Annotated in this window: 44 protein-coding genes and 1 other RNA gene (2 of these 45 only partly in view); 18 read left to right on the forward strand and 27 right to left on the reverse strand. The window is 40.8% G+C overall.

The annotated features are described in order from the left end of the window. Window positions 1-826, forward strand: the 3' portion of a protein-coding gene (locus tag R9C00_28700) for an aspartate-semialdehyde dehydrogenase (protein WPO35681.1). It extends 173 nt beyond the left edge of the window; only the last 826 of its 999 coding nucleotides appear in the window; the start codon falls outside the window, past its left edge; the stop codon is at window positions 824-826. 145 nt (window positions 827-971) lie between these two features. Beyond that, a complete protein-coding gene (gene ppk2, locus R9C00_28705; GenBank protein ID WPO35682.1) occupies window positions 972-1,835 on the forward strand; it encodes a polyphosphate kinase 2 in 864 nt (287 codons plus the stop codon). Between the two features lie 5 nt (window positions 1,836-1,840). Here ppk2 and R9C00_28710 read toward each other — a convergent pair whose 3' ends face one another. Beyond that, window positions 1,841-2,752, reverse strand: a complete 912-nt coding sequence (locus R9C00_28710; GenBank protein WPO35683.1) for a TIGR01777 family oxidoreductase — start codon at window positions 2,750-2,752, stop codon at window positions 1,841-1,843. A 114-nt stretch (window positions 2,753-2,866) separates the two neighbouring features. After that, window positions 2,867-4,045, reverse strand: coding sequence for a hypothetical protein (locus R9C00_28715; GenBank protein WPO35684.1), 1,179 nt, complete (start codon window positions 4,043-4,045; stop codon window positions 2,867-2,869). 423 nt (window positions 4,046-4,468) lie between these two features. Between R9C00_28715 and R9C00_28720 the strand changes: the two genes are divergently transcribed. Further along, window positions 4,469-5,518: an SPOR domain-containing protein gene (locus R9C00_28720; protein WPO35685.1), complete on the forward strand. Its 1,050-nt coding sequence runs from the start codon at window positions 4,469-4,471 to the stop codon at window positions 5,516-5,518. Window positions 5,519-5,744: 226 nt separating this feature from the next. Further along, window positions 5,745-7,064 (forward strand): tetratricopeptide repeat protein, encoded by a 1,320-nt coding sequence (locus tag R9C00_28725; GenBank protein ID WPO35686.1) that lies wholly within the window; start codon window positions 5,745-5,747, stop codon window positions 7,062-7,064. Window positions 7,065-7,141: 77 nt separating this feature from the next. On the opposite strand, the gene R9C00_28730 is transcribed toward R9C00_28725, so the two are convergent. The 9 genes from R9C00_28730 to R9C00_28770 form a co-directional block, all read right to left on the reverse strand. Beyond that, on the reverse strand, window positions 7,142-8,479 hold the full coding sequence (locus tag R9C00_28730) for a Gfo/Idh/MocA family oxidoreductase (protein ID WPO35687.1): 1,338 nt from the start codon (window positions 8,477-8,479) through the stop codon (window positions 7,142-7,144). Window positions 8,480-8,600: 121 nt separating this feature from the next. Continuing rightward, complete coding sequence (locus R9C00_28735) at window positions 8,601-9,587, reverse strand: formylglycine-generating enzyme family protein (protein ID WPO35688.1); 987 nt, start codon at window positions 9,585-9,587, stop codon at window positions 8,601-8,603. 33 nt (window positions 9,588-9,620) lie between these two features. Then, window positions 9,621-10,235 carry a YceI family protein gene (locus tag R9C00_28740; protein WPO35689.1) on the reverse strand — a complete coding sequence of 205 codons (615 nt, stop codon included), beginning with the start codon at window positions 10,233-10,235 and terminating at the stop codon, window positions 9,621-9,623. Between the two features lie 413 nt (window positions 10,236-10,648). Further along, entirely contained in the window at window positions 10,649-11,374 is a 726-nt protein-coding gene (gene trmD / locus R9C00_28745) for a tRNA (guanosine(37)-N1)-methyltransferase TrmD (GenBank protein WPO35690.1), read from the reverse strand. Between the two features lie 138 nt (window positions 11,375-11,512). Next, window positions 11,513-12,574, reverse strand: a complete 1,062-nt coding sequence (leuB, locus tag R9C00_28750) for a 3-isopropylmalate dehydrogenase (GenBank protein WPO35691.1) — start codon at window positions 12,572-12,574, stop codon at window positions 11,513-11,515. Window positions 12,575-12,641: 67 nt separating this feature from the next. Next, complete coding sequence (gene leuD, locus R9C00_28755; GenBank protein ID WPO35692.1) at window positions 12,642-13,235, reverse strand: 3-isopropylmalate dehydratase small subunit; 594 nt, start codon at window positions 13,233-13,235, stop codon at window positions 12,642-12,644. Window positions 13,236-13,295: 60 nt separating this feature from the next. Then, on the reverse strand, window positions 13,296-14,699 hold the full coding sequence (gene leuC, locus R9C00_28760; GenBank protein ID WPO38804.1) for a 3-isopropylmalate dehydratase large subunit: 1,404 nt from the start codon (window positions 14,697-14,699) through the stop codon (window positions 13,296-13,298). 313 nt (window positions 14,700-15,012) lie between these two features. Beyond that, window positions 15,013-15,672, reverse strand: coding sequence for a phosphatidylserine decarboxylase family protein (locus R9C00_28765; GenBank protein WPO35693.1), 660 nt, complete (start codon window positions 15,670-15,672; stop codon window positions 15,013-15,015). Window positions 15,673-15,744: 72 nt separating this feature from the next. Beyond that, the gene (locus R9C00_28770) at window positions 15,745-17,019 is read right to left on the reverse strand and encodes a Glu/Leu/Phe/Val dehydrogenase (protein ID WPO35694.1); all 1,275 of its coding nucleotides are present in this window, start codon (window positions 17,017-17,019) and stop codon (window positions 15,745-15,747) included. A gap of 157 nt (window positions 17,020-17,176) precedes the next feature. On the opposite strand from R9C00_28770, the gene R9C00_28775 reads away from it, so the two are divergent. The 8 genes from R9C00_28775 (at window position 17,177) to R9C00_28810 (ending at window position 23,901) form a co-directional block, all read left to right on the forward strand. Then, a complete protein-coding gene (locus R9C00_28775; GenBank protein ID WPO35695.1) occupies window positions 17,177-17,743 on the forward strand; it encodes a C40 family peptidase in 567 nt (188 codons plus the stop codon). 215 nt (window positions 17,744-17,958) lie between these two features. Continuing rightward, complete coding sequence (locus R9C00_28780) at window positions 17,959-18,579, forward strand: hypothetical protein (protein ID WPO35696.1); 621 nt, start codon at window positions 17,959-17,961, stop codon at window positions 18,577-18,579. 2 nt (window positions 18,580-18,581) lie between these two features. Next, window positions 18,582-19,463, forward strand: a complete 882-nt coding sequence (locus R9C00_28785; protein ID WPO35697.1) for a DUF3822 family protein — start codon at window positions 18,582-18,584, stop codon at window positions 19,461-19,463. Window positions 19,464-19,465: 2 nt separating this feature from the next. Next, the gene (coaD, locus tag R9C00_28790) at window positions 19,466-19,918 is read left to right on the forward strand and encodes a pantetheine-phosphate adenylyltransferase (protein WPO38805.1); all 453 of its coding nucleotides are present in this window, start codon (window positions 19,466-19,468) and stop codon (window positions 19,916-19,918) included. A gap of 247 nt (window positions 19,919-20,165) precedes the next feature. Then, on the forward strand, window positions 20,166-21,635 hold the full coding sequence (gene ricT, locus R9C00_28795; protein ID WPO35698.1) for a regulatory iron-sulfur-containing complex subunit RicT: 1,470 nt from the start codon (window positions 20,166-20,168) through the stop codon (window positions 21,633-21,635). Between the two features lie 27 nt (window positions 21,636-21,662). Then, a complete protein-coding gene (locus R9C00_28800) occupies window positions 21,663-22,148 on the forward strand; it encodes a gliding motility lipoprotein GldH (GenBank protein WPO35699.1) in 486 nt (161 codons plus the stop codon). After that, window positions 22,141-22,704, forward strand: a complete 564-nt coding sequence (locus R9C00_28805; protein WPO35700.1) for a nucleotidyltransferase family protein — start codon at window positions 22,141-22,143, stop codon at window positions 22,702-22,704. The genes R9C00_28800 and R9C00_28805 overlap by 8 nt, the downstream gene beginning before the upstream one ends. A 288-nt stretch (window positions 22,705-22,992) precedes the next feature. Continuing rightward, window positions 22,993-23,901, forward strand: coding sequence for a hypothetical protein (locus R9C00_28810; GenBank protein WPO35701.1), 909 nt, complete (start codon window positions 22,993-22,995; stop codon window positions 23,899-23,901). 53 nt (window positions 23,902-23,954) lie between these two features. On the opposite strand, the gene arsB is transcribed toward R9C00_28810, so the two are convergent. From arsB to R9C00_28835, 5 genes are read right to left on the reverse strand one after another with little or no spacing between them, the layout of a single operon-like run. Further along, window positions 23,955-24,983, reverse strand: coding sequence for an ACR3 family arsenite efflux transporter (arsB, locus tag R9C00_28815; protein WPO35702.1), 1,029 nt, complete (start codon window positions 24,981-24,983; stop codon window positions 23,955-23,957). Further along, window positions 24,980-25,705: a protein-tyrosine-phosphatase gene (locus R9C00_28820; protein WPO35703.1), complete on the reverse strand. Its 726-nt coding sequence runs from the start codon at window positions 25,703-25,705 to the stop codon at window positions 24,980-24,982. Before R9C00_28820 ends, arsB begins: the two co-directional genes overlap by 4 nt. Window positions 25,706-25,738: 33 nt before the next feature. Continuing rightward, window positions 25,739-26,497, reverse strand: a complete 759-nt coding sequence (locus R9C00_28825; GenBank protein WPO35704.1) for a protein-tyrosine-phosphatase — start codon at window positions 26,495-26,497, stop codon at window positions 25,739-25,741. Between the two features lie 32 nt (window positions 26,498-26,529). Further along, window positions 26,530-27,003 carry a DUF6428 family protein gene (locus R9C00_28830; protein WPO35705.1) on the reverse strand — a complete coding sequence of 158 codons (474 nt, stop codon included), beginning with the start codon at window positions 27,001-27,003 and terminating at the stop codon, window positions 26,530-26,532. A gap of 49 nt (window positions 27,004-27,052) precedes the next feature. Next, window positions 27,053-27,388, reverse strand: coding sequence for a metalloregulator ArsR/SmtB family transcription factor (locus tag R9C00_28835; GenBank protein ID WPO35706.1), 336 nt, complete (start codon window positions 27,386-27,388; stop codon window positions 27,053-27,055). A gap of 458 nt (window positions 27,389-27,846) precedes the next feature. Here R9C00_28835 and R9C00_28840 point away from each other — a divergent pair, with 458 nt between their 5' ends. Continuing rightward, complete coding sequence (locus tag R9C00_28840) at window positions 27,847-29,139, forward strand: phage integrase SAM-like domain-containing protein (GenBank protein ID WPO35707.1); 1,293 nt, start codon at window positions 27,847-27,849, stop codon at window positions 29,137-29,139. A 136-nt stretch (window positions 29,140-29,275) separates the two neighbouring features. On the opposite strand, the gene ssrA is transcribed toward R9C00_28840, so the two are convergent. The 3 genes from ssrA to R9C00_28855 all read right to left on the reverse strand — a co-directional run bounded on the left by ssrA (window position 29,276) and on the right by R9C00_28855 (window position 31,914). Further along, window positions 29,276-29,675, reverse strand: a transfer-messenger RNA (tmRNA) gene (ssrA, locus tag R9C00_28845). A gap of 162 nt (window positions 29,676-29,837) precedes the next feature. Further along, a complete protein-coding gene (locus tag R9C00_28850; protein WPO35708.1) occupies window positions 29,838-30,908 on the reverse strand; it encodes a branched-chain amino acid aminotransferase in 1,071 nt (356 codons plus the stop codon). Window positions 30,909-31,101: 193 nt separating this feature from the next. Continuing rightward, complete coding sequence (locus R9C00_28855; protein ID WPO35709.1) at window positions 31,102-31,914, reverse strand: inositol monophosphatase family protein; 813 nt, start codon at window positions 31,912-31,914, stop codon at window positions 31,102-31,104. 131 nt (window positions 31,915-32,045) lie between these two features. Between R9C00_28855 and R9C00_28860 the strand changes: the two genes are divergently transcribed. Beyond that, window positions 32,046-32,828 carry an IS5 family transposase gene (locus tag R9C00_28860; GenBank protein ID WPO35710.1) on the forward strand — a complete coding sequence of 261 codons (783 nt, stop codon included), beginning with the start codon at window positions 32,046-32,048 and terminating at the stop codon, window positions 32,826-32,828. A gap of 134 nt (window positions 32,829-32,962) precedes the next feature. On the opposite strand, the gene R9C00_28865 is transcribed toward R9C00_28860, so the two are convergent. After that, entirely contained in the window at window positions 32,963-34,489 is a 1,527-nt protein-coding gene (locus R9C00_28865; GenBank protein ID WPO35711.1) for a Do family serine endopeptidase, read from the reverse strand. A gap of 500 nt (window positions 34,490-34,989) precedes the next feature. Here R9C00_28865 and R9C00_28870 point away from each other — a divergent pair, with 500 nt between their 5' ends. After that, entirely contained in the window at window positions 34,990-37,563 is a 2,574-nt protein-coding gene (locus R9C00_28870) for a glycoside hydrolase family 9 protein (GenBank protein ID WPO35712.1), read from the forward strand. Window positions 37,564-37,680: 117 nt separating this feature from the next. On the opposite strand, the gene R9C00_28875 is transcribed toward R9C00_28870, so the two are convergent. Continuing rightward, a complete protein-coding gene (locus R9C00_28875; GenBank protein ID WPO35713.1) occupies window positions 37,681-38,754 on the reverse strand; it encodes a LacI family DNA-binding transcriptional regulator in 1,074 nt (357 codons plus the stop codon). A gap of 311 nt (window positions 38,755-39,065) precedes the next feature. Here R9C00_28875 and R9C00_28880 point away from each other — a divergent pair, with 311 nt between their 5' ends. The 3 genes from R9C00_28880 (at window position 39,066) to R9C00_28890 (ending at window position 46,474) form a co-directional block, all read left to right on the forward strand. Continuing rightward, window positions 39,066-42,464 (forward strand): SusC/RagA family TonB-linked outer membrane protein, encoded by a 3,399-nt coding sequence (locus R9C00_28880; protein WPO35714.1) that lies wholly within the window; start codon window positions 39,066-39,068, stop codon window positions 42,462-42,464. Between the two features lie 18 nt (window positions 42,465-42,482). Beyond that, window positions 42,483-44,048, forward strand: coding sequence for a SusD/RagB family nutrient-binding outer membrane lipoprotein (locus tag R9C00_28885; protein WPO35715.1), 1,566 nt, complete (start codon window positions 42,483-42,485; stop codon window positions 44,046-44,048). 428 nt (window positions 44,049-44,476) lie between these two features. Continuing rightward, entirely contained in the window at window positions 44,477-46,474 is a 1,998-nt protein-coding gene (locus R9C00_28890; protein WPO35716.1) for a glycoside hydrolase family 3 N-terminal domain-containing protein, read from the forward strand. Window positions 46,475-47,191: 717 nt separating this feature from the next. On the opposite strand, the gene R9C00_28895 is transcribed toward R9C00_28890, so the two are convergent. The 6 genes from R9C00_28895 to R9C00_28920 all read right to left on the reverse strand — a co-directional run. Beyond that, on the reverse strand, window positions 47,192-47,974 hold the full coding sequence (locus R9C00_28895; protein WPO35717.1) for an IS5 family transposase: 783 nt from the start codon (window positions 47,972-47,974) through the stop codon (window positions 47,192-47,194). A gap of 176 nt (window positions 47,975-48,150) precedes the next feature. Beyond that, the gene (locus tag R9C00_28900) at window positions 48,151-49,968 is read right to left on the reverse strand and encodes a sodium:solute symporter family protein (GenBank protein ID WPO35718.1); all 1,818 of its coding nucleotides are present in this window, start codon (window positions 49,966-49,968) and stop codon (window positions 48,151-48,153) included. A gap of 337 nt (window positions 49,969-50,305) precedes the next feature. Then, the gene (locus R9C00_28905) at window positions 50,306-52,630 is read right to left on the reverse strand and encodes a glucosamine-6-phosphate isomerase (GenBank protein ID WPO35719.1); all 2,325 of its coding nucleotides are present in this window, start codon (window positions 52,628-52,630) and stop codon (window positions 50,306-50,308) included. A 329-nt stretch (window positions 52,631-52,959) separates the two neighbouring features. Further along, window positions 52,960-54,186 carry an ROK family transcriptional regulator gene (locus R9C00_28910; GenBank protein WPO35720.1) on the reverse strand — a complete coding sequence of 409 codons (1,227 nt, stop codon included), beginning with the start codon at window positions 54,184-54,186 and terminating at the stop codon, window positions 52,960-52,962. 205 nt (window positions 54,187-54,391) lie between these two features. Next, a complete protein-coding gene (locus R9C00_28915; GenBank protein WPO35721.1) occupies window positions 54,392-56,257 on the reverse strand; it encodes a beta-galactosidase family protein in 1,866 nt (621 codons plus the stop codon). Window positions 56,258-56,331: 74 nt separating this feature from the next. After that, window positions 56,332-57,671, reverse strand: partial view of an alpha-L-fucosidase gene (locus R9C00_28920; protein ID WPO35722.1) — the 3' portion only. The gene runs 112 nt beyond the window's last position; the window shows 1,340 of its 1,452 coding nt (coding positions 113-1,452); its start codon lies beyond the right edge, outside the window; the stop codon is at window positions 56,332-56,334.

The raw sequence follows: 57,671 nt of genomic DNA on the forward strand, positions 1-57,671 counted from the left end.
AATTGCCGCTAAGCCTGATATCGCTATTTTTTCAGCTGGAGGAGGAACTTCATTGAAGTTTGCCCCACTTTTTGCCGAAGCAGGAACCACAGTGGTTGATAATTCTTCTGCATGGAGGATGGACCCAACCAAAAAATTGGTAGTTCCTGAAATCAATGCCAAAGAGCTTACCAAAGAAGACAAGATAATAGCGAACCCTAATTGCTCTACCATCCAAATGGTATTGGCATTGGCGCCGCTACACGATAAATATGGAATAAAACGAGTAGTAGTTTCTACCTACCAGTCGGTAACAGGTACTGGAAAAGCTGCGGTTGACCAAATGATGGCCGAACGTGCAGGCAAAGACCTGACTCCTGAAGAAATGGCGTATCCATACCGCATCGATATGAACGTGCTACCTCATATCGACGTGTTTGGTGACAATGGTTACACCAAAGAGGAAATGAAAATGGTGAACGAAACCGTGAAAATCTTAGGGGACGAGAACGTAAAAGTAACCGCTACTACGGTGCGTATCCCTACTATGGGCGGGCATTCTGAGTCGGTGAACATCGAGTTTGAAAATGAATTTGAGGTAGGAGAGCTTACAGAAGTTTTGGCTGCTACCGAGGGAATCATCATTGAAGATGATGTGAAGAACTTAGTGTACCCCATGCCGATCAACGCGCATAACCGCGACGAAGTTTTTGTAGGAAGGATCAGAAGAGATGAAACGCAGGAGAAAACTGTGAATATGTGGATTGTGGCCGATAACCTTCGGAAAGGTGCTGCTACCAATGCGGTTCAAATTGCTGAATATTTGGTTAAAGCTGGCTTGGCTTAGGTTTTGCCTTTTCACTTTGCGTATATAAGAAATCCTGTCTGGCAAAATATGGCTAGGCAGGATTTTTCATTTTAACAAATTGCCAAATTTTTGGTATATTGAAGTTCGTTACAACCCAATTTTTTGAAAGTAAATTTTACGATTGATGATAGATGAGCTAAATGAACAAGATGGAAATCCTGAAATCCCGACGGAAATCACCCTGCAAGTAGGGGGGAAGAAGAAAGTTCTGAAAAAGAAAAAGAAATGGAGCTATGCTAAGGAGCTCAGGAAACTTCAGACGGAACTGGTGAAGCTACAAGAAACGGTGAAGAAAGATGGGTTAAAGGTAGTAGTTTTATTTGAAGGAAGAGATGCTGCTGGGAAGGGTGGTGCAATTAAGCGGATTACCGAAAAGCTTAGCCATAGGGTATGTAAAGTAGTAGCGCTTGGGGTTCCTACCGAGCGAGAAAAAACACAGTGGTATTTCCAACGCTATGTTTCCCACTTACCAGCAGCTGGGGAAATAGTATTATTTGACAGAAGTTGGTACAACCGTGCAGGAGTAGAAAGGGTGATGGGTTTTTGTACGGAAGACGAGTACAGGGAATTTTTGAGGTCTTGCCCAGAGTTTGAGCGGATGTTGATAAGGTCGGGCATTATCTTGATAAAATATTGGTTTTCGGTGAGTGATGAGCAGCAAGAAGCGAGGTTTTTGGAGCGAATCAATTCACCACTGAAGAGGTGGAAATTTAGCCCGATGGATTTGAAGTCGAGGGAAAAATGGCTTTTTTATTCCAAGGCAAAAGACGAAATGTTCTCTTATACGGATACCAAGCAATCGCCGTGGTATGTGGTGAACGCTGACGATAAGAAAAAGGCAAGGCTTAATTGTATTGCCCATTTTTTAAGCAAAATCCCTTACGACCCAATCAAATATGGAGATCTGAAGCTTACCCCAAAAGATACTTCCAAAAGCTACATCCGTCCTCCTATGGACGAGCAGACTTTTATTCCTGAGATTTTTTAGCACTGCTATTTTCTGAAAAGATTTTTGAGCGCGGGAAGCAAATGGGGAAACTGGAATTCGAATCCAGTTCCTTCAGTTTTTTTGGAGGAAACTCGTGTACTGGCAAGTACAATTCCCGACATTTCCCCCATAATTCCCTTGAGCACAAAAACAGGAACGTTGATGGGAAATACTGGACGATTTATGGTGCGGGCAATAGCTGCGACCATTTGCTCCATGGTCACGGGATTGGGGGCAACTGCATTAAATGCACCTTCCATAGTTTCGTCTTTTATTGTTTTCAGAAAGAGCTGACAAAGATCGTCTATATGAATCCAAGACATGTATTGTTCGCCATTTCCAAGTGGTGCTCCTACAAAGTACTGGATGGGCTTGGCAATTTGCGACAATGCCCCACCTTCGGGAGCTAATACGACCCCAATGCGAATTTTTGCAGTTCGAAGCCCCGTAGCGGCAATTTTATCAACTTCTTTTTCCCACTCTACACACACTTTTGCCAAGAAATCGTCTCCAGGTTTGGCGTTTTCATCAACTAAAGAATTTCCTGTTTCGCCATAAATACCAATGGCAGTTGCGGAAATAAAGCCTTTTAGTTTGTTTGGTGTTGATTTTATTTTATCGAGAAGGAGTTCAGTAGACTTGGTGCGGCTTTCTAAAATTACGTTTTTTCGTTTTTCTGTCCATTTTTCCTCCGCCACTCCAGCACCTGCTAAGTGGATAATATAGTCAGCTTCTCGAATCGCCTCTTCTTCCAAAAAGCCTTTTTTAATATTCCACTGGTAGTGTTTTATATTTTTTGTTTTGCCATTTTTTTGCCTACTTAGATAGCTTACCTCATAATTGTGCTGAAGTAAAAGTTTGGTGAGAGCTTGGCCAACTAGCCCTGTACCTCCGGTAATTAATATTTTTTGGGACATGAAAGAATAGGTTGCTTTTGCTACTTGAAACAAGCAAATTAGGAGGAATGTTGGAAAAATGAGAAAAGAAAACCCAGAGCGGCAGACTCTGGGTTTAGTGGAAAGTGATTGTTTTTATTTAATGCCTCGTATTAGCTGGATTGTTGCAATAAAAGGTGATGTGATATTACCAGCTTTATCTTTGTACTTTACAAAAACCCTTCGGATTCCATCTTTTTCACCATCGAGTTTCCATGCGTCAATAGTAGTTTGGAAGTTTTGCCACCTCGCTTTTTGAAAACTTGCGTGGTTACTTATCATCATCAATTCTGCATCGGTAGCTTTTAGGCTAAGTTTTACAATTTTGTTGATCTCGGTAGTGAGTCCTGCTCCGCCGTCTATAAGGATACCACAATCCTGAGGAGGTTGTGTGTCGAGGAAAATTTCGTCAGAAATAGTTTCAGATTCGTTTCCAGCTTTGTCCTTAAACTTTGCATACACTATTTTTTGCCCATCATCGCCTTCTAGAGTCCAGTCTAGCTCTTCTGTAAAAGGGGTCCATTCTACTCCTGCAAAATCTTTCGAATGGCTTACTTTCATAAAATCTGCTTCTTTGGCAAATATTGATAGTTTGCCCTTATGGTTTTGCATGAGGGAATACCTCTTATCATCATCAATTACCATTTTACACGAAAAAGGAGGTTGCGTATCAAACTGGATTTCATCAGAAACAACTTCGGTCGGGTTGCCGGCAATATCCCTAAATTTTACATAAACAGTTCTAGGACCATCTGTTCCTTTTTCCAATTGCCAATCGAGGACTTCTTCTTTATACATCATCCACTTTTGGTCATAAAAAGTGTTATGGTTGCTCACCATCATGTATTTGGCATCTTTTGCTTCCAGTGTAAGGTCGCAGAGCAAGCTTGGGTCGTTGGTAAGTTTTCCAGGAATTTCAATAGTAACTACTGGATTTTCGGGCGGTGTGGCATCTACAATGATAACATCTTTTGCGGCACCAATCAGGTTTGCATCCTTGTCCCGAAATTGTACATATACCGTCAATTCTCCATCTATATGAGGAATGGGCCAATTTTCTACTTTTTCTTCAAATGGTTCCCAATTAGCACCATATTTTTTATCGCTTGTGCTGAGCATCATTTGGTGTGCTCCTTTGCATTCCATTTCTAAGAGAAGGCTGTATTTGCGGGCAAATTTGTTGCCCCCATCTACTAATAAGGTTGGCTTAGCTTCTTGAGCCCAAAGCCCATTAATTGCTAAAAAGGTTAATAAGAAAGTAATACTATTTTTCATAACTGTTTGGTTATTCACTTTTGTGGTATGAAGTCTGGTTGACATGTTTTAATTTTTAACTAGGGCAAATTTTATTTATTGCATTTTTTTGGAGTGGAGGGAATGTTAGAAATGGAATTTTCAAAAAATTAGAGCGGGTGTCCACCTCTTCAAAAGAAAAGGCTTCATAAGTGAATAAAAGCATGCAATTTTCGTATAAATATATGGTGCGCTCAGCCTTAAAAATATGGTGATGCCTCCAGCTTTATAGCCAAATAACTTCGACACTTAAGGTTACCAATATTAAGTTTTTTACAGAAAAGCTATTTCTAGTTTAGTATTTGATACATACTAGGAACGTCTGTATTTTATTAGAAAGAGCAAATTTCAATTCATGTGTTCAGTTTTATGAGACATACTTTATTTCTATTATTTATAACGTTTTTGGTTACAAATAAGGCTTCTGGACAAGGAGAGTTCTACACATTCAGTATGCTTTCCCAAGAATCGGTTAACATAGTAGGTGAGCCTGTGGTTGCCGGTTTTGTAGAAGAGGCGGATACGTCCTACACTGTCTACAAGAACTGTAGCGTGGACTTCAAGACTTATTTTGTGAACGGTGCTCAGTACGATAATATATTTAATCCCAACCCAACGGGACTTTATCTCAACAACCAGCATTTTGTGTATTACTGTGGTATTGAAATGTCGATCAGGCAAAATTATAATAACATCTTAGATGTGAAAGAATTTAGCTACCTAGGTAAGTCGTACCTCATGATCATCAACTTTAGAGAGGATTGTGATGGGGAAGGGTGTAGGTACAGATGCTACAATGTGTTTGACATAACAAAACCTGAAAAAATAATTCAAGTATCTTTTTCTAGTCTTTTTGAGGGGATCGATACTTTTGGCGAATTCAATAGTGACGGTATTATCGATTTTGTGAGAGTGGCTCCCAAGGCTTCACCAGATGCTAAAGAAGGGAAGGAGAATTTTTTGGTGACAATTTATACGATTCCCCGTAGGACAGCCAAGCAACTTACCAATGGAGATGGTCATGCAAATTATCTTTATATTGAAGCCGATCCAGAAATTCAAAGCTTCCAGATTTTGCAGGCAGATTGGCTTGTTCCAGTGAAAGACACCACGGGAAACATAGCTGAAAACTCCTCTTATTTTGCTCCATATATTTCATTTGACCCTCTTTATAGGTATCTGTACACTCCCGATGGAGTAAGGGTAGAGAAAAATAAATGGTCTGTTTTTGTTCGCTCTTTGGGTGACTTGGAAGCAGCACAAGGCTTGTGTAGGAGGTTGTCACAAAAGAAGCTTGGGGATGCCTATATCATGATTGATCAGTATAGCGGGGACATAAAATTTGAGGTGTTTGTTGGGAATTTTGTGAGTAAAAAAACTGCCGAACAATATTTTGAAAAGTTGAAAGAGGAGGACATGGAAGTGAAGTTGAGAGACCTAAGAAATGGGTACTAGAGAGTGATCATCAATGAGTTTACCCAAATAAATTTCCTTTGCCTTTACAGTTATCTATTAATCCTTCGTTGAGAAGGGTATAAAAGTGAACGGGCTTTTTGATTGCATAATTCGCTAGTGTACTTCCAAAAGTTCTTTTAATGCATTTGACTTTACACATTGCTGTAGTGGGTTCCCTTGTCAATATAAGTTGGTCAGATCAAAAAAATAAACTGATATATTCAAAATGAAACAAATCAAAATTTCCCTAGTCCTTATCTTTTGTTTTTTGCTGAATTCATTTGCTTGGGCTCAATCTGAAGCGGAAGATTTAGCAGATCAAGCTACTCAGTTGATCACAAACCATCGCTATGAAGAAGCAATAGTTATGTTAGATCAGGCAATTAAGAAGGATCCAAAATATGCAAAGGCTTATTTTAAGAAGGCTAATTGTTACATAGGTCTTTCAAAATTCAAAAATGCTATTCAAGAAATGGAACGTGCCGTAAAAGTTAAGCCAGATTACTACGAGGCTTACGAGGTATTGGGAAATTTGTATGCTCAGTTCAGGAATGCTCCAAAATCTGTAAAAAACTATGAAAGTGCTTTTGCCAACGACAATAATGTTGAAAACAGACTTAAATACAAATTACAGATAGTTGACATCCTTTTTACAGTACAGCAACACCAACAAATTTTAGCTCATATAGAAGATGCAAAAAAACTAGGGATCAATAGTTTTGACTTGAAGTTTTTAGAGGCTCAGTACTTTAACTACATTGGTGATTATAAAACAGCATCTGATTTGCTTGCAAAGATTATAAATGAAGTACCAGAAGTAGAAGGCAACGAGAAGTATTTCTTTGAACTTGGGTATGCTTATCACAAAATGGGAGAGTATGCTAAAGGGGAAGAATATTTCAAAAAAGCAGACAACGGAGAGTATAAAGTTAAAATCAGGCAATTTACCCCAGAGCATTATTTGGAAGTCGCTGAGGTGTATTTTTCGGTTTACGAATATGGTAAAAGTGAAGATTACTTAAAGCTAGCTCAGAAGATAAATCCAACTACCGATGGAGCATTGGACTTGGAGGCAAAATTGGCAGCAGTTAAAACTAGTAAGACGAAGCTTATTGAAGTGGCTGAAAAGCAGCTTGTTCAAGCAGAAAAAGATGGCAATGTTCAGCCTGATAAGTACTATGAGTTAGCAGTTTTGTTTTTTCAAAACGAAGAATACTCAGATGCCCTAGAGCAGTGTGCTAAATATAATTCCATAAGTACAAGAGATTATAAAGCGATGTTCTTGCAAGTGGCATGTGAGTATAAATTGAAACAACCAGAGTCTGCAACAGAAATGTTGAGCAGGTCTGTAAAGAATCCAAAATTAACTCCTGAAATTAAGGCAAAATTCAATTTCTTGATAGGTCTTTCTTACGAAAGCGCTGGAAACTACGATCAGGCGGAAGGTTTTTTCCGAAGTGCGGCAAAAGGTCCATTCAGAGGTGCTGCTGCAATTGAGCTAGAAGAAGTGTTCAAATCAAAGCAAAAGAAAGCTGGTGCTTACTAGATTGGTATTTGGACTAAAACATAAAAGAAAAGGCGACCAAATAGGTCGCCTTTTTTGTGTAAAATAAAAAGTATTTCTTATAAAACTTTGGTAACGCCTGGAATAGCGGATGGATAGAAGCCATCTGAATCAGGAAGAATAGGAGGTTCAGCATCAAATGCAAACTTTTTCGGCATAAGACTAAGGTCAGAGTTCAATGCATCATCCCACTCTATCAGCTGCCCAGAATAGGTAGCTAACCTACCCAAAATTGCTGTCATGGTGCTTTTTGCGCCATTTTCAGCATCAGCATATTTATATTCGCCTTTTGCTATAGCGTCAAAAAGTTCATCATGCTCTTGTTGGTAGGGGTTTGGATCATCTCTGTCCCTATGGCTCCAGATCACGTTTCCTTTCAGATCGGTGATACTTGTTTTGCCTTGAGTACTAGCCCTACCTTTTGTTCCATGAAGAAACTCTGAAACTCGGTTCATACATCCTTTTATATGGCGGCACTGGCTCGATAAGATGCTTCCATCCTCATATTCAAATTCAACAAAGTGGTGGTCAAAAATTTCACCATTTTCCTTGCCTTTTCTTACTTCTCTTCCTCCCATTCCCTGTGCTCTTACCGGGTAGCTTTGCTTGGCCCAGTTTACAACATCAAGGTTATGAACATGTTGTTCTGCTATATGGTCTCCGCATAACCAATTGAAATAATACCAGTTGCGCATTTGGTATTCCATTTCGGTCATGCCTTCTTTTCTTGGTCTTACCCAAACTCCGCCACCATTCCAGTAAGCTTGAGCCGAAGTAATTTCTCCAATAGCTCCATCGTGGACTCGCTTCATCAACTCACGATAGTTGGTTTGATAATGGCGTTGAAGGCCAACCACTACATTGAGCTTCTTTTGCTTCGCTTTTTCAGCAGTAGCCAACACTTTTCTGATTCCGGGAGCATCGGTAGCCACAGGTTTTTCCATGAAAATATGCTTTCCTTGTTCAATGGCATATTCGAAGTGGATAGGGCGGAAGCCTGGAGGGGTAGCCAATATAACTACATCGGCCATATCTATGGCTTTTTTATAGCCATCAAAACCAACAAATTTACTTTTCTTTTTAACGGCAACTTTTTCGTCGGCATTATAGCCTTCTTGTTTCATTATATTGCCTAAGCTTGTTTCTAACCTGTCCTCAAAAGCATCACACATTGCTACTAGTTTCAGGTTTTGTTTTGTGCTTAGCGCTTGTACGGCTGCTCCGGTTCCTCTACCTCCACAACCAACTAAGGCTATCTTGATAGTATCATCAACCGATGAGTTATAGGTTGAGGTGGTAGCATTTGACACAAGTGGAGTCATAATAATTCCTCCTGCAGCAGCTGCAGCTCCTTTTACGAAATCTCTTCTGAGGATTCCCGTTTTTTTCCTTTCCATTTTCTAAGGGTTTGTGAATGATATAATTAGTTCAAGTAAAAAAATATTGATAACTCTTCTAGTTAAGAAGAAATTAATATCGCTAGTTATAAATGAAATTTAGTGAAAACAGCCCGTGACCTTAGCCTTCGTCCAGTACTTTCATCCAGAATTCCATCATTTCATCAGGAGTCAGTTGTTTCTTCGGGCGAATTATCCTAAAGCCCACAAAAGGGGAGTCTGTATTCCACCAATAGCTTTTGGGGATTTGGGGGTCACGTCTTTTCCACTTCATACTTGATTCGGTACGAGCTGCTGATCTCAGCGCATCAGGATCATCGTTCCAAGAGCCACCTCTCACCGTTCTAGGGTGGAGTTTAGTTGGCTGAGCCCAAGGGCTTGTTCCCTCTTCTATTGTAGTATAAAAATCTTCTGAATATTGGTCCAGTGTCCATTCGGCTACATTCCCATGCATATCGTAAAGTCCCCAAGGATTTGGTTTCTTTTCTCCCACTTTGTGGTAAGTATCGTTGCAGTTTTCGTAGTGCCAAGCATAAGCATCTAGGCTATCCACTTCGTCGCCAAAAGAGTAAGCTGTGTTAGTGCCTGCTCGGCAAGCATATTCCCATTCGGCTTCAGTGGGAAGACGATAGAACACTCCAGTTTTTTCTGAAAGCCACTTGCAGTACATAAGTGCGGCAAATTGTGTCATACTTGCTGCTGGATAACCATATTTCCCCATTCCAAACGTAGGATCTTCGTAAGGGGGGCTGGGACGTGTTACACCAGCTCCACCAGCGCCCATGTATTCAGAACCGTCTTCGTTCACATCAAGTACCGCTTCTCTAAAAACTTCGTACTCGCCAAATGTTACTTCATGCACACCCATCCAAAACGGTTCAATTGCCATCTTTTTTTGCGGCCCTTCGTCCTCTTTTCTATTAGCTTCGGTTTCGGGGCTTCCCAGTAAAAATTCTCCACCTTCAATAGGCGTCATGTTAAAAGAAATTTTCGAGTTAGGGATGGTTTGTTCGTAGGGTTCAAATGGGATTTCTTCTTGCCCAAAAGCAGAAAATACTGTTATGAGCAGGATTGAGAAAAGAGCTAGTCTTTTTAATAAATTTATCATCGATTATGTCTTTTAATTTTTGGTGAAATCTTCCTATTGTTTTGCGGTGATGTCAAAATTGATAGTAACATCGTCACCACATACAATTTGACCAAACATAGCCGAAGGGGGCTTAATGTCGAATTCGGTCATTTTGAGGGTATGAGAGCCCAAGAAGTGTAGGTCTCCATTTTCCATTTTCTGACCTTCAAGCTCTAGTTCAACAGATTTGGTAGTGCCTGCCATGCTTAGGTCTCCTACAGCTTTTACCTTGAATTTGCCAGTAGATTTGTCAATGGTTTGAGTTGTTACTATAGGGGCAGTTGATTTGAAGGTGACTTCAGGGTATTCAGGCTCTTTAAAAGCATTAAAAATTTTGTTGTTCATGGTGGAGCCTCTGCCACCATCCATTGTTTTTACCTTGAAGCTAACTTCTACACTCTTGATCTCATCTCCGTTTTTTGGACCTGATTTTTTTAGAAAAGCCTTCTCGACCACCAGTTTGCCTGTGACATCGGGGACAGTTGTAGTCCATTCATGTAGGGTAGAAGTTCCTTTGATTTCTGCAGAACTTTCTTCTGCGAGGGTGAAGTCTTGAGCCATCAAAGTTTGGGCTGTGATTACCCAAATAAGGCTCATCATTATCAATTTACTAGATAGTTTGAACATTGTGAAAATTATTTAATTAAATAAAAAATGTGTAGCAGCATAATTTGTGAAGTCGGCCGAGAACACGCTGAATGATAACCCTCTAATACTAAGGAGGTAAAATGAGGTGAAATGCCCCCTTTTATTAGAGATATAAATTTAATCTATGTGGAGTAAGCAATGAAAGAAATGGTACTTTAATTTGGCTCGTATGAGTTTTTGTTCGATAAACCACATTATTCTAATAGGGGAGCTGGCATTTGGTGCTGTAAATGGAGTGGCTGATCATTACCTCAACATGGTTTGCTGATAATGAAAAAAATGAGGGCTTGAGTTTTTATCAAGCCCTATTGCTAAGGTTTGTCCAAAAGCCAGCTTTTTAGCTTGTGGAACACAATGAGATTGCCTAAATACTATCTCTAGTGGGATTTGGATTATTTTTTCTTCTCTTTGACGCTTTCCTGTACTAGCCCATTTTTTTTCAATTTTTCAAAGAGTTCAGGCCTTCTTTTTTTAGTTCGTTTAATAGATTCCTCTAGTCTCCATGCTTCTATTTTTGCATCGTTGCCAGAGCGCACTATTTCGGGGACAGCCATTCCTTTGTATTCCGCAGGCCGGGTATAAACGGGAGGTGCTACCAAATCGTCTTGAAAAGAATCGGTAAGGGCAGAAGTCTCATCGGAAAGTACGCCAGGGAGTAAACGGATGATGGCATCTGCAACTACGGCAGCGGCAAGTTCTCCACCTGAGAGTACATAATCGCCAATACTGATTTCCTTAGTGATAAAATGCTCTCTCACTCGTTCGTCCACGCCTTTGTAATGCCCGCAGAGGATAATCAAGTTCTTCTGGAGGGAAAGTTGGTTTGCTGTTTTTTGTTCAAACTGCTCGCCGTCAGGAGTCATGTAGATTACCTCGTCGTAGTCTCTTTCCTCTTTCAATTTGCTTATGCAGCGGTCAATCGGCTCTATCATCATTACCATGCCTGCGCCTGCGCCAAAAGCATAGTCGTCAATTTGCTTGTGCTTCATGGTAGAATATTCCCGAAGGTCGTGGATATGCACTTCTACCACCCCTTTTTGCTGGGCGCGGTGCAAAATGGACTGGTTGAAAGGGCTTTCCAATAATTTTGGTAGGCAAGTGATGATATCTATTCGCATGTTCTTACTGCAATTTTTTTGGTGCAAAAATAGAGGAAGTGGAGGACAAAAAAGAACCTTGTGTTTTCGAAGGAAAAATAGGGCACAAAAAAAGCCCGGCATTGCCGAGCTTTCCTATGAAATTATGAGTACAAAAGACTAAATCAATGATGCGATTTTGTCTCCTACTTCAGTAGTCGAGTAGTTTTTCTCTGGGTTGATATCAACCGTTACAAAACCGGTGTTCAAGGCTTCTTCTACAGCATCCCTAATTGCTTTTGCTTCTTCTACCATATCGAAAGAAGTTTCTAGCAACATAGCAGCTGAAAGGATAGAGGCCATAGGGTTAGCTATATTTTTGCCAGCAGCCTGTGGGTAAGAACCGTGGATAGGCTCGTATAAGCCCAAACCGCTTCCAATAGAAGCAGAAGGCAACATGCCCAATGAGCCAGCAATTACAGAAGCTTCATCGGTGATGATGTCACCAAATAAGTTTTCGGTTAAGATTACATCGAACTGAGAAGGGTTCAAGATCAACTGCATAGCAGCGTTATCTACAAACAAGAACTCCAATTTTACCTCAGGGTAGTTTTCTGCGGCAAACTTAGTCACTACTTCTCTCCAAAGCCTTGAAGTTACCAACACGTTTGCCTTATCTACTAAGGTAACGAGGTTTCTTCTCTTCTTAGCAGCTTCAAAAGCGAGCTTAGAAATTCTGATGATTTCTTCTTCGGTGTAGATGCTGGTTTCAAAAGCAGTTTTTCCATCTTCAGATCTGCCTCTTGGAGAACCGAAATATAGCCCTCCAGTCAATTCTCTAAACACCAAGATATCTGTTCCGCTGATGCGGTCAGCTTTTAGAGGAGAAGCTTCTTCCAATACTTTGTAGCTCTGAACGGGGCGCAAGTTGGCAAAAAGGCCCAACATTTTCCTCATTCTCAATAAACCTTGCTCTGGGCGTACAGGTGCAGTAGGATCATTGTCATATTTTGGGTGGCCAATAGCTCCGAAAAGAACAGCATCTGAGTTTTTACAAACTTCGTAAGTCTCATTTGGAAAAGGGTCGCCAGTTTCGTCGATGGCCACAGCGCCTACCAAAGCTTCAGTGAAGTTGAACTCATGACCAAATTTTGCAGCTACTGCGTTTAATACTTTTACTCCTTCTGCGGCAACTTCAGGGCCTATGCCATCGCCACCAAGTAATCCTATATTTTTTTTCATTTCAATCGGACTTAAAAAAACTGCCCAAGGTAAAGGCGAGCCTAATCCTTGGGCAAAAGAATTTATTTTAGAATTTTATTTTACTGTCTTCGTATGCCTCTATTTTGTCTTTTAGGCTTAAGATATAGTCTATATCATCATAGCCATTGATCATACAGGTTTTTTTGTACTCGTCTATTTCAAAAGACTCTGACTCGCCAGTACTCAAAATAGTAATGGTTTGGTTCACAAGGTCAATTTTGAATTCTGTTTTATGGTCACTTTCAATTGCTTTGAAAATTGTGCCCAAAAATGCTTCAGAAACCTGTACAGGTAGCAAGCCATTGTTCAAGGCATTGCCTTTGAAAATATCGGCAAAGAAAGAAGAAATAACTACTTTAAAAGGATAATCCCTTATAGCCCAAGCAGCGTGCTCACGAGAAGAACCGCTACCAAAGTTTTTTCCACCAACCAATATTTCGCCAGCGTAAGTAGAGTCATTCAACACAAAATCCTCTTTTGGCGAACCATCTGGGTTGTATCTCCAATCTCTGAAAAGGTTTTCCCCAAAACCATCTCTGGTAGTGGCCTTCAAAAATCTAGCTGGTATAATCTGGTCTGTATCTACATCTTCCACTTGCAAAGGAACTGCAGTAGAAACTAATGTTTGAAATTTTTCCATTATTTAAACTGTATTTTAAAATTTTGAACAAGGATGAATGAAACTGATAGAAATGGCAGCTTAGTTGCTTTCTCTCACATCAGTGATGTACCCATTGATAGCAGCGGCTGCTACAGTAAGTGGGCTGGCCAATAAAGTTCTGGCACCTGGTCCTTGTCTTCCTTCAAAGTTTCTGTTTGACGTAGAAATGCTGTACTGCCCTTTAGGAACTTTATCATCATTCATAGCCAAACATGCTGAGCAACCTGGTTCACGGAATTTGAAACCAGCTTCTTCAATAATCTTATCCAATCCTTCTTCCTTTGCTTGTTTTTCAACAAGTTTAGAACCTGGAACTATAAGGTCGTTAATGTGCTCGGCCTTTTTCTTTCCTTTCACATAATCGGCAAAAATTCTCAAATCTTCTATTCTGCCGTTGGTACAGCTTCCCAAGAAAATCCAGTCGATTTTTTTGCCTAGCATTTTATCGCCAGGGGCAAAACCCATGTAATCCAAAGATTTCTTGAACGTGATTTGGTTGTTTTCTCCGTCGATGGTGTCCAACGTAGGGATTGAACTATCAACTTTTACGCCCATGCCAGGGTTGGTACCGTAAGTTACCATTGGGGCAATATCCGCAGCGTCGATGTAAAGCTCTTTGTCAAACTTCGCATCGTCATCAGATTTCAATGTGCTCCAGTAAGCAACTGCTTTGTCCCAACCTTCGCCTTTTGGTGCGAATTCTCTTCCTTGTATATACTCAAAAGTAGTTTGGTCAGGAGCTATCATGCCACCTCTCGCGCCCATCTCAATAGACATGTTACAGATGGTCATCCTTGCTTCCATAGAAAGAGCTTCGATCGCCGTGCCACAGAATTCTACAAAATAACCTGTACCTCCCGAAGAAGAAATTTTAGAGATGATGTAAAGGATAATATCTTTTGAAAGAACTCCTTTGGACAAAGTACCATCTATTTGGATTTTCATGGTTTTTGGCTTAGCCTGTAAAAGGCACTGAGTAGCCAAAACACTTTCCACTTGGCTAGTGCCAATTCCGAAAGCAATAGAACCAAATGCACCGTGAGTAGAAGTGTGAGAATCGCCACATACTATCGTCATGCCTGGTTGAGTAATACCTAGCTCAGGACCGATGATATGAACAATACCGTGGTACTTGTGCCCTAGGCCAAACATCTGTACGCCATATTTCTCGCAGTTGTCTTTCAACTTTGCTACTTGTAGCCTTGAAAGCTCTTCTTGGATAGGCAAATGTTGGTTTTCTGTAGGAACGTTATGGTCAGGTGTTGCTACTGTATTTTGAGGGCGAAAGGCTTTAATGCCTCTTTTTTCGAGCCCAGAAAAAGCCTGAGGACTGGTCACTTCGTGCACTAAGTGCTTGTCGATATATAGAATATGGGTAGTATCATTAATGCTGTGAACAACATGTGCATCCCACACTTTTTCGAACAGAGTTTTTCCCATTATCTGTAAAGTTTTAATTATATTGAAATAAGTATAAAGTTTTATGACCAAAACAAATGAGCGAACTCATTTGTGAGCGGCTTATTCAAAAGCCTTGGAGTTTAGTTTTGGGGTAAAAAAATTCAGCTTGCATCCCTCAGTTAAATTTGAAGTTTGCTAAGCTGCTTTGAGTCACCGTTGCGAAAACTACTCCTAAAAGTCTAGCTTTTCTGCCTAATTCTCTCTTTTAGAATTTTCATTGAATAGCCGCTAGTACTTAATGATTTTTCAAATATACTCTAAAAAAAATTATCTTGTGACAAGAGAATTGATGATCCTATGCTAATTCTGCAATAACAGTTTGCCCACCTACGGTTTTCTGTTCAAGGGAGACTTTAACTTCTGCATCAAGAGGCAAAAATATATCTACCCTTGATCCAAACTTAATGAAGCCAAATTCTTCACCTTGGTCTACCTTGTCTCCTTCATTTATGTACCACCTAATTCGGCGGGCCATAGCGCCGGCTATTTGTCTAAAGAGAATTTCTATTCCGCTTTCATGTTGGACTACCGTGGTCGTACGCTCATTTTCAGTACTAGATTTTGGGTGCCACGCTACCAAATATTTGCCCGGGTGGTATTTAAAATACTTAACTATTCCAGCAATAGGGTTTCTGTTGATATGTACATTTACTGGGGACATAAAAATAGAGACTTGCCTACGTGCTTCTTTGAAATATTCGTTTTCTACTGTTTCTTCTATCACTACAACTTTTCCGTCGGCAGGGGCAATAACATGTTTGGTATTGACTGGCACAATCCTTTTAGGGCTTCTGAAGAACTGAAGGATAAGCAAGAAAAATACAAGGCTTGCCGTAGCAGTGAGGTAATATATCCACGCTGGGTCAGGGAAAAAGGTTTTTACGCCAACCGTAATTGCGCCTAGCACAACTAAGGTTACTATCAAAATGAGATGCCCTTCCTTATGAATGGTCATAGATTTATGCTGTCTTTGGATTATTTAAATAGTGTAAAAAGAAAGGGGCGAACCCCTTTCCGTTTTGCAAAGTTAATAGCTTCCACGGAGTTTATTTGTTTCCGCTACTTTAGAAATAGCAACTATATAGGCTGCGATTCTCATAGTGACGTCATATTTTACAGAAGTCTGGTAAACCCTTTCAAAAGATTCTTTCATAATTCTGTCCATTCGGCGGTTTACCCGCTCTTGTGTCCATTTGTAGCCTAAGCGGTTTTGTACCCACTCAAAATAAGAAACTGTTACTCCGCCTGCATTTGCCAAAATATCCGGCACTACCCTCGTTCCCTTTCCATAAATAATAGGGTCGGCTTTAGCTGTCATTGGTCCGTTAGCACCTTCTACTATCAGCTTGGCATTTATCCTATGTGCATTGACAGGGGTAATTACGTCTTCTTTAGCTGCTGGCACTAGTAAATCGACCTCTAGTTCTAGTAGCTCTTCGTTGGTGATAAGCTCGCCGCCGTCAAACCCTGCTAATGTATTATTATGCTCTTTTTTATATTCCAGTGCTTTCTTGATATCAATGCCATTTGCATTATAAAAAGCGCCTGTATGATCACTTATACCTAAGATTTTCACTCCTCTTTCTGCTAGCAAACTTGCCGCATGACTACCTACATTACCAAAACCTTGTACAGCGCAAGTAGCTTTTGCTGGAATAATCCTTATTTTTTCCATCGCTACCAACGCAGAAACCATCACGCCTCGCCCTGTAGCTTCAGCTCTACCAAGCGAGCCTCCTAGTACCAAAGGTTTTCCTGTAACTACGGCATTTACTGTTTTTCCATTGGCTTTTGAGTATTCATCCATAATCCAAGCCATTTCTTGAGGCCCGGTTCCCATATCAGGAGCAGGTATGTCGAGTTCAGGCCCAAAAATTTGGTACATAGATACTGTATATGCTCGGGTCAGCCTTTCTAGCTCAGCTTGGGACATCTCCCATGGAGTACAGGTAATTCCACCTTTTGCACCGCCATAAGGGATATCAACTACGGCACATTTCCAGGTCATCCATGCAGCCAAGGCTTTTACCTCGTCAAGGTTTACGCCGGGATCGTAGCGCACGCCACCTTTTGAGGGACCCAGCGTATCGGAATGGATCACACGGTAGCCTTCAAATACTCTTTTGCTACCATCGTCCATAGTGATAGGTAGGGAAACTATTACCTGTTTTGAGGGGCTTTTCAGCACTTCGTACGTTTCTCGGTCTAGCCCTAGTTTTTGGGCCGCAATGTCAAACCTTGACATCATTGATTCAAACGGGTTCTCCTTGTCTTTTATAGGAGCGGGTTCGATATATGCCATAATTGTCTTTTTATAAGGTGATTATGTGTGTTATATTGGTGTTTGCAAATTAAGTTGGATTATTTTGAAAAGGAATAATTTTTTAAGGAACTCTTATACAAAACTTGCCTTTTTATAATAAGTATTTGTTAGTACGCTATTTGATAACCTTATGGGCATGGATAAAAGGATAATTAAAGCAGTTTTGGTGGTGGTAGGGTTGTTCGCTTTCTACAAAGTAGTGCCACGAAATTCTGCATTGGACTCTCCTCAGATTATAGGAAAGGTTAATCCTATAGTAGAACTTGAGCACAAGGTATTTGAAAGTGTCGATGCAGAGGAGAAACGTGAAAAAATTGTGACCTATTCTCAATTTTTTTTGGGAGTGCCCTATAAGTATGCTGCAACAGACCCTAAAGTAGGTTTTGATTGTTCTGGCTTTGTTTATTATGTGTTCAAACATTTTAATGTTTCAGTTCCGCGGTCATCTTCGGTTTTTCAAACTTTTGGAGAAGAGGTTTCTATAGAAGATGCCCAAAAAGCAGATATTATTGTATTTACAGGTACAGACCATACCAAGCAAAAAGCGGGTCATGTTGGCATAGTGATAGGAAATGAAGATGGGAAATTGACCTTTATCCACGCTTCCTCATCTAAAAAAAGAAATGGTGTGGTAACCAATGTATTACAAGAAGGCTTACGTTACCAGCAGAGGTTTATGAGCATTAGGCGGGTGATAAAATAGTGGTTTGCGACTGGTTTTATGAAGGTTAAAGTTAATATTTCTCTTATATTTGTTTTGAAGTTAAGAAGGTGCTAATTTTACTTCAAATAGTGCAATTAAGCTTTTTTCAGGTGGTTAAGGGCAGTTTCTTTCCTTAATATGTAATGATTATCTGCTTGTTGCTCATTATTTTAGGCTGTAAATTTGTTATACTTGCATAAAAAATTATTCACAAAATGACTAAAACAAGACTCTTTTCGTACGCTCTCATTCCCATCATTGTAATACTAGGTTGGGGACTTTACAGGAGCATCGCTGGTAAAATCGAATTGGCTGAGAATATCAAAAAGTCAGAGAGCCAGGTTATCGCTAAGCTGTTAATGATCAGGGAAGCTGAAAAAGCTTACATGACGAAATATGGTGATTTTACAAGCAGCTTTGATACGCTCGCGAGTTTTATCAAAGAAGATTCGTTATTTATCATCGAGAAAAAGGAGATTATCCAGCCTCGTACCAAAAATGACCCATTGTACTGGACGAATACTGATAGTATCAGGATAGAAATGGATACCATTGGAGTAGAGATGGTTGATGAAAAACTTTTCCCAAAGGATAAATTTCCTAACTTCAACCCAGACATGATAGCATATGTACCTGGCTACGATATATCGGAAGGGAAGAAATTTGAAATTTATACTGGTGAGGTAGATAAAGGTGGTGTTAAAGTTGACGTGATTGAAGTTGTCGACCCTTATCCGCTTGACCCAACCAGAAGTGATGATCACCCTAGCCGTATTCGTTGGAATTTGCGTTTTGGGTCTAAAACTGATGTAACCCTTTCAGGAAACTGGGAATAATTTTGGAAAACACTTTGAAAGAAACAGGAGCGTACAGGATTCAAGATCCTTCATTTGATATCCTCAAGATGGATAGCTACCAGCTTTTAATAAAGTTTGGGGCGAGTAGTTCTACGGTAGCGGTCTTTGAGAAAGAGTCCAACAAATTCCTTTTCGCTGAAAGTTTTCTTTATGATAATGCGGAGTCTGACACGTCAATGGTGGTCAGACTCCAAAATATATGGAACAACCATGAGTACCTGATAGCAAGCTTTTGGAAAGAAGTTGTGCTTATACCGGTCAATACTCATTTCACAATCGTTCCTTCAAAAGTTTTTTCAGAAGAGCAATCTTCTGATTATCTCAAGCTCAATACCCGAATTTCCCAATCTAAAGAGCATGTATTTTCCCAAGAGCTCTCTTCTATAGAAAGCACTGCCGTATTTGCTATTGGGTCGGAGCTTTATGATTGGTTTAAAGAAATTTATCCTCAAGCAGAAATAAAATGCTCTCATTTGGCATCTTCATTTCTAATGGGTATCTCAAGTGCTATTCCATCTTCTAGCAACACTATTTACGTGAACACATCTGGCAAACTTATGTCAGTGGCAGTTGTGCAAGATGGGAAACTTAAGTTTGTGAATAATTTTGAGTACCATCGTTCTCCCGAAGATTTCAACTACTTTGTATTGTTGGTGATCAGTGAGCTTGGGTTGTCCCAAGAAACGGTAGACGTGAAAGTTTGGGGAGATATCAGCGAGACTACCCTGCAAATGGATGTGCTTAAAACTTATGTAAAAAGTTTGAGCTTTGGGGACAGGCCAGCCGAATTTACATTCACAGTACCGTTCAATGATATTCCCAATCATTTCAATTTAGATATTTATAGCGCTACCCGTCGTTAATGATGAGCAGAATCGCCTTGTTTCCAGGTTCTTTTGATCCCTTTACAAAAGGGCATGCGGATGTCGTGCACCGAGGTTCAAAAATCTTCGATCAAGTGATAGTTTCAGTTGGGCACAATGCTCAGAAAAAACGTTTTTTCCCTGTAGAAGTGATGGTGGAAAAGATATCTGAAGCATTTGCTGGACAAGATAATGTGAAGGTGGTAGCTTATGAAGAGCTTACCGCAGAGCTCGCAAAAAAATTAAAAGCCAAGTTCCTGCTCAGGGGATTGAGAAATACGACCGATTTTGAATACGAAAACACTATTGCCCAAGTCAACCGTCATATTTTTGATGACTTGGAGACAGTTTTCCTCATTACATCTCCCAAATATGCTTATATCAACTCCACTATAGTGAGAGAAATTTATAGGTTTGGGCAAAACGTAGATGAATTCCTTCCATACAATTTGTAATCCCCTAGTTCGTCCTCCCAATAAACTTTTGGAAGGATTCCTTATGCCAAAATAATAGTGCTTGTCGGAGCTTGGGCTCAAATTATTTGTATCTTTACTTGTTTGAATTATCTCTTGTAGATAAATTCAAGGAATTTAATTTTATATAAGCAAGGCAAAGTATCTTATCAGATGGTTTTTGGATATCAAGGACTTAAATTAAGCCAGCCTGCTTATTTCTTAATTGACTTATAAAATAAGTATAGATATGGGATGTGGATCTTGTGCAACGGGAAGCTGTGGAACAATCGCCGAGGCGAAAACAGATGCCCCAGTAGTAGAAGGATGCACCCGAGGATGTGGAAAATTAAACTCTTTTGATTGGCTGGGCGACATGTCATTGCCAAGTCTTGAGCAATTTAACATTGTAGAGGTTAAATTTAAAGGAGGAAGAAAAGATTTTTTCCGAAATATCCAAGGGATAAATGTAGAAATAGGTGACCCTGTAGTGGTCGAAATGCAAAATGGGCATCATGTAGGCTACGTGTCGCTCAGAGGCGAGCTTGTGAGGCTTCAAATGCGCAAAAAGGGTGTCAAAGATGATGACGATGTAAAAGTCATTTATCGAAAAGCGACCCAAAAAGACTTGGAGAAATATGACCAAGTATCTAAACGGGAAGTACCAACTATGTTCCGAACAAGGGAGATAATTGAAAAGCTCGATCTTAAGATGAAGCTCTCAGATGTAGAGTTCCAAGCCGATAATTCTAAAGCCACTTTTTATTATTCAGCCGATGAGCGGGTTGATTTCCGCGAGCTTATTAAAATGATAGCTGGTGAATTCAAACTCAGGGTCGAAATGCGCCAAATTAGTTTGAGGCAAGAAGCTAGCCGCCTTGGGGGCATTGGCTCTTGCGGCAGGGAACTATGCTGCTCAACTTGGCTTACCGACTTCAAAACGGTTTCTACAGGTGCTGCTAGGTACCAAAACCTCTCATTGAACCCTGCAAAGCTTTCTGGCCAGTGCGGAAGGTTGAAGTGCTGTCTCAATTATGAGCTGGAAACCTACATGGATGCTTTGATAGATATTCCCAAGCTAGATGCGAAGCTGAAGACTTCCAAAGGCGAAGCCAGCTTGCAAAAGGTTGATATATTTAAAAAGATCATGTGGTTTAGCTTCGATACCGAAAGTACTTGGTTTCCAATAGCGGCCAGCAAGGTGAAGGAAATTATAGAGCTAAATAAAAAGGGCGATACCTATGAGGTAGAAAAAGCGGACTTGCCAGAGGAAGTAACCATTGGGAAAGGATCGGCTACTATCAATAATGAAGATATCGACAGGCTAGACAAGAAGCTCAATGCAGACTCGAAGAAGAAGAAAAGGAAAAAGAAGAAGAAAGGAGGAGGTAACCCTTCGGCAACTGTAGGCCAAGGGCAACAGCAAGGTCAGGGTAAACAGGGCAATCCTAATAATCCGCAGAAATCCCAAAGAGGGGGGCAGAGGTCTAGGAAGCAGCAGCCTAATAATAAACAGGCTAACCAAAGAGGGGGAAAGCCTCAACAAGGCCAGCTTAAAAAAACGGATGGTAACCAAGCGCCAAGTGCTACTCCTCCCCAAGGTCAAAAAAATGACAACCAACAGGGGCAAGAAAACAAAGGTTCGGGAGGAAAGCGCAGGTACAGAGGGCGTAACAAGAGGAATAATAATAGGAACAACAAACCCAATAAGCCCGAATAGATTAATTATTCTTAGTAAGAACTGCTTATGAAACTATATTCTTTTTGCATTCTATTTTTTGTGACTTTATGCTTTTCGGCATGTACTGATAGTGCGGTGGTAAGTGAGTTTGAAGACCTTGATAAGGAAGGTTGGGCCATTGACTCTGCCAAGGTCTTCCAATTTGTGGTGGAGGATGAAAATCAAGCTTATGACCTATATTACCATGTGAGGAACGAGATAGATTATCCATTTTATAATTTGTATGTAAAATACGAGCTAAAGGATGGAGAGGGTAAGACCTTGAATAGTAAAATGAGTGAAGTTCTGCTGATGGATGAAAAAACAGGCAGGCCCTTTGGAAGTGGGGGAGGAGGAGTGTACGACCACGAAGTGTTGGTTTTGTCAGACTACTCCTTTCCCAAAAGCGGGGACTATTCTTTTAGCTTGCGGCAGTATATGCGCCGCGATACCTTGCCAAATATCCAAGCGATAGGGTTTAGCCTCAAAAAAGCTAAGAATAAAAATGAATAACGAGCTTTCCCAAAAGCTTAAAGAGATACTTCTTCATGACAAGTGGAGAATGGAAAAATTGGAAGAGGTAAGATCTTTAGGTTTGAATGACTGTTGGATTGGGGCTGGTTTTGTACGCAACAAAGTTTGGGACTTTTCCCATGGTTTCGCCACCTCTTCGCTCCTCAACGATGTGGATGTTATCTATTTTGACCGAAATGATTTTTCCAGAGAAAGAGACTTCGGGTTAGAAAATAAGCTCTTCAAAAATGAATCTTCGGTCAATTGGTCGGTTAAGAACCAAGCAAGAATGCATTCGAAGCACGACCATTCCCCTTATAAAAACTGCGAAGAAGCCATAGGTCATTGGGTAGAAACAGCAACTTGTGTAGCTGTTCGCCTAACTGAAACTGGTGAGCTTGAGCTGATAGCACCTCATGGACTTGAAGACTTGATGAACCTTTGGGTAAAACCTACCGCAGCATTTATCGATTTCCCTCGCAGGGAAATTTACCTCAACAGAATGGAAGAGAAGCAATGGGTAGAAAAGTGGCCAAAACTTCGAGTGTTTCTGTAAAAAAGATCTGTACAGCCCTCTGTGTAATATTTTTTATCAAATACTCTTGTACGAGTGTGGCGAATGAGTAAATCTTCCTGATTTCTGACTCTTACAGTATTTTCCCCATGTAATATCTAATCCTAACAATGCTATTTAAGGCTAAAACTATGGCTTTGAATGGCTTGGTTCAGCGGATGGGAAAAAGCGGTTATCATGTTTCTGTTAATCAAACGTATTAGTAAATGAATGTTAATTCTGCTTGTGCTTCAAGTGCAAGAATATGTTTGACAATAGTAAACTAAGCCAATGTATTATAGTGGGAAATTAGTGATAGACCCCTCTCAGGTGACTGTCATAGAAAGCATGAAACCTAGCTCTTTCGGTGGGTTTTTGATGTATTGCCTAAATGGCGGGGACTCGCCAGAGAAGCAGGAAACCGAAACATTTACAGCGGTATCTATATTGCAGCAGTTCCATAGTGTTTTCAGGTCGTTAGGGTTTCATAATATCATCAAGCTAACCTTAGACGGTAGCGACCACTACATGGATGAAAAAGGAGAGGAGCATGACTTGAAGGAGGCTATTGAAAGTTTTCAGCTTGGCTGCAACCCTAAAAAGGCAACGGGCTTTAATAAATTAGAGTTAGTGTTGGAGCACGATGAGGGCTGTTTCAAGTACTTGGTTTCCATATCTATTTGCCGAATTCATAAGATTGGGGAATATCCGATAAGTATTACCATTAACGGTTTATTGAAAGATTTTACTATTGGTGAGGAGAAAGATTTCATCCAAGTAAAAAAGCAGATTTTCAACATCTCTGAAAATCAAGAAACCTACGACGAATACGTGGCGTTGCGAGGAAAGGAGTTTGCTGAATTTGTGAATAGCAAAGAAAAAAAACTAAAGAAATTTATTAGAATAGACGATGTGGTCAAAAACATAAAGCCTAAACTAATAGCACCAGTTCCAGGTGCCCAAGGTATTCGTTACAGTATTTATGCCGACCCTGCCTTTCATGGGTATGCTGGTATAGACGAGCATTGCTACTATACTACCGTTTGGTACGAAATAGCTAAAAAGCGAAAAATTAAGGTGAAGGAGTTGGATATTTTTGATGAGTTTGGAGGGAAGATAATATGTATTGGTGAAGAGGAATTTTGCCTCGCTACCGATGAGTTTAGCAGTTGGCAAACCAAAGTGAGAGAAACAACCTGATGTTAAAACCCCTGATCAAATTACCGATCAGGGGTTTTAAATTTTTTCTGGAGCTAATAGTATTTTTTCTTCAGCCAAAAGGAAACCCTAACCAGTAATATCAAAGCAGGAACTTCCACCAAAGGACCTATTACCCCGGCAAAAGCTTGCCCAGAGTTCAAACCGAAAACAGCAATGGCTACTGCTATTGCCAATTCAAAATTATTCCCTGCCGCCGTGAAGGCAATCGACGCATTTTTATCATAGGTAGCTCCCATTGCTTTGCTTATGAAAAAGCCGATAATGAACATGATGCCAAAGTAAAATAAAAGTGGGATGGCAATTCGGAAAACGTCCATTGGAATCTGAACAATTAGCTCACCTTTAAGTGAAAACATCACTACAATGGTGAATAAAAGCGCGATAAGCGTTATGGGAGAAATGGTAGGTAAAAATGATGTTTTGTACCATTCTTCACCTTTTAACTTTACTAAAATAACTCGGCTAAGGATACCTGCTAAAAAAGGAATACCCAAATAGATGGCCACACTTTCGGCAATTGTAGCAATTGAAATATCTACGATAGCCCCTTCAAAACCAAACATAGGTGGTAGTTTGGTGATAAAAAGCCAAGCATAAAAACTATAGCCAAATACTTGGAAAATACTATTTAGGGCAACTAGCCCAGCTCCGTATTCGCTACTCCCTTCCGCTAGGTCGTTCCAAACTAACACCATGGCAATACATCTGGCCAAACCGATCAATATCAAGCCGACCATGTATTCTGGATAGTCTTGCAAAAAGGTAATTGCTAAAATGAACATTAGCAAAGGACCTATTATCCAGTTTAGTAACAAAGAGATGGACAATACTTTTACATCTTTAAAAACTTTTGGCAAAAGTTTGTAGTCGACCTTTGCCAAAGGAGGATACATCATCAAAATTAATCCAATGGCTAGTGGAATATTGGTGCTTCCTTGGCTGAATGAGTTGATGAAGTCTGAGCTTTCAGGTAAAAAATAACCGATGCCAACCCCTATAGCCATAGCTAAGAAAATCCATAAGGTAAGGTACTGATCTAAAAAATTGAGCTTTTTTTTCATCGTTTGCTAATCTCTATTTTATGAATAATTTTTTCTTTTGTTATTGATGCCAAGTAGAACATTTCTAGAGCAATAGTTCTTGCTGTTATGTCATATTTTACCATAGCCGATGGCGTGTTATCATAATATCTTGGGTCATCATAGGGAAGAGAATATCTTTCGCTTGATTTTTCGATGATTGGGCATGACTTATCTGCGTCAGAGCAAACCATGACGGCTATAAAATCACTATGAGGGTTTTGGTTGTCAGAATATTTTTTTGAAAAACAAACAAAGGTCTCAATTCCATTTGATATCGAGTAGATAGGGTTAGTGCTTTTATTATCCTTGCTTATACTAAACCCCGCCCTTTCTAAGGCAGCTAATGCATTGTCATGAAATTTTGTCGGGTCAATGCCTCCTGAGAAAGTCTTAACATTTTTTATTCCATAGTAGTAAAAGGCTGTTTGTAGCCATATTTGAGCTAGTTGGCTTCTTCTGGAGTTTTGCGTACATACAAATAGTAAAGAAGAGCTACTGGTTTGGTCAAGCTTGCTAATTATGGTTTCGGAGATATTGTTCAAGACTTCTTTGCGCTCTTTAGAAATCTCAACTGTTGTTTTCTCTAAATCGTTTATGTAGGTATTGAGGCTTTTGTTTAGTTGTTGACCATTAGCATTGCCTCTAATCATTAACAGAATAAATAGAGAAGTTACACTGAGTAAAAAAAGATGTTTCTTCATTTCTTTACAGTTAAAATGCTTTAAAAACTATTTTTATAGATTTATTTTCTCTTTAACTACAGATGCCATATAAAACATTTCTGTAGCTATTTGTAGGCAACGTTCGTCATATTTAGCTGCTTCATAGTCAGTGCCATCTGCAACTTTTGGATCTTCGTAAGGTATAGGGATTCTCATATTTGCACCTGGTATGAAAGGACAATTTTCATCGGCATGAGAACATGTCATTATAGCTGCAAAGTTTTTTTGAGGATTATATAGGTTGCTATATTTTTTAGAGAAACATTCCATTGAAGGAGCCTTTTCTGCAAAATTCACATTGTAATGCGGATTTTCGCCTCCTGGGTTTTCTACTTGAAATCCTGCTCGTTGGATAGCATCAACCGCTCTTGGGTTAAATGCAGTAGCCTCTGTACCTCCAGAATATGTGAATATTCCTTCGTCAATACCGTAGTAATAGGCTGCGGTAGCTGCCCATATTTGGCTCAAATGGCTTCGGCGGCTATTGTGGGTACATATAAATATTAAGTTGGCAGCTTCGTTTGCTTGCCTTTTTTCATGTACATATGAAGCTAGTGAATCTAAATCCTTTTTTCTCTCTGTAGGAATAGCCTCCATGCCAGTTATTGCGCTATCGATGTATTCGAGTAGTTTTGGGTACATAGTTTTAGGTGTTTGAGCTTTTATTTGATTATTACCTAGTTCCATTGATGTTTCTTGAGTTTCTTTTTTTTGTGAACAGCTTGCCAATAAAAGGGAGAGTATTAACAGAGGAATAATTCTTTTTTCCATTGTAGTTTGATAAAATACGATTTATATATTGTTTAGCAGCAACCTGAGTTCGGCTCACATTGGTTTTGTTTGTTTGCCGCCAAGGCTGCAATTCTAATTCTTGGCTTTTCCGTTGGAATTCCGCAATTATCCTTTGCTAAGCAGTCGGTTTGCTTTGAGGTAAGCAGAAAATCCGTCCCGTTAAATTCTAGCCCATACTTTCCTATCGTATCTCCTTGATGCTCCACTTCAATTTCTAGATCGTCCAACCCAAGGGCTTTTTCAGAAATATGGATAATGGATATTAATTTTTCAGCGCTTAGCCTGTGGTCAAAATCTGTAGCGGTGAAAAGCTGGAAATTAATGACCGATTCTTTTCTGACTGTGCCTCCACAATCGATGAAGTGCTTGTTCACCACCCCCACCTCAGTGACGTGAAAGTGTTCTGGAACTTTTTCCCCATTAGGAAGGTGGAAGTTTACTTCTTGTAATGTGCTTAATGCTTCTTTTACTTCTGTAAGTCTCATATTATCGTTATGTTATTGCAATATTACGATGCTATTGTGCAAAAAAATATTAACAGCAATTATCTGATTTATTAGAGTTGAGCTGATCAAATAAGAAATTAAATTGGGTTTTGATTTGCTCCCAGCAATCTGTATTGATGCAGTAGCTGACTCTAGACCCATCAATTGTTCCTTTTATCACACCAATCTCCTTAAGCTCACGCAAGTGTTGGCTAATAGTCGGTTGGGCTAAGCCTAGTTCCTGAACTAAATCACCATTGATACAAGCATTTGCTTTGAGCAAGTATTGAATGATAGCTACTCGTGCTGGGTGGGCGAATGCTTTTGCAGCTAAAGCCAGCTCATTTTGTTCTTCCGTGAAAAGTTCAGATTTGGTTACTCCCATGATCTATTGAATAATTACATTGCAATATTACGATCAATAGTAATACAAGTCAAGTATTATTCAAAAAATAATTTTGTTGCATATGGCTCATAAGCTACGTTGCCAATAACCTTTTACCTTGAGGGTATTTCGTATCGTGCGTACAGCTTGAAGGCGTTGCCAAGAAAAAAAATAATCAAGGCCTGAAAGTAGAAGGCTATGTGGACTTGGTTGTTAAGAAATTCATTAACCTGGTTTACATGGCTACTAAAAGAAAAAGTATGAACTCTAGGAATTATAATTCCCGAAATATATAATGATATTGTAGTCCTGTTAGGAGTAGAACTTTTATGAAAAATATCGCTTTAAAGTTTTTATAAATAGGTTTTAAGTTGATAAAATATATAAGAGTGTCAGTAAAGGTGTAAGTAATTTTTTTTGGTTGTATCTTAGTTCAGATGATCATAAATGGCTAAAAAATGAAACTCAATTATTATTTGTCAAACAAAGCTGGAAAGGATGGGCAGACAGCTATTCTCATTTACGTCCACATTGATGGGAAAAGAATAATAAAGACTAGTAAGCAAAAAGTCGTATCCGAATATTGGGATAAAGATAGGCAAAGGGCAAAAAGTTCATTTAAGTTTTCTGCGGAATTAAACGATCATCTCTCCAAATTACAAGACGATATTTATAAAAGCATTAAGAGCCTTGAGTCAGAGGGAGTACTTGATGTGGAAAATGTAAAAAAGCATATTGATGAGATAGTAAAAGGTGAGCGAATCAGCGAGGCAAAGCAGGAGGGTGAAGGTTTTTTCTATTGGTTAGATAAATTCATAGAACTTAGGGCAAGCGGTCAAGACAAAACCAATAGAGGACACCAGGTAGGGGAAGGGGCTATAAAGAAATACAGAACCTTTAGGTGGCACTTGAACGGGTTTATGAGCTACTCAAACTATGAAATTTCTTTTGAGAGCATTAACCAACAGTTTTTTGATGAATACATAGACTACTTACTCAAGGTCAAAGAATTAGGCTTGAATACGGTCGGGAAACAAATTGGTACGTTGAAAGCATATTTGAATTGGGCTGTTAGTAAAGGGGTTAACAAAAACCTTGATTTTAAGGGATTTAAGAAGATCAATGAGGAAACAGATCATGTTTATTTGAGTACAGGAGAAATAACTAGGCTTTTTGATCTGGATTTAAGTAAGAATATTAGGTTAGAAAGGGTAAGGGATTTATTTGTAATAGGCTGTATAACTGCTCTGGGTCTTTCCGACTATAAACGAATTTCATGTGATAGTATCAAAAATGGCAAAATTCATATCGTCCTTAAAAAAAGCAATGAGCCTGTTGCCATACCATTGCATCCGTTTGTTAAGCAGATACTAAGTAAATATGAGAGTGCTTTGCCTTCTGTTTCTGATCAAAAGTTCAATGGTTATCTCAAGGAACTTGGGCGGCTTGCAGGGCTTGAGGAAGAGGTACAAGTAAGAAGCTCAAAAGGGGGAGTTCGCAAAGTGCTTACAAAAAAGAAATGGGAACTCATTATCTCAGATACAGCCCGACGATCAGGGGCAATCAATATGTATAAGGCGGGGCTACCGATTTTGGCAATCATGAAAATAACAGGTCATAGGACAGAGACTGGGTTCTTGAAATATATCAATGTCACAAATGAAGAAGATGTTGGTATGCTGGCAAACCATCCTTATTTTAACCCCTTAGCTAAAAGGAAGAAAAATGGTGAGATTACCTATTCATGGTGATGTAGTACAATTAATCCTTATGAAATCTATCCTGTTAGTCAAGCAATATAAATTCAAATGCTGTCAGTAATAGTGTAAGTAAAATAAAATAAAAAAGCCCGATAGAAAGTCTCTATCGGGCTTTTAAGATAGTGTATTGTGGAGCCGGAGGGAGTCGAACCCTCGTCCAGAGAAGGAAAAAGTCAAGCCTTCTACATGCTTAGTCGTACTTTGGATTTTCGTGCTCGCCATAGGTAGACGCCGGACCTATAGGCAAACCTTATCTGCTAGAGTTCACTTAGGCACCGCAGCTTTACCCAAGCTATTCCCGCATTATCGACACCTCGGGCTCACAGCTAGCAGGACAGAAGCTGTGCGAGATGATGGCCGGGGATCATTGATCAACCCTAAGCAAACTAGACTATCAGCCTAATTAAGCAGCCATGGCGTAGTTTTCTTCGCCAATTGTTGTGTAGGACTATCTTTCAAGGCTCTCACCCAATGAGCCTGCATGCTTATACTCGCAATTACTCGACCTGTCAAATCCAGTCGGCCCCATATGCGATCCTTTGCAATTGTGAAACATTCTACAATCAAAAAAGGTTGGCAAAGATAAGAAAAATTCAGTTTAGAGTGTGAGTTTTAAGAATTGAGTTTAAGGAAGGAGTATTGAGCCTAAACTCTTGCTCACAACTCACACTCTTGCTTTTTTTGCTGACCTATATTTTATATACCCAATTGAATTTATCTTCAACGAGTCCCCTTTGAAGACCTGTGAGTTCAGCATGTAACTTATTGGATATTTCCCTTGTGGCTACAGGAGGAAGTTCGTAATCCACGCCATCGTAGTGCAATAGGGAAATATGGGCTACGGTTGCAGCAGTTCCCGCACCAAACATCTCTGTAAGCCTTCCTTCTTTTATAGCAGGTACTATCTCGTCTATGCTGAGTTGTCTTTCTTCAACTTCTATTCCCCAGCTTCTGGCAATATCTAGAATGCTTTTGCGGGTGATACCTGGCAAAACAGTGTCGCTATCTGGGATAGAAACTAGTTTTCCATCTATTACAAATAGGACGTTCATTGTACCCGATTCTTCAATGAATTTGTGGTTTACGCTGTCTGTCCACAGAAGCTGATGGTAGCCTTCTTGCTGGGCAAGGCGGGCAGGGTAAAGCGAGGCAGCATAGTTTCCTGCTACTTTAGCATAGCCTGTCCCCCCTTTGGCTGCTCTTGTATAATGTTGTTCTACTTTTACTTTTACCGGCTCGGAATAATAACTTCCCACAGGCGAGGTAAAGATGATGAACGAATATTTTTCCGAAGGTTTAAGCCCAATGTATTCATCCATGGCGAAAAGGAATGGGCGGATGTAAAGTGCGGCATTTTCATTTTTTGGTACCCAGCCTCTGTCTAAATCAATAAGCTCGTGCAGTCCAGCCATGAACAACTCCGTTGGTACTTCAGGCATGCAGATTCTCTTGGCAGATTCTTGGAGGCGTTTGGCATTTGCCTCGGGCCTGAAAATCAATGCCGATTCTCCATCTGGGCTTTGGAAAGCCTTTAATCCCTCGAAAATAGATTGCCCATAGTGAAGCCCCGATACTGCTGGGCTAAGGCTGAGGTTGCCAAAAGGCACAATTCTATTGTTTTTCCATTGCCCATCCTCAAAGTCTGAAATGAACATGTGGTCAGAGTAGATCTTGCCAAAAGGCGTATTATTAAAATCTACTTGGGGCAAGCGCGATTGGGCCACTTTTTGGGTGGCAATTTCTATCCCGGTCTCAATCATTTTTTTACTGTTTGGCTCCTATTAGTTAATAAAGACTCAGCCGCATTAGTAGTGACTGAGTCGAGGTAGATTAAGTTTGACGTTAGCTGGTGGGCCTATCGCCCTAAATCATTTTGTTTAGCAACTATTAGATAAAGAAAGAGATTTTTATTGATAAAAAAAATCTTTTTATGTCCATGAAAATATAACAATGCTAATCTAGAAAGGCTTTTTTGACCAAAGCAGCTAAAGTAGGATAGAAGTTGCTAGAAGAAGCGATGACCTGTCTTCCAAACACAAAGTCATTTCCACCTTTGAAATCGGTTACTATCCCGCCTGCTTCCGTAAGGATTACTGCACCGCCGGCTAAGTCCCAAGCATTTAGGCCATATTCGTAAAAAGCATCTGCCTTGCCACTGGCCACCATGGCAATATCGATGGCTGCTGACCCAAATCTCCTGAAACCGTGGCTTTCTTTCATCAGCGCTTCTATCATTTCAAAATTTGCTAAAAGTGAATGTTTATCACCGCTGTCATAAGGCATGCCTGTGATTACCAAACTTTCGTCTAAGTTGCTGTTGTCAGAGACAGATATTGCTTTCCCATTACAAAAAGCTCCTCCGCCTTTCACGGCATGGTAGGTTTCATTTTGGCAAATAGCGCGGATAACTCCAAGCAAAAGCTCATCTCCTTTCATCAAAGCGATGCTTACAGAGTAGAAAGGGATATTATGGATGAAATTGGTAGTGCCATCAAGTGGGTCGATTATCCAATTATAACCACCTTCTACTGCTTCGCCCGTTCCTTCTTCGGCAATGAAACCAGCTTCTGGAATTAATTCGCCTAACTTTTCAACAATTTTAAGCTCTGCTTGCTTGTCAACATAAGACACCAAATTGTTTTTGCTCCCTTTGAGTTCTATTCTTGCTTTATCAAAGTTTTGTCTTTCTAAAAAAATGAATTCTCCTACTTCTTCGGAGATAGAAATTACTTGATCACAAAGTTTTTTTAATTCTGCTGTTTCCATTGTTTGGGTGTTTTGCGTGAGCTACAAAAATAGCTTTTTGAGAAAGAAAGGCTGCGATGCTTAAGAGCATGTTTAAATTTTGAAAAGAGCCGGGCAGGCTAAAACTTTGTAGTGACGAAACAACAAAGTTTATGGAAACAGGATATACCCGCTTGACCTCCCGGCAATGGCAATATATAAAAGAATATCTTCCCGTGGAAAGGAAACGCAAATATGACCTCAGGGACGTGGTGGACTCGATCTTGTACTGCATGCGCAGCGGACAGCAGTGGCGCAGCCTCTCGGGCGAGGGACGCCCTCCTTGGAATGTGGTATACTATTATTTCCGCAAGTGGCAGGGGGACAACACGCTTTTTCGGCTGAACGCGGCACTCAACCAACTAGAGCGCAAGAGGAAGGGCAAGAAGGCGACCCCGAGCATGCTTTCCATTGATAGCCAGTCGGTAAAGTGCGCGCCTTTTATCGGGCAGGACACGGGGCTGGACGGCAACAAGAAGGTGAACGGGAGAAAAAGGCACGTCATCACCGATACGCTCGGGCTGGTATGGGGAGTGGTCGCCACTGGCGCCAACGAGCATGACGGCACGATAGGGCAACGGGTGGTGGAGCCCCTCTTGGGCTACCTGCACAGGATGGAAAAGATCCTGGCAGACCAGGCCTATAAAAAGAAGTTCACCGGATGGGTAGAGGACAACATAAGGGGCGTAGAGGTCGAGATATCCTCTTGTCCCCCAACCCCCAGGGGCTTTGTGCCCATCAAGTGGAGATGGGTCACCGAGAGGACATTCGGCACGTTCAATTTCTTCCGGAGGCTGTCCAAAGACTATGAAAAAACTACCAAAAGCCAAGAAGCTTGGGTTTTATGGCAAAACTGCCAAATAATACTTAATAGGATCAAAAAAATGCCTATTTAAAATTTTTAAACATGATCTAAGTTACATTTTTGGTGATGGTGCTTGAATAAAAATAACCAGTGATCTATGAACTAATAGGTCACTGGTTATCAATACTGAGTTTGTTTATAAAATAGCACTTCATTATGGTGGTGTTAAAAATCTAGGCCGTAGAAAACTTTTTGCCCGTCGGAATAAATCCCCTCTATCAAAACGTTTCCTTCTAAGCTGGCCAAGGCGTCCTTCAGTTCATCAATGGAATTGATAGGGCTTCTGTCTATGTGTGTGATGATAAAACCTTCTTCCACTCGGGCATCTCGGAGTCTTCCTTCTATCAGCCTTTTTACTTTAACACCGCCTTCTATTTCCAACTTCTCTATTTCTGCTTCGGCAACTTCCGAAAGTCTAGCGCCCAACTCGGGGAAATCTTCGGTTTCCAAATCTGGAGCTTCCCTTCTTACCATCTCTGTTATATTATCTCTTCCTTTCAGCAGCACAACCAGTTCTTTTACCTCATCACCTCTTTTCACTTCGACGGCAATTTCGTCACCAGGGCGGTTTCTTGCTACTACTTCTTGTAGTTCCGAAGTATTTGAAATATTTCTTCCGTCTATTGAAAGTACGATGTCGCCGGGTTCAACCCCAGCATTTTCAGCTCCGCTTCCTCGGCTAACGCCATCAATAAATACCCCCTCAATTTTATCAAGCCCATGGTCTCGGGCAAGGTTGGCATCCACATCGCGGATGGTCACGCCCATGAGCGCCCTTTGCACTTTTCCAAAGTTCAGTAAATCGTCCATAACTTTTCTGACCAGTGCCGATGGGACAGCAAAGGAATAGCCAGAATAAGAACCTGTGCTGGTGGCAATGGCGGTATTGATCCCGATAAGGTAGCCGTCCAAATCTACCAAAGCCCCACCGCTGTTGCCAGGGTTTACAGCCGCATCGGTCTGAATGAACGATTCTATAGAATAATCTTGAGGAGTATTGGAGCGTAGGATGTCAATGTTTCTGGTTTTTGCACTGACAATTCCGGCGGTTACGGTAGAGGTAAGGTCAAACGGATTGCCAATGGCCAAGACCCATTGGCCTGGCCTTACGGCATCGGAGTCGCCGTAGGGTACAAACGGCAAGCTCGAACCTTCTATCTTGATCAGTGCCAAGTCAGTGGTAGGGTCAGTGCCTACTATTTCGGCTCTATAGCTTCTTTTATCGTTCAGTACCACTTCTATTTTGCTGGCATGTTCTATCACATGGTTGTTGGTGGCTATGTAGCCATCTGCTGAAATTATTACACCAGAGCCTGAAGATAGTCTTTGTCCACGGTGTTGATATCTTTTTGGGGCTTCTTCTGCCTCCTCTTCTTCTCCAAAAAAATCTTTGAACATATTATCGAGCTTATTACTGTAATCTGCTCCATAGCCATTGTAATAGGTTTTGATATGAACCACACCAGGGGTGACTTTATTGGCCGAACTCATGAAATTCAGACCATCAGGCACTACATAGTTTTCTGTTTTTACAACAGGTTGGTTCGATATCTTAGAGAGTTTGACTTGATCTGCGGTAAGGCTGCGGGCAGGGACAGGCTTCTCTATAAATTGCGTATAAGCGAAAAGTGCTACTATCCCTCCGGCTATGGAAGCAATAAATAGACTTGCAAAATATTTTATACCATTCATTGTAAGGTTGTTTTAAATGGATGAAAGCTCAAGGGTGACAAAATGCATGAGCAGATAAAGATGCTATGGTTTGAGCCAAAAGCTACTTTGCATGGCAAATCAAGTAAATAATTAATGGAGACATCGAGCTTCTGTTGAGCTTGATTTTTCTCGAATTGCTATTTCAATATATATAAATTACCAATAGTATAAAAGCTTTGTTTGGTGGGCTAAAGAAAAAGTTGGGATCAGCGGTCGCTATTATACATTCAGCTTCAGCTTTTTAATTTAGATAGAGTTGTCCTTAAAAAAGGGTATGGAGTTATTTTTTTAGTAAAGCCCGTTAAATATCACGCCTTTCTTCATCTTACAGATATAGGCTTGCCCCCTACTTACCTAAGCTTTTCTCTTTCCTAAAAGTTTCTTGGCTTTTGGTTTTTGAGAAGACGCTGCTTTCACCAAACTAGGTGGTATCTTTAGTTTCACCCAAATATTCATACACAAAAATTTCACAAATGAAGATGAAAAGACGATTTGCTATTTTTTCCATTTTATGGATTTCTTGTTGGACATCTGCTGTGCTAGCTCAGGAAGCAGGCAGCGGAGATGTGCTGATAAACGAATTAGAATATTTTGAAAAGCCGGGGTTGAACGTGATGCTTTTCCACGATTTTTATCCTGAAGGTCACCAAGGTGGAGTAGCTTTTATCCAACATGGGGTGAGAACTGCTACCAATGGTGATTTGAGGCTAGAGCCTACTCCTGGGCAATGGCAACCGCTCCCCAAAATGGGCGATAGGGTAGTAGATACAAAGAAAAATGAGATTTACGTAAACCTTTCTTTTCCTGATACAAGCAAGCACCTAAAAGGCTTCAACCCTATAGTTTATCCTGATTTGGAAATGGATTATACCGTGAGGGTAACTTCAGAAGGAAGTGCTTTTAGGGTGACGGTGGATTTGAAAGAACCGCTTCCTGCCGAGTGGGTAGGCAAGGTTGGTTTTAATTTGGAGCTTTTCCCAACTGACTTATTTGGAAAAAGCTACTATATGGATGGAAGATCTGGTTTGTTTCCTCGCCAAGTAAATGGCCCAATGTACAAAGATTACCGAGGTGAATTTCAGGCAGAGCCAATGGCTGTAGGAAAAAAACTGACTGTAGCGCCAGAGATGCCTGAGCAACTTTTGCAAATTGAAAGTTTTAGGGAAGAGTTGAAGTTGATAGATGGAAGGGGCAATCATAACAATGGCTGGTATGTGGTAAGGGCTGATGTTTCTGCAGGAGCTACCACCAAGGCTATTGACTGGCTCATTACTCCGCATGTGATCCCAAATTGGCTTTACGAGCCCGTAGTCCATGTTTCCCAAGTGGGCTATCATCCTAATCAAGATAAAAAAGCAATCATCGAGCTTGATAAAAACGATGGTTCATCTCACAAAGCTATCTTAAAAAAACTATCAGCGAGTGGAGGGTATGAAGAAGTGAAGTCGGTTTCGCCTGAGAAGTGGGGCAAATTCTTGCGCTACAATTACGTAATTCTCGATTTCTCGGAAGTTAAAGACCCAGGCTTGTATCAGGTTAGTTATGGCGAAAGCAAGTCGAACGTGTTCAAAATAGACAGCGATGTATATAAAAGGCACGTTTGGCAGCCTACGCTCGAATATTTTTTACCAGTGCAGATGTGCCACATGCGGGTAAATGAAAAGTATAAGGTGTGGCACGGACTCTGCCACGACGACGATGCGCTAATGGCTCCAACAGACATCAACCATTTTGATGGGTACGTACAAGGAAGTTCTACGCTTACAAAATATAAACCGCTGGAGCATGTGCCAGGGCTAAATGTAGGTGGCTGGCACGATGCCGGCGACTACGATTTGCGGGTAGAGTCTCAGGCTGGAACGGTGCATATTTTATCCTTGGCCTACGAAGAGTTCGGTTCGGATTATGACCAGACGTACATAGACCAAGAAAACAAATTGGTGGAAATGCTTCATCCTGATGGTAAACCAGATATGCTTCAGCAGGTTGAACATGGTTTGCTCACGATTTTGGGAGGGTATGAAAATTTGGGAAGGTTGTACAGGGGAATCATTTGCCCCTCGCTCAGGCAATATGTGATGTTGGGCGACGGCTCTACCATGACCGATAATGTGGTGTACCAAGCCAAAGGCAACGAGGCAGATTTTGATGGTATGTGGTCGATGAAAGTAGCCAATGAATTTTCAAAAATGTATGATCCGCTTTCGCATAAGGATAGCATCAAGTTAGTCGCCGATAAGTTGGACGATAGGATGGTGTTTACCGAAGAAAACCCTTCACGCACATTAGACGTCATTGGAGGGCTTGCTGCTGCGTCTAGGGTCATGAAAGAGTATAATCCAGACCTTTCCCAGAGAAGCTTGAAGGCTGCGGAAGAACTTTGGGGTATTTACCATGAGTTGGAAGGCAAAAGGCTGACAAATAATAAGATCAAAGCCTTGGCAGAGCTGATTCTTACCACAGAGAAAGACGAATACAAAAAAGAGATGTTGGCGATGAAAGCCGAAATTGTCCAAAATATTGGAAATGTAGGTTGGGTAATGGGCAGGGTGATGCCACATATTGATGATGAAGCATTTCAAGAAGAAATAAACGAGGCCGTAGTAGGACTAAAAGCGGAAATTGATAAGCAAGCGGGAGAAACGCCTTTTGGAGTTCCTTATCGCCCACATATTTGGGGAGCTGGTTGGGGCATCCAAAGCTTTGGGTATAGGCAATATTTCCTTCATACAGGCTGGCCAGAAACCTTTTCGAGGGAATATATGTTGAGTGCGCTCAATTTTGTACTTGGTTGCCATCCGGGTAAAAATACGCAATCTTTTGCTTCGGGTGTAGGTGCCGAGTCCTTGTTAGTGGCGTATGGGGTGAACAGGGGAGAGTGGTCTTATATCCCAGGTGGAGTAGGTTCGGGAACAGCGCTTATCAGGCCTGACTTTCCAGAGTTGAAAGTTTGGCCGTTTTTGTGGCAGCAAACCGAATATGTAATGGGGGGTGGTGGAACTAACTTTATGTTTCTTGCCCTAGCTTCCGACTATTTGCTAAGTAACGAATGAGGTGTTTTTTAATCAAAGCAGACCTCCAGCACCTAAAGCTGGGGTCTGTTTATACAATGGAGTTCTGTTTAGTTTGAAAGAAGGGTTTGCATAAAAAATGGAATTACTCCTTATTATTTAATGAATGATAGACTTCATGTAAGACTCCAAGTTTTGTCTGGTAATGATTTCAAGCGGGAACAACTCTTCTTTGGGAGGTTCTTTTTTAAATAACAGTTGGTTGGCTAGGTAAGAAATTCCTAATTGAGCTTGCCTTTTAGGGTTTTGATTGATGAGAAAGTCAATTAATCCTTTTTTAAGGTACACAATATTTAGTTCAAGTAAGTCATAACCAACTATTCGGATGTGGTGATTATTTAGTTTTTCAAGCATGGAAGCTGCAATGTGGGCGCCTTTTGACGTTGTAATCATCATTCCGTGAAGATCATTTGATTTTAATAAGTCGAGCAGTTGGCTATCAGATGAATATTGGTCGGACCCACTGAGGCTGAGGCTAATGATTTCATATTTATTATTTGGCTTTTCGCTAAAATAATCCCTCAGTCCTGTTTCTTTCGCTTTAAGGTGAACAGAATTTTCTACCTCTTCATACAAATGTAGAGCAGCAATTTTTTTACGACCATTGTTTTCTCCTAAGTCAAGCAATTCTCCTGCTACGCGCCCACTTTGGTACAAATCCTGGCCTATGAAACACATGGGAGAAGTTTCGGATATATTGGTATTGAAAAGGACAAAGGGGATATTGGCTTTCTTTAGCCCTTGGAAAAGCTCACTGGATTCTCTGAAAAAGATGGGGGCAATTAGCAAACCATCAGGTTTGGATTTAAGAACTTGGGAGGCTACTTGAGCAAACGCTTCGTTGTGGTAGAGGTCAAAGTATTGAGGTACTATTTCTACACCATAATGCGACCATTCATGTGCAGCTTGTTCAACCCCCAATTGAGAAAGCTTCCAATATTCGTCTTGCCTAGGGTCGGGAATCAGGGCGACCAATCTTAGTTTCTTATTGGAGCCTAATGTTCTGGCTAGTAGGTTAGGCTTGTATCCCGTCTGTTCGAGTATTTTTTCAACCCGTTTGCGTGCTTCATCAGAGACCTTTCCTCTCTGGTGAAGCACGCGGTCTACAGTTCCTACCGAGACATCTGCCATCTTAGCAATGTCTTTGATTCGAATGTTCTTGTAGTTTTCCATTAATGTATGTCTAGCGTTTACAATATTACTAATAAAATTACGTATTTTCTTCTGTGTGCGTAAACGAAATGAATGTGTGCGCACACATTTTTTATGAAAGATGTTGTGTTTTTGTAAAATTTGTATTTACATTTACTAAAGTAGTAGTGGATTGATAAGCTTCAACGTGATGTTCACATACCCGATTTGGATGTTTAGGAGGGCTTGTTTGTTCGAATATCAAGACAGTAAATGTCTCAATGCAAGAACTAGATAATCCTGGTCTCATGTGTTGGGAAAATTGTATTTCTAATAACTAAATGATAAGTTAAATGGACGAAAATTACAGTAATCGGCTAAGCCTTGTGAAGGGTTATAGCCCCAAAACTAGTGTCAGAGGTAAATCCTCAACGATCACAAAAGTATTTGTGCAAATTTTGGTTTTAGTGTTTGTACTGGCTGTAAATAAAGCCAATGCTCAAAGTATAATAACTGGAACTGTAACAGACCAAAGTTCTGGCGACTTCTTGCCAGGCGTAGCCATCCAAATTAAAGGGACGAGTACAGGTACCATCTCAGATATAGATGGTAATTTCAAAATAACTGCGAAGAGTACTGATGTGTTAGTGTTTTCGTATGTAGGCTTTACGAATCAAGAAATAACCGTAGGAAACCAGACAACAATTTCTGTAGTGTTGGAAGAAGATATTACCCAATTATCAGAGGTTATTGTAACTGCCTTGGGTATTGAGCGTGAGGAGAAGAGTTTGGGATACGCTATTGCTTCTGTAGGAACCGAAGAGCTGGTTTCGGCAGGTAATATGAACGTAGGTTCTGCTCTTACGGGTAAACTTGCTGGTGTAAGGGTTGCTACAGCAAATGGTGGGGCTGCCAGTGCGGTTAATATTCAGGTGAGGGGAGCTAGTTCTATATCTTTCAACACACAGCCTCTTTATGTGATCGATGGTGTGCCTATGAGAAATGACGCCCTTATCAATCTTCAGAATGCTGGAAGTAACAATAACTTCTGGAATGAGCAACGTGTAAGGGAAAATGGTTTGATTGATATCAACCCTGAAGATATCGAGACTATCACCGTACTGAAAGGAGCAAGTGCAAGTGCCTTATATGGATCTGATGGTGGTAACGGTGTGGTTGTGATTACTACAAAAAAGGGAACATCTAAGAAAAAAGGACTTGGTGTTGACTTGAAACTTCAGTATGATATGGAGCAGCTGGCTTTTCAGCCAGACTGGCAAAATAGCTATGGTCCAGGATATGATGGTGCGAACAATGAAGCGATCACTGGCAATAGAGAAGGATGGATTACAGAAGATGATGGAGCTATACATCCATATTATGGTGCTTATGGCCAATTCGGTCCTAAGTTTGACGGCAGGACTGTAAAGTACTGGGATGGTACTGATAAAACATATGCAGCTAATGAAGATAATTACAAAGATTTCTTCAATACAGGGTATAATAAAAATATAAATGTAGCAATCTCGAATTCAGGGGATAACGGGAGTTTTCGTTTGTCTTATGCACGTCAGGACTATGAAGGTATTATGCCTGGTTTTGAAATGAAGAAAAACAACTTCAATTTCAATGGTACCATGAAATTGCACGATAAAGTATCTGTGGACTTGGTTTCTTCATTTATAAATAATACTGTTCATAATAGACCTTACATGTTGAATCAAGTATTTGGTTCTTATGGTGGTTTTTTCAGTCGTATGGATGATATGAGCGTGTACCAATCAAGATACCAGACTAGTGAAGGGTATAGGTACGTTACGTATGATCAGAATTATAATGATGAGGAAAAATTTCTTTATAGGATGAGAGCAAGTAATTTGTTGGACTATCATTGGAATCAGTTGAAAAATAGCAAAGACGAAACCACTAACCGTTTCTTGAATAGCGTAACGGTAAAGTATCAAATTAGCCCAAAGTTTATGATTAGAGGTCGTCTTGGGAATGATTATACTAGCACAGAGCATGAGACCAAAGAGTATTCTCAATATGCCTCTGCTTTCGGCTATACAGGAACATACCGTCTTCAAAATGGTAATTATAGCCTGCTCTATGGTGATGCTTTGGCTTCTTATTCTGAAACCTTGAGCAGTAATGTGAAAATGAATCTTTCTGTAGGAGGGACTTTCCGTCAAGATAGATACTTAGAGTCAACCTCTGGTACGAATGGAGGTTTGGTAATAGAAAATTATTTCAAGCTGGTGAACTCTTCACAACCATTAAATGGTGGCTCTCAGGTAAATACGTATGAGCGTAACAATTATAATGAGGCAGGTTTTGCTATTGCAGAATTTTCATTCAAAGATTACCTGTTTCTTCAAGGAACTGGAAGGTATGAAGCACGTTCTACTTTAGCTGCTGATAAAAATGCTTATTTCTACCCTTCGGCAAATGCCAGTTTTGTTTTCTCTGATGCGTTTGAAATGCCTAGCTTTATTGATTACGGTAAGGTAAGAGCTTCATGGGGATTGGTTGGGAATCCGCCAACAACCTATGCCGCGGCGGTTACTTATAGTTTAGGCTCTGTGAATACAAGTAACGGTGCTGTAATTTACCAATCGCCAACTTCATCTAATTATGGGAATGAAGCTATCGATATAGAAGTAAAACGTGAGACAGAGTTTGGATTAGAAGTAAGCCTGTTTGGAGGCAAGGTGAGTCTGGATGCGGCATATTATAACAATGTCATACGTAATCAGATTATTAATGTGGCTACTCCAGCTTCAGCAGGTGCTTCAAGTATGTTGGCCAACGTAGGTACACTATCTAACGAAGGAGTTGAATTTGCCATAAACACTACACCTGTTATGACAGGTAACTTCAGATGGGACCTTGGTTTTAACTACGGTTTCAACAAAAACAAACTGACAGAGTTGGCAGAAGGAGTAGATTATCTAACATCAGAGGATAAAGATGGTGGGTCGCTCTATATTAGGGCAGAAGAAGGCGAGACCTTGGGTAATATCTATGTATTGCCAACATTGACCGATGAGAACGGAAATAAAATTGTGGGTGAGAATGGTTTATATAGTCTAGATAATTCAGGTGATTATATTAATGTAGGTAACATAATGCCTAAAGCTGTTGGCGGTATAACTAATACATTTAGCTACAAAGACTTTACGCTAAATATAGTAGCTGACTACCGTTTTGGAGCTAAAATGGTATCCACTCCTTATTTGTACATGAAAGGTGCTGGTATGTTTGAAAGCACCATGCAGTATAGAGATGCTGAACACGGTGGATTATCTTACGATATCGTAGATGGTGTAAATGTGCTAAACCCTAGTGGGCAATACCACGATGGTGTAATACTCGAAGGAGTTACTGCTAGTGGGGAACCTAATACTACTGTAATCGATGCAGGTTCTTACTATATGAACAGCTATACTTGGGGCGGGTTTGGTGGAGGCTATGACGGCCAATACTCAGAGGCTGTTATGGACAATAGCTTTATCAAACTACGTGAGGCTAGCCTTACTTACAACCTCCCAAAAGAATTGGTTTCAAGAGTTGGTTTGCAACAAACGTCTCTAAGTATTGTTGGAAGAAACCTGTTTTATATTTGGAAGAATACTCCTGACAATTGGGATCCTGAGGCTGCAATTGGTAATTCTTGGATTGCTCAAGGTGTCGACAACTATGCTGCTGCTCCAACAAGAAGTTTGGGTGTTATTTTAAGGGCTAAATTCTAATTTTAATCAGAAATAGAGATGAAGAAATTTTTAATAAATACCATTATATTGGGAGGTCTTCTCATGGTTGCTATTGGCTGTAGCGATAAATTGGAGGAATATTATGCCGATCCAAACAAGACCACAGAGCCAGAAATGAGTAAGTTGCTTACTTACATGTTTAATAATGATAGGATAAAGCCAACTTATTGGGATTACAGGACTTTTACATTCCCAACTACGGCTAAGTATACCCAGTTTTACGGTTTTTCTGTAAGCAATAAAGTTTACCAGAATAACCTTGCTTACACAGAAGATAGATGGGAAGCATTTTATACGGGTGGTATTATGAATTCGTACCGCTCTATGGAGAAAGCCTACAATGAAATGGGTGAAGATGAGAAGGAACGAAATAAGGTCTTCCTTCAAGTGGCAAAAGTCCTTGTATATGATCATGCGGCTCAATTAGTCGATTTGTGGGGAGATATTCCATTTTCAGAAGCAGGACAGATCAATCTTACGAGTGCATTAGTCAACGCTAAGTTCGACGATGCTTCAGAGGTATATACTACAATTATAGCAGAGTTGGCTGAAGTCAATACTTATCTTGCAAGTGCTGATTTGCCTTCTACGGTGGAAACACTTCTGGCTGCTCAGGATATTATGAACAACGGTGATTTGCTAGCTTGGCGTAAATATGCCAATTCATTGAGACTTAGGTTGCTTATGAGAATTAGCAATATAGATGAAGCTACTGCTAAATCAACTATTGCTACCATGCTTGCTGACCCAACTACCTATCCTCTTATCGATGGAAATGATGAGAATGCGGTATTGGAGATGTACCCAGAGGGAAGTTCACTTTATTCTGAGATTCACGCTGTATTTTCAGACCTTACTCCTGTTGCAGCAGAATTGATAGTTGAGGATGTAATGGATGCAAATGAAGACCCAAGAACAGATGTGTTTTGGGATGCTGGTACAGAAGGCTTTGTTGGTTTGCCAGCAGATGTAACTGCTAATGAACAACAAGATTTAATAAACAGTGGAGCTATTGCGACATTCGACTCAGCTACTTTTATTTACAACTGGAATATTCCAGGAGTTATGATAACTGCTGCCGAAGTTAACTTTATCAAAGCTGAGGCTTTTGAAAGATGGGGCGGAGGAGATGCGCAAGGTGCTTATGAAACTGCCATCAGACAATCGATTGAGTTTTATTATACCCTGAACCAAGCTCAAGTACAAGGTAATGGTAATAATTCATTCTCAAGAGATCCAATGGACTCTCCTTCTGAAGAAGCTATCACCAACTTTTTATCAAAAGCTGCTATTGCTTATACAGGTACAACCGATCAGAAACTTGAGAAAATCGCTACGCAGAAATGGGTGAATTACTTCATACTTCAAGCAGATCAAGCTTGGGCAGAAGTTAGAAGAACAGGATATCCTGTTCTAGAATTCAAAGAAGATCCAGGTACAAATGAGTTGCCTCCGAACAGGTTGTTATATCCTGCTACAGAGAAAAGTAACAACGGAGCAAATTATGAAGTTGTGAAAGGCGATGACTTGAGAGAGGGTCGCATATTCTGGGATGTAAACTAAAGTTGAATTAACTAGGCTATCATATAAGTTTTAATGAATGAGAGAGAAAAGGTGCCTTACATGAGGCACCTTTTTTATTCCAATGACCAGCTTGGTTAGGCTTCTTATATTCAATGGGATAGATAATTGGCTTCGTATTTAGCGATCAGAAAACTAAAAGGGAGTGTAAAGAAGAAAGATTGTTTCCTTCAGTGGAAATAACCCCACTTGTTCTTTACTGTTCTATTCTTATTTTTTTAAGCTCTACTTATCAACTAAAAGAAATGATTAATTCCATTAAAAAACACATACTGCTCTGCTATTTGTGTCTCATATCTCTTTATTGCAACGCACAGGATACTCCAATTTTTAGAAATCCAGAACTTTCAGCTGAAACTAGGGTCGAGAATCTGCTTGAACACCTGACCTTAGAAGAAAAAATTTCCCTTATGGGGTACAACAATCAAGGAGTGCCTCGCTTGGGAATTCCTCAGTACAACTGGTGGAACGAAGCGCTTCATGGTGTAGCAAGAGCGGGAAATGCCACTGTTTTTCCACAGGCAATTGCCTTGGCTGCTACCTTCAACGACGGCCTTGTCCATAAAGTAGCAGACATAATTTCCACAGAGGCACGCGCTAAATATAACTTGGCTGTAGCCAAAAACAGGCACCTCCAATATATGGGGCTCACCTTTTGGTCTCCCAATATCAACCTTTTCCGCGACCCTCGTTGGGGTAGGGGACAAGAAACTTATGGAGAAGATCCGTTTCTTACTTCTAAAATGGGACTTTCTTTTGTAAAAGGTCTCCAAGGAGAAGATGAACATTACTTGAAAGTATCTGCTGCTGCAAAGCACCTCGCCGTCCATAGCGGCCCAGAGGCAAACCGACATACTTTTAATGCCATTGTAGATGAAAAAGATTTGAGGGAAACGTATTTATACGCCTTCGAAAAACTGGTAGGCGGAGGAGTGGAATCCATTATGTGCGCCTACAATCGCGTCAATGGCGAACCTTGCTGTACCAGCAAAACGCTTATAGAAGATATATTGAAAGGTGAATGGAAGTTCAATGGACACATCGTAACCGATTGCTGGGCATTGGAAGATATTTATGCTCGACATAAAGTAATGGGAACGGCTACGGAAGTGGCAGCGGCGGCAGTAAAAGCTGGGGTAAACCTCGACTGCTCCAACCTTATGCAAGCAGAACTGATGCCTGCTATTGAGCAAGGCTTGTTGGCTAAAGAAGAAATTGATGGCGCGCTGGTTCCTAACCTAACCACGCTTTTCAAACTTGGCTTTTTTGACGAGCCATCCCTGAATCCTTATAGCAACTTAGGTCGGGAAGATGTTCATAACCAAGAGCAAATTGCACTTGCCAAAAAGGCAGCTCTGGAAAGTATGGTCTTATTAAAAAATGCCAATAATCTTTTGCCCATCAATAAAGAAGAATATGGCAGCATCGTAGTCGCTGGAAGCAATTCGGGTTCGCTAGATGCTATGCTGGGAAACTACCACGGTATTTCTGGAAACATCGTCACGTATGCGGAAGGAATAAGCGAAGCTGCTGGGCCTGAAATGGCTGTTCAATACGACCTTGGCTCTAACTATACTGATACCACACATTTCGGAGGCGTTTGGGCTTCCGAAACCAGCGACCTGACCATCGCCGTTATCGGGCTGACTCCCGTGCTCGAAGGAGAAGAAGGCGATGCCTTTTTGGCTGCCAATGGTGGCGATAAAAAAGATTTGAGTATCCCTGCTGCGCATGTGGCTTTCCTGAAAAAACTAAGATCAAAACACGATAAGCCAATCATCACGGTGATCACTGCTGGAAGCGCTGTGGATATTTCTGCCATCGAGCCTTATTCCGATGCCATCATCATGGCTTGGTACGCTGGCGAGCAAGGGGGGAATGCATTAGCCGATATTATTTTTGGGGCAGCATCTCCTTCTGGAAGACTGCCAATTACTTTCTACAAATCGTTCGACGACCTTCCTCCCTACAACAGCTACGCTATGAAGGGAAGGACGTATCGCTATTTTGATGGGGAAGTACAATATCCGTTTGGCTATGGTCTCAGTTATGGAAAATTTGCGTACGAATGGGTAAAAATCCCAGAGAAAAAGTACAAAAAGGGCGATACGATTGAGGTTTCAGTAAAAGTGAAAAACGCTGGAGCGTACGATGCGGAAGAAGTGGTACAAGCCTATATCCAATATCCTGAAATAGACCGTATGCCTATCAAAGAATTGAGGGCATTTAAGAAAACAACAGTAAAAAAGAACGGTGAGAGCGAGGTTTCACTGAGCATCCCGATAGCAGAATTGAGAAAATGGGATACTGCAAAAGGCGAATGGGAAATATACTCGGGCACCTACACTCTTGTACTTGGGAGTGATTCGAGAGACGAAAAATTAACCACAACTTTTACCATTAAATAACCAACACCATAAACACATATGCTTAACTCAGCCTTGTTGCAAATTACGTATCAATAAGGTTGATCGATTTAGCTAAATGGACACCAGTAGTTTTTTAACTGCTGGTTTTTTTGTTTTAAAGACGGTTCGTTTGGATACAACAAGTAACAAAATTCCGACGGGCTGACATATTTATGGAAAAGAGTAAGTAAAGGATCAAAAGCCCCGAAGGGATGACATTTATTTGTTAGTCTTGTGCCACCCCTTCGGAGCTATTTCTAAAGGCAGGTATGACTCGCTATAAATATTACATCCCTTCGGGATTTGTATAAAAGTATTTCAATTGTTCAGGTACTTATTTTTAGAGAGAGTTGAACTTGTAGCCCAACTTTGTGCCAGCAAGTTTACTTCCTAGAGAGCTATTGCCATATGTACCGAAGATGGAAAATCCTTGGGGAAGCAAGGCTAAACTCTGCTGAAGTAACAAAAAAAATCTTGCCGGGGAAAGGAAAATCCCGAAGGAATAAAACTATATCTTGACAAAATGGTATTATACCTAGGCGAATGGTGACTATTTGCGTGTCAAATAGTCTTAAAGGGAAAAAGGTAATAAAAAAGGACCGCTCATGAATTCGTGACCTTACCCGACCAGAACCCACAAACGGTCTTTAGTATGTAATGGAAATAAGTAGGTGATAGTTAGTAATTATCTTTTGTTTAAGATCATGTTTAAAAATTTTAAATAGGCATTTTTTTGATCCTATTAAGTATTATTTGGCAGTTTTGCCATAAAACCCAAGCTTCTTGGCTTTTGGTAGTTTTTTCATAGTCTTTGGACAGCCTCCGGAAGAAATTGAACGTGCCGAATGTCCTCTCGGTGACCCATCTCCACTTGATGGGCACAAAGCCCCTGGGGGTTGGGGGACAAGAGGATATCTCGACCTCTACGCCCCTTATGTTGTCCTCTACCCATCCGGTGAACTTCTTTTTATAGGCCTGGTCTGCCAGGATCTTTTCCATCCTGTGCAGGTAGCCCAAGAGGGGCTCCACCACCCGTTGCCCTATCGTGCCGTCATGCTCGTTGGCGCCAGTGGCGACCACTCCCCATACCAGCCCGAGCGTATCGGTGATGACGTGCCTTTTTCTCCCGTTCACCTTCTTGTTGCCGTCCAGCCCCGTGTCCTGCCCGATAAAAGGCGCGCACTTTACCGACTGGCTATCAATGGAAAGCATGCTCGGGGTCGCCTTCTTGCCCTTCCTCTTGCGCTCTAGTTGGTTGAGTGCCGCGTTCAGCCGAAAAAGCGTGTTGTCCCCCTGCCACTTGCGGAAATAATAGTATACCACATTCCAAGGAGGGCGTCCCTCGCCCGAGAGGCTGCGCCACTGCTGTCCGCTGCGCATGCAGTACAAGATCGAGTCCACCACGTCCCTGAGGTCATATTTGCGTTTCCTTTCCACGGGAAGATATTCTTTTATATATTGCCATTGCCGGGAGGTCAAGCGGGTATATCCTGTTTCCATAAACTTTGTTGTTTCGTCACTACAAAGTTTTAGCCTGCCCGGCTCTTTTCAAAATTTAAACATGCTCTAAGACCTTGAGCTAAATCCAAAGTTTCTTTACAGTTTATAAATAGGGTTTAAAAGCTCTGTCTTGAGAAATCTTATCTTGATAAAGTTATATGCTAAACAATGTTCTGCTATTTTAATTTCTCCCAACCCATTTTAGAGAAGTTTCTATAAATCAAAAATCCGCTGACCAAGGCAATTATTAAATAGATTAAGCCAGTAGTATACTCTAGGAAGAGTAATTTCCCAATACCAAATAAGCTGAAGATCACTAAGAGGCAACCCAATAGCCAGTTGAGAAACAAGGCAAGGTAGCCCGTGTCGCTTTTTACCTCAGGCATGAGTTTACTTATCTTTGTCCAGCCTATTCCTCCTGGGTGCACTTTTCTATAGAACTCTTTTAAGGTAGCCTCATCGGTAGGAGGGGTTAATAGGGTTACTACCAACCAGCATACGGTGGACCATGCTACCAAAATGAGCAAGCATAACTCAAAATCTTTATTGATGATATCTAAGCCAAAAACACCTGTTAAGATGGGTAAGGCTGTATAAGGTGCTACCATGGCGGCAATTTCGCTCCATGCATTTATCCTCCACCAAAACCATCTCAATATCAAGATTACGCCAATTCCTGCGCTCAATGCCAATACCAATTTCCAAGCATCGCTAATTTGTTCTAGCTGCGTAGTGACAACTAGTGAAAAAAGCATTAGCAAGAAGGTGGTTATCTTAGACACTTTTACATAAAATTTTTCTTCTGCATTAGGCTTGATGAATGGGCGATACAAGTCATTAATGATATACGATGTTCCCCATACAATCTGCGAGGCGATGGTGGACATATACGCAGCTAAAAAAGCGGCGAGTAGCAAGCCTACTAAACCTGAAGGTAGGTAATCTCTGATCATCATCACATAGGTAGCGCCACGGTCATCTGCTTCTGGGTACAACACTAAGGTAGAAAGAGCTACCAACACCCATGGCCAAGGGCGAATAGCATAATGCGCCACTTGAAACCACAATGTAGCTAATAGAGAGTTTTTCTCATCTTTGGCAGACATCATTCGCTGGGCTACATAACCGCCACCACCTGGCTCAGAACCAGGATACCAACTCGCCCACCATTGTACCCCTAAGTATGCTACTACGGCTACCGCACTCATTTTTAAAATTCCTGTAGCACCCACTTCTTCTCCACTTCCTCCACCTACTACTGGCAGAAAATCAAATACCCACTGGGTATCGGACAACGAATTTTTTAATTCAGCTATGCCGCCCACTTCGTCTACGGCATAAACGGCTAGGGCAATGCTGCCGCCCATGGCCATAATGAACTGGAAGGTATCGGTAATGGAAACGCCCCACAAACCTGAGAGCGAAGAGTAAAATGCCACAAATAATAAAAGGCCGCCCACGAGCAACATGTGCGAAGTGAACTCAATACCTAACAGATGGATAGAAGTATGCCCGAATACAGTGAAATCGGGGAAAATCACGGTGAGGATTTTTACCATGGCAAGATTTACCCAAGCCATCACGATCACGTTCATAAAAACTCCAATATACACCGCTCGCCATCCTCTTAAAAACCGAGCTGCTTTGCCCGAATAGCGTATAGAAACAAATTCAGCGTCGGTGAGGATATTTGCCCTACGCCAGAGCCTTGCGAAAAAGAATACGGTGAGCATACCGCCGAAGAGCATATTCCACCAAAGCCAGTTGCCAGCTATACCATTTTGGGCGACCAATTCGGTCACTGCCAAAGGAGTATCGGCTGCAAAAGTGGTGGCAACCATACTGGTGCCCGCTACATACCAAGGCAAGTTCCTGCCGCTTAAAAAAAAGTCGCTTGTGCTATTGCCTGCCCGCTTTGACATATAGATGCCAATGCCGATACTAACGACAAAATATAAGGCTATAATTGACCAGTCTAATAGTGATATCGCCATGAGATGCGTCTGTTTAGTTTAATAGAAAACACTAAATAAAGTCCCCTCTAAAAATCCTGCTGGTATACAGAGTCTACCTGTTTCTTTAGGAAAGATATACCAGCTTAGGCAAGAAAAGTGGGAGATGCACTAAGCTTCTTTATAGTAAATCGAATATGTCGTTGGTTTTTGGGAGGTCGGAGGTTAAAAAGCTTTATTGTATCAATAATGTTATGCTTTCTGGAAGTAGCGGTCTTTTTAATACAGTTTCATCTTTGAAAACATATGCTGTTTAGGTGGGAGAAGGCGCTCTAAAAACCTTTTCCCTACCTAAAGCAACAACACTACATATGTTAGGTTATTCGATCATTCCTTCCATCGATTTTTCCAACTCACGGGCAGAGTTTAAGAACTCTTCTACATTCATTTCTTTGAAATAAAGTAGACCGTGGGTAGCCCTGAGGCGAGGGCTTTCATTTTCGTAGAAATACTTCTTGCCCAATAATAACTGGAGTTGCTTCAGTTGATCTACCCATGTCTTTTGGGTAAGCTCACTAAATTTGCCATTGTGTTGGTAGCTTGGGAACGAGGCATCTACTTGGCTTAGGTAGCTATTGGTAAATGAAGTATCCATTACTGCCATCGCATTCAGTGAAACTGGAACAATTACGTTCGCATCCGATGGCATGAATTTGTACCAAACGTTTCGGTATCCCCAAATTCTCAACTCAGATAAATCTTCTTCTTCGTTCCACACACGAACCGCATCTGCTATGGCTTGTAATACTTTATAGTGCGTATCTGGTCCGCTACCTTCTGGGTCAAATGCCAGGCTGATTACTGTTGGTTTTGTCTCCCTAAGTTTTTCCAAAATTGGCTCCACATCACGTTGCCTGTTAGGCTGTTCCGTGAAAATATCACCAGTATAGAAACCTAGGCGCAAGTGGTGGACATTTTTAGTTTGGATACCGAAATATGCCCATACCAATTCTTCTTCAAACTCCCTGATCATTCCTTTCAAGCGCTGGATCTGAGGAGAGTTTTTCTCGCCATCATAGCTTTTTCTGAGTATGGAAAGGATATCGTTTATTTGATCGCGAAGTTGCTCTTGGTTTCTTACTTTGTAAGTATCAACAATCGCCCTTACTACACGGTGCGATAAGCCTCTTTCTTTCTCATCTGGCTCATTTGAAGCCACTTTTATAAGGTAATGGTACACATCTTTATCCCACTTGTACTTGTAGCCTACTTCAAAAAAGTCAGGATATTTTACCATCTGGATTTCACCACTATCGAGTAACTGAATTGTTTTTTCGAGCGTGTTGATCACAAATTTGTTGGTAACCGCCGTGAAGCCTGAAGTGAGTACAGAGAAATAAGATTTGTTAGACTCATTACGCATAAGGCGATGGATATGTGGCAAAATACCAAGCATAACATCATCGTGGTGAGGACCTGTATGGTAGTACACTTGGTCTTGTTCTGGCTGTGTTCCTTTTTCGATCTTGCTTAGCGTAGACTCAATTACAGAATTAACCGTGTCCTTATTTAGCCCAGGAATCATGCTGCAATACTTGTCTTTTTTCAAGTCTTCTAGCAAGAGGCGATGCCCAAATTTGTTAAGTTTTTTGCAAAGGTCAATTACAGCTCTATCCGTTTTTGCCTGTGTCCATTCTCCATTTTTGTAGTAAGCCTCCACAGAAGCTTCTAAAGAAGATGCGGCGCCTTCGGTGATATAGAATCTGCTATTTTTAAGCTTAGTTAGGCAAGTAGCAGGGTAGATGTTTGAAGGCTCTTTTTCTAGGGCATCTTGTACTACGGGAGCTTTTGCCTCGCCTGCGGCAAATATAATTGCCACACCTTCGGGGTTGTAGGTGATAGTTTCTAAACCAATGGTGATCACCAATCTGTTTTTCGAAACTTCTATACCACCCAAGTCGCCTGCTGCTACTGCTTGCGTTTCGAAGTTGGTGCTGGTTAGGCGAGTTGCCGAATGATGGTCCGATCCCCTCGTGTTGAAAGCGATGTGCCCGTCAGGACCAATTCCGCCAAGGAAGAAACCGATTCCGCCCATTTCCCTAATCTTCGCTTCGTACTGTGAACACCAGTCGTCTATCAAGAAGATAGATTTTTGCTGTATGACCTCCATTTTGTTGGTGGCCTCGCGGTATCTCAAAGAAAGGTCCACATGGTTGTCGGGAAACACTTCAGAGTAATGCATGCCCTCGTGCAAAGGGATAGTGTCCGAGTTGATCAGCAATGCATTGTCAGGATTTAAACCAAAGCCGTTGATGTAATAGTTGTTCACATAGTTGAAAAAACTATTGTGCTGTTTTGAGCTAATAGGATAGAATTCATCTATTTGCACAAACTTCAGGTCTTTCAAAACAGGTTTTTTAATACCTTGTAAACCGTGTTTTTCTTTAATAGCTTTTGCTTTGGGAGTATCCCAGTTATCCAATAAATACTTGGTCCACCTAATAAAAAACTCAGGAGTTTTTCCAGTAGGAAGGCTAATGACGCCATTGGGATTTTCAGAAGCCCACTCTAAGAAACGAAGAGCGGTAAGAAAGCCTAATTTCGGGAAGTTATCAACAGAAATATAAGGTATATTGGTGGTGACCTTAGAGCTTTTTTCTCCGATGAAGGATTGCTCTACCTTAGAATAATTAACTGTTCTCATGTTGTTTACTAATTATGTTTAAATAGTTTTTTGATGGACTATTATTAGGTTCGTAATTTTTTTGGGAAGTAACTCGTGATTGGATTTGCCACTTTGCTGAAGCATTAATAAAATGAGACAAAGCAAAGGACTGTAAAGTAAGCTCACCAGCAATGCCAGTGAGCTTGGACTTTATGTTGCATATTCAGGTAAAGTTTTAATTTGTGATTAACACCATTTACAATTCGGTTAGTATTATATGTTATTAGATAGTTTGTCTGTACTATTGGTTGTTTTTATACTTTATAGTAATTGCTTGTTGCTATAATTCAAGCTTAGTATTCGTTCTGTCATTTTACTGGGCTACTTGTCTGGAACAGGTTATTGGTTACGCCGGCTATGGCTCCCAACACTCCCGCTTCTATATCGAGTTCCGAAATTTCCAGTGCTACATCTTCTCTCAGTTTAGGCAAGCAATGCATGAATAAAGATTGCTTGATAGGTGTGGTAATGTATTCACCAGCCTTGGAAAGCTTTCCTCCTATAATGACCAGCTCCGGGTTCAAAACTTGGATGAGCGTTCCAATACCCTTGCCTAGATGATGCGCCATATTGGACATCAGGCTTGTAGTAAACAAATCCCCTTTTTTCACCGCCTCAATAATTTCTTCCAATTGAAATTTATAAGTGTCATCTGCGCTTTTTAAAATAGATGCCTGGCCAGCCATCAAGCCTTCTTCTACTTTTTTCACAAGAGCCATTCCCGAGGCAATAGTTTCTAAGCAACCGTGCTTTCCACAGTGGCAAAGTGCGCCACCTTCTTGTATAGGAATATGTGAGAATTCGCCCGAAAACCCTGAATTTCCTTTATAAAGTTGCCCATTTAGTATCATCCCCATTCCTACTCCCCATTCCAGAAGCAAAACCAATACATTCTTTTTGCCTATCGCTTTTCCAAACTTTAATTCGGCTAATGCCCGAGCTCTGGCATCGTTTTCCAGAAATACCCTTTTCTGAAATTTTTCTTCAAAGATTTTTTGAATAGGTTTTTCAAAATTGAGATAATTGTGGTTAATGCCTCTAGCGGAATCTATTAGGCCCGGCATGTTTATACCTATGCCTATAAGCTTTTTATAAGCAATGCCTGTATCAGCGATTACTTTAGAAGCATAGGCGTAAATTTTATCAACAAAAGCTATGTCTTCAGTCAGCTCAATCTGCAAATCTTGCAGCCCGCTTATATTTTCATTTTTATGGTCATATACCGCAAACTTGCTTGAATACCTACCAATATCAATGCCTAGGGTATAGAAGGAATCTGCTGCTAACCCATACATGTTTGGCCTCCTTCCTCCATTGGACTCTCCAGGGCCAAAGTCTGTGATGATCTCTTCTTCTATCAATTCATTTAATAAGGTTTGGATGGTTGGGATACTTACGCCCAGCTTTTTTGCCATATATGAATTGGCTCGAACGCCTTTCACATATAAGAGCTTTACAGCTTCTTTTTTGTAAAAAGCTTTCTTTAGCTCTTTCCCAGACTTTTGCTCATCTAATTCGGATAACCATTGGTGCATAATTCGAAGGATTAGTAACACAAGTTTATGAAATAAATATTTTAGTAGCAATATCTTTTTAATAAATTTTAAAAAGTATTTATGTTTTTAATAAATAATTTCATTAAACTATTTCTATACTAATTCTCGGAATGTTATGTTTTGCAAGAATGACTTTCTAGCGAAGAGTCTGAAGGGGAAATTTATATTTGATCTTGAGAAGTTCCTACTCTTTAAGTTTTAGACTCTGCAAAACAGGCTTTTTCACACTGGATATACTGTTTTTTTTGCTTTCGTTCAGTTGCTCGAAAATGACAATTTCGTTTGCTCCTTTTTTGAGCCAGCAGCCTGGCAAGAAAAGAGTCTGTTGAGGGCCAACTTTCCAATATCGCCCGAGGTTGTGCCCATTAACAAAGACTATTCCTTTGCCCCAATCGCTCATATCGAAAAAGGTATCGCCTAGCTTTTTCACTTTGAAAGTGCCTTTATAAAGTAGTGGATTGCCTCCTTTTACTGATCCTGTTTCTAGTACCTCTGGTGCTGCATCAAATGGAGCTTTATACATTTCCCAATTCCCAGAAATTTCATAATCATTAATAGTGACAGGGCTTATGATGCCTTTTTTGTTGTGGACGATCTCTGCGCCGTAGTTGATCCTGCCCATATTTTCCACCAAAATTTCCAATGTGCCATTGAAAGGGACATCAATATCCATTTCATAGGTGTTGAAAACTCTGTTCAGTTCCCCTTTTAGTTTTCCGTTAACGTATACTGTGGCGTAGTCCCGCAACCCTTTTATACTTAACTTACCACTTATGGGCTGGGTAAACCTTTTTTTGTACAATACATATCCCGAAGCTTGCTCTAATTCTTCAAAAGTTAGCGGTTGGTCGGCTTTGACAGGTTCGCTTTTTTTGATGAAGGTCAATGCGCTGCTTTTTTCTTTCAATTTGATTTCTGGAATAGAAATAACAGGAATTCTTTCAGGGATTTCAGGGATATCGTAGGCAACATATTTTTTCATCAAGTCCCTAATTGCCATATACTTTAGAGTAGTCCAGCCTGCTTCGCTGATTGGGGCGTCATAATCGTAACTTGTGATATCAGGTTGAATGTCGTGTTCGTCATTATAGTTTGCCCCGCTGGTAAATCCGAAGTTTGTTCCTCCGTGAACCATATAAAAATTGAAATCCACGTCATTTTTAAGGTAGACTTCTGTTTGCTTTGCAATGTTTTCAGTGTCGATAGTGACAAATCCTTCCGCCCAATGGTCTAGCCAACCAGGGTAAAATTCTGCGACCATATAGGGACCTTCATTGTTGTGGTATTTATCCACTGCTTTTTTCAAGTTCGTTACATTTCCTTCCCCATTGGCGGTAGGTAAAACTCCTCCTATTGCCCCACCTTCAAATAGCCATGTGCCATCAGAGGTGAAAAACGGACCTTCAAAACCTACTTCTTTCAGCATTTCATAAATTCTGGAGCGGTATGCTAAATGCTTCTCATCTGAAATGTCTTTTCGCTGGGCAACGTACGAGCCAAATTCATTTTCCACCTGAACCATAATGATGTTGCCACCTTTGGTCACTTGCAGATCTGCCACTTGCTCACCTAGCTTTTGCAGATATACCTTGCAAGAATCTAAAAAAGCAGGGTTATTGGTTCGGATTTCAAGATCAGGGTTGTTTTGTAGCCAATAGGGATATCCGCCAAATTCCCATTCGGCACAGACATATGGACCAGGTCGGAGGATCACATAAAGTCCTTCTTCTTGGGCAGTTTTGATGTACTCTACTAAGTTTCGGTTTCCCGTCTCAAAATCCCATTTGCCAGGGGCTACTTCATGGTAGTTCCAGAATACATAGGTAGCGATGGTATTTAGCCCAAGTGCTTTTACCATTTGCATTCTGTGCCTCCAATATTCCTTAGGAATACGCGGATAATGCATTTCTCCTGAATAGATGTGGATGGGTTTTCCATCGGCCATAAACTGGCCATCCTTAATCTCAAACGTTTTAGCTGACTGGGCGCTGGCTTGCGCGAAGCAAAGCCAAAGGAAAATCAAGGGAAGTGTTTTTTGTAGAAAGTTCATGTGAAGGGGTACTTGATGTGATAAAATAAAGGCTGCCCAAATAGTTCGGAACGCCCTTCATTCTTAATTTAACACTAGTAAATTTCTATTGTACTTATGAGTGGGCAGGCTTTGCTTTCGGTAATACTTATTTTTATTTTGTCTGTTACCAAAGGGGAGTCTAGTTTTATAATCCGTTTGTAGCCTATGGTAGTGGCGTTTCCAATTTCTTCCCAATTATTATTTACCCGTGCCTGTATTGTGAAGCTTTTTACTCGCTGCCCCAATTTTATGTATTCCTGTAGCAAAATATATTTTATGGTTTTTGCTTCATTTAGGTTGATTTCCAACGAACCTTTAGTAATGGCATCATCCGTTGCCCAATAGGTTTCTTTGTCACCGTCGAGCACCTTTTGAGCGGCATAAGTTTCATTATCGCCACGGAAAGAAGTAGCCGTGATCGAAGCATTTTGAGCTAGGTTGTTGCCAAATTCTTTTTCCAAAAGCGCATTCCACTCACGCAGGGCTTTTATGTCGTTTTCGTGGAACAATCCTCTGCGGTCGGGAGGGATGTTGAGCAATAGGGTAGATCCTCTTCCTACCGAAGTGAGGTAAGTATCTAGCAGTTTCTCAGGGGTTTTGACCAAAGAATCTTCTTTTTCATGATAAAACCATCCTGGACGAATAGAAGTATTCGCTTCCAAAGGAACCCATCTTTTCCCATCTTCCGAACCTGTATTCAGTATGTTTTCTATATTTGCTTTACCTGCATGGAGCGTATCGGTAGTGATAGTATTCCAGTTTGTTTCTCCAGCTCTGGCTTGTTCATTGCCGCCCCATCTTAAATCGGGACCGCCATCACTAAAGAAAAGCACTTGAGGCTGCATACTGCGTACTAAGTCTAGTGTAGTTGGCCAGTCGTAATAGGTCTCGCGGTCAATTTTGCGTTCTTCATTCGCCCCTCCGTAATATCCATCGCCTCCGTTGGCACCATCAAACCACATTTCGAACACATCTCCATAAGAAGTGAAGAGCTCTTTTAACTGATTGCGGTAGTAAGTAACGTAGGTAGAATCGCCATAATCTGCTCGGTTTCGATCCCATGGAGAAAGGTATATTCCGAATTTCAGGCCATGTTTTTTACATGCTTCTGCCACTTCTCTTACTATATCACCTTTTCCGTCCTTGTAAGGGCTGTTTTGTATCGAATGCTCCGTGTATTCGGTAGGCCAAAGGCAAAAACCATCGTGGTGTTTGCAGGTAAGGATCACACCTTTGAAACCAGTTTCTTTCAAGACTTTTACCCACTGCTCCGCATCCAATTCGGTAGGGTTGAAAAGCTTGGGAGATTCATCTCCAAATCCCCATTCTTTATCGGTAAAAGTATTGATGGTAAAGTGGATAAAGGCATTTCGTTCCATTGCATGCCAAGCTA

The organism is Flammeovirgaceae bacterium SG7u.111 (assembly GCA_034044135.1).
GTDB lineage: Bacteria > Bacteroidota > Bacteroidia > Cytophagales > Flammeovirgaceae.

Excerpts from the sequence above, each read along its gene's own strand:
- ppk2 (WPO35682.1), top strand. The coding sequence starts at position 972 with ATGATAGATGAGCTAAATGAACAAGATGGAAATCCTGAAATCCCGACG.
- R9C00_28710 (WPO35683.1), bottom strand. The coding sequence starts at position 2,752 with ATGTCCCAAAAAATATTAATTACCGGAGGTACAGGGCTAGTTGGCCAA.
- R9C00_28715 (WPO35684.1), bottom strand. The coding sequence starts at position 4,045 with ATGAAAAATAGTATTACTTTCTTATTAACCTTTTTAGCAATTAATGGG.
- R9C00_28725 (WPO35686.1), top strand. The coding sequence starts at position 5,745 with ATGAAACAAATCAAAATTTCCCTAGTCCTTATCTTTTGTTTTTTGCTG.
- R9C00_28730 (WPO35687.1), bottom strand. The coding sequence starts at position 8,479 with ATGGAAAGGAAAAAAACGGGAATCCTCAGAAGAGATTTCGTAAAAGGA.
- R9C00_28735 (WPO35688.1), bottom strand. The coding sequence starts at position 9,587 with ATGATAAATTTATTAAAAAGACTAGCTCTTTTCTCAATCCTGCTCATA.
- R9C00_28740 (WPO35689.1), bottom strand. The coding sequence starts at position 10,235 with ATGTTCAAACTATCTAGTAAATTGATAATGATGAGCCTTATTTGGGTA.
- trmD (WPO35690.1), bottom strand. The coding sequence starts at position 11,374 with ATGCGAATAGATATCATCACTTGCCTACCAAAATTATTGGAAAGCCCT.
- leuB (WPO35691.1), bottom strand. The coding sequence starts at position 12,574 with ATGAAAAAAAATATAGGATTACTTGGTGGCGATGGCATAGGCCCTGAA.
- leuD (WPO35692.1), bottom strand. The coding sequence starts at position 13,235 with ATGGAAAAATTTCAAACATTAGTTTCTACTGCAGTTCCTTTGCAAGTG.
- R9C00_28765 (WPO35693.1), bottom strand. The coding sequence starts at position 15,672 with ATGACCATTCATAAGGAAGGGCATCTCATTTTGATAGTAACCTTAGTT.
- R9C00_28770 (WPO35694.1), bottom strand. The coding sequence starts at position 17,019 with ATGGCATATATCGAACCCGCTCCTATAAAAGACAAGGAGAACCCGTTT.
- R9C00_28775 (WPO35695.1), top strand. The coding sequence starts at position 17,177 with ATGGATAAAAGGATAATTAAAGCAGTTTTGGTGGTGGTAGGGTTGTTC.
- R9C00_28780 (WPO35696.1), top strand. The coding sequence starts at position 17,959 with ATGACTAAAACAAGACTCTTTTCGTACGCTCTCATTCCCATCATTGTA.
- coaD (WPO38805.1), top strand. The coding sequence starts at position 19,466 with ATGAGCAGAATCGCCTTGTTTCCAGGTTCTTTTGATCCCTTTACAAAA.
- ricT (WPO35698.1), top strand. The coding sequence starts at position 20,166 with ATGGGATGTGGATCTTGTGCAACGGGAAGCTGTGGAACAATCGCCGAG.
- R9C00_28800 (WPO35699.1), top strand. The coding sequence starts at position 21,663 with ATGAAACTATATTCTTTTTGCATTCTATTTTTTGTGACTTTATGCTTT.
- R9C00_28805 (WPO35700.1), top strand. The coding sequence starts at position 22,141 with ATGAATAACGAGCTTTCCCAAAAGCTTAAAGAGATACTTCTTCATGAC.
- R9C00_28810 (WPO35701.1), top strand. The coding sequence starts at position 22,993 with ATGTATTATAGTGGGAAATTAGTGATAGACCCCTCTCAGGTGACTGTC.
- arsB (WPO35702.1), bottom strand. The coding sequence starts at position 24,983 with ATGAAAAAAAAGCTCAATTTTTTAGATCAGTACCTTACCTTATGGATT.
- R9C00_28820 (WPO35703.1), bottom strand. The coding sequence starts at position 25,705 with ATGAAGAAACATCTTTTTTTACTCAGTGTAACTTCTCTATTTATTCTG.
- R9C00_28825 (WPO35704.1), bottom strand. The coding sequence starts at position 26,497 with ATGGAAAAAAGAATTATTCCTCTGTTAATACTCTCCCTTTTATTGGCA.
- R9C00_28830 (WPO35705.1), bottom strand. The coding sequence starts at position 27,003 with ATGAGACTTACAGAAGTAAAAGAAGCATTAAGCACATTACAAGAAGTA.
- R9C00_28835 (WPO35706.1), bottom strand. The coding sequence starts at position 27,388 with ATGGGAGTAACCAAATCTGAACTTTTCACGGAAGAACAAAATGAGCTG.
- R9C00_28840 (WPO35707.1), top strand. The coding sequence starts at position 27,847 with ATGAAACTCAATTATTATTTGTCAAACAAAGCTGGAAAGGATGGGCAG.
- R9C00_28850 (WPO35708.1), bottom strand. The coding sequence starts at position 30,908 with ATGATTGAGACCGGGATAGAAATTGCCACCCAAAAAGTGGCCCAATCG.
- R9C00_28855 (WPO35709.1), bottom strand. The coding sequence starts at position 31,914 with ATGGAAACAGCAGAATTAAAAAAACTTTGTGATCAAGTAATTTCTATC.
- R9C00_28860 (WPO35710.1), top strand. The coding sequence starts at position 32,046 with ATGGAAACAGGATATACCCGCTTGACCTCCCGGCAATGGCAATATATA.
- R9C00_28865 (WPO35711.1), bottom strand. The coding sequence starts at position 34,489 with ATGAATGGTATAAAATATTTTGCAAGTCTATTTATTGCTTCCATAGCC.
- R9C00_28870 (WPO35712.1), top strand. The coding sequence starts at position 34,990 with ATGAAAAGACGATTTGCTATTTTTTCCATTTTATGGATTTCTTGTTGG.
- R9C00_28875 (WPO35713.1), bottom strand. The coding sequence starts at position 38,754 with ATGGAAAACTACAAGAACATTCGAATCAAAGACATTGCTAAGATGGCA.
- R9C00_28880 (WPO35714.1), top strand. The coding sequence starts at position 39,066 with ATGGACGAAAATTACAGTAATCGGCTAAGCCTTGTGAAGGGTTATAGC.
- R9C00_28885 (WPO35715.1), top strand. The coding sequence starts at position 42,483 with ATGAAGAAATTTTTAATAAATACCATTATATTGGGAGGTCTTCTCATG.
- R9C00_28890 (WPO35716.1), top strand. The coding sequence starts at position 44,477 with ATGGGGTACAACAATCAAGGAGTGCCTCGCTTGGGAATTCCTCAGTAC.
- R9C00_28895 (WPO35717.1), bottom strand. The coding sequence starts at position 47,974 with ATGGAAACAGGATATACCCGCTTGACCTCCCGGCAATGGCAATATATA.
- R9C00_28900 (WPO35718.1), bottom strand. The coding sequence starts at position 49,968 with ATGGCGATATCACTATTAGACTGGTCAATTATAGCCTTATATTTTGTC.
- R9C00_28905 (WPO35719.1), bottom strand. The coding sequence starts at position 52,630 with ATGAGAACAGTTAATTATTCTAAGGTAGAGCAATCCTTCATCGGAGAA.
- R9C00_28910 (WPO35720.1), bottom strand. The coding sequence starts at position 54,186 with ATGCACCAATGGTTATCCGAATTAGATGAGCAAAAGTCTGGGAAAGAG.
- R9C00_28915 (WPO35721.1), bottom strand. The coding sequence starts at position 56,257 with ATGAACTTTCTACAAAAAACACTTCCCTTGATTTTCCTTTGGCTTTGC.